This is a genomic window from uncultured Cedecea sp., assembly GCF_947498825.1.
Classification (GTDB): domain Bacteria; phylum Pseudomonadota; class Gammaproteobacteria; order Enterobacterales; family Enterobacteriaceae; genus JGM124.
This window is the reverse complement of the sequence record NZ_CANMLV010000009.1, coordinates 1-57671: the sequence shown is the minus strand read 5'-3', so window position 1 is coordinate 57671 and position 57671 is coordinate 1. Positions and strand designations below refer to the sequence as shown.

49 protein-coding genes (1 of these 49 running past the window's edge) are annotated in these 57671 nt (G+C 45.0%); 34 read left to right on the top strand and 15 right to left on the bottom strand.

Features of this window, described 5'->3' with window-relative positions; genetic code table 11:
• The 5 genes from rhaS to rhaM form a co-directional block, all read left to right on the top strand.
• On the top strand, positions 1–122 hold the 3' portion of the coding sequence (gene rhaS / locus Q1A40_RS11675; protein WP_300000274.1) for a rhamnose ABC transporter substrate-binding protein. Its footprint begins 865 nt before the window's first position; the window shows 122 of its 987 coding nt (coding positions 866–987); the start codon falls outside the window, past its left edge; its stop codon occupies positions 120–122.
• 48 nt (positions 123–170) lie between these two features.
• Positions 171–1682: a sugar ABC transporter ATP-binding protein gene (locus tag Q1A40_RS11670; protein ID WP_300000273.1), complete on the top strand. Its 1512-nt coding sequence runs from the start codon at positions 171–173 to the stop codon at positions 1680–1682.
• 2 nt (positions 1683–1684) lie between these two features.
• Positions 1685–2689: an ABC transporter permease gene (locus tag Q1A40_RS11665; protein ID WP_300000413.1), complete on the top strand. Its 1005-nt coding sequence runs from the start codon at positions 1685–1687 to the stop codon at positions 2687–2689.
• Positions 2686–3690: an ABC transporter permease gene (locus Q1A40_RS11660; protein WP_300000272.1), complete on the top strand. Its 1005-nt coding sequence runs from the start codon at positions 2686–2688 to the stop codon at positions 3688–3690. The genes Q1A40_RS11665 and Q1A40_RS11660 overlap by 4 nt, the downstream gene beginning before the upstream one ends.
• Positions 3691–3756: 66 nt before the next feature.
• Complete coding sequence (gene rhaM / locus Q1A40_RS11655; protein WP_300000270.1) at positions 3757–4071, top strand: L-rhamnose mutarotase; 315 nt, start codon at positions 3757–3759, stop codon at positions 4069–4071.
• A 438-nt stretch (positions 4072–4509) separates the two neighbouring features.
• On the opposite strand, the gene aldA is transcribed toward rhaM, so the two are convergent.
• A complete protein-coding gene (gene aldA / locus Q1A40_RS11650; protein WP_300000268.1) occupies positions 4510–5949 on the bottom strand; it encodes an aldehyde dehydrogenase in 1440 nt (479 codons plus the stop codon).
• A 405-nt stretch (positions 5950–6354) separates the two neighbouring features.
• On the opposite strand from aldA, the gene Q1A40_RS11645 reads away from it, so the two are divergent.
• The 5 genes from Q1A40_RS11645 (at position 6355) to Q1A40_RS11625 (ending at position 12404) form a co-directional block, all read left to right on the top strand.
• A complete protein-coding gene (locus Q1A40_RS11645; RefSeq protein WP_300000267.1) occupies positions 6355–8499 on the top strand; it encodes a TonB-dependent receptor in 2145 nt (714 codons plus the stop codon).
• A 263-nt stretch (positions 8500–8762) separates the two neighbouring features.
• Positions 8763–9701, top strand: a complete 939-nt coding sequence (locus tag Q1A40_RS11640; RefSeq protein ID WP_300000266.1) for a siderophore ABC transporter substrate-binding protein — start codon at positions 8763–8765, stop codon at positions 9699–9701.
• A gap of 6 nt (positions 9702–9707) precedes the next feature.
• Positions 9708–10667, top strand: coding sequence for an iron chelate uptake ABC transporter family permease subunit (locus tag Q1A40_RS11635; protein ID WP_300000264.1), 960 nt, complete (start codon positions 9708–9710; stop codon positions 10665–10667).
• Entirely contained in the window at positions 10657–11649 is a 993-nt protein-coding gene (locus Q1A40_RS11630; RefSeq protein ID WP_300000262.1) for an iron chelate uptake ABC transporter family permease subunit, read from the top strand. Before Q1A40_RS11635 ends, Q1A40_RS11630 begins: the two co-directional genes overlap by 11 nt.
• The gene (locus tag Q1A40_RS11625; RefSeq protein ID WP_300000260.1) at positions 11646–12404 is read left to right on the top strand and encodes an ABC transporter ATP-binding protein; all 759 of its coding nucleotides are present in this window, start codon (positions 11646–11648) and stop codon (positions 12402–12404) included. The genes Q1A40_RS11630 and Q1A40_RS11625 overlap by 4 nt, the downstream gene beginning before the upstream one ends.
• Positions 12405–12459: 55 nt before the next feature.
• Here the strand turns inward: Q1A40_RS11625 and Q1A40_RS11620 are convergent, their stop codons facing one another.
• From Q1A40_RS11620 to Q1A40_RS11605, 4 genes are all read right to left on the bottom strand, one after another.
• Positions 12460–13302: a PRD domain-containing protein gene (locus Q1A40_RS11620; protein WP_300000259.1), complete on the bottom strand. Its 843-nt coding sequence runs from the start codon at positions 13300–13302 to the stop codon at positions 12460–12462.
• A gap of 2 nt (positions 13303–13304) precedes the next feature.
• Positions 13305–14726: a glycoside hydrolase family 1 protein gene (locus Q1A40_RS11615; protein ID WP_300000258.1), complete on the bottom strand. Its 1422-nt coding sequence runs from the start codon at positions 14724–14726 to the stop codon at positions 13305–13307.
• Positions 14723–16600 (bottom strand): beta-glucoside-specific PTS transporter subunit IIABC, encoded by a 1878-nt coding sequence (locus Q1A40_RS11610; RefSeq protein ID WP_300000257.1) that lies wholly within the window; start codon positions 16598–16600, stop codon positions 14723–14725. The genes Q1A40_RS11615 and Q1A40_RS11610 overlap by 4 nt, the downstream gene beginning before the upstream one ends.
• A gap of 276 nt (positions 16601–16876) precedes the next feature.
• Positions 16877–17728 (bottom strand): Vmh family MBL fold metallo-hydrolase, encoded by an 852-nt coding sequence (locus Q1A40_RS11605; RefSeq protein ID WP_300000255.1) that lies wholly within the window; start codon positions 17726–17728, stop codon positions 16877–16879.
• Positions 17729–17864: 136 nt separating this feature from the next.
• Between Q1A40_RS11605 and Q1A40_RS11600 the strand changes: the two genes are divergently transcribed.
• Positions 17865–18746 (top strand): LysR family transcriptional regulator, encoded by an 882-nt coding sequence (locus Q1A40_RS11600; RefSeq protein WP_300000254.1) that lies wholly within the window; start codon positions 17865–17867, stop codon positions 18744–18746.
• A 15-nt stretch (positions 18747–18761) separates the two neighbouring features.
• On the opposite strand, the gene Q1A40_RS11595 is transcribed toward Q1A40_RS11600, so the two are convergent.
• Complete coding sequence (locus Q1A40_RS11595) at positions 18762–19991, bottom strand: mechanosensitive ion channel family protein (protein WP_367275744.1); 1230 nt, start codon at positions 19989–19991, stop codon at positions 18762–18764.
• A gap of 216 nt (positions 19992–20207) precedes the next feature.
• A complete protein-coding gene (locus Q1A40_RS11590; protein ID WP_300000253.1) occupies positions 20208–20846 on the bottom strand; it encodes an RpiB/LacA/LacB family sugar-phosphate isomerase in 639 nt (212 codons plus the stop codon).
• Positions 20847–21094: 248 nt separating this feature from the next.
• On the opposite strand from Q1A40_RS11590, the gene Q1A40_RS11585 reads away from it, so the two are divergent.
• The 6 genes from Q1A40_RS11585 (at position 21095) to Q1A40_RS11560 (ending at position 28497) form a co-directional block, all read left to right on the top strand.
• Positions 21095–22267, top strand: a complete 1173-nt coding sequence (locus tag Q1A40_RS11585; protein ID WP_300000252.1) for an oligogalacturonate lyase family protein — start codon at positions 21095–21097, stop codon at positions 22265–22267.
• A 136-nt stretch (positions 22268–22403) separates the two neighbouring features.
• Positions 22404–23204 carry a gluconate 5-dehydrogenase gene (locus tag Q1A40_RS11580; RefSeq protein ID WP_300000250.1) on the top strand — a complete coding sequence of 267 codons (801 nt, stop codon included), beginning with the start codon at positions 22404–22406 and terminating at the stop codon, positions 23202–23204.
• A gap of 64 nt (positions 23205–23268) precedes the next feature.
• Complete coding sequence (locus Q1A40_RS11575; RefSeq protein ID WP_300000248.1) at positions 23269–23601, top strand: cupin domain-containing protein; 333 nt, start codon at positions 23269–23271, stop codon at positions 23599–23601.
• A 270-nt stretch (positions 23602–23871) separates the two neighbouring features.
• The gene (locus Q1A40_RS11570; RefSeq protein ID WP_300000411.1) at positions 23872–24396 is read left to right on the top strand and encodes a YgjV family protein; all 525 of its coding nucleotides are present in this window, start codon (positions 23872–23874) and stop codon (positions 24394–24396) included.
• Between the two features lie 353 nt (positions 24397–24749).
• Complete coding sequence (locus Q1A40_RS11565) at positions 24750–26264, top strand: MFS transporter (RefSeq protein ID WP_300000246.1); 1515 nt, start codon at positions 24750–24752, stop codon at positions 26262–26264.
• Position 26265: 1 nt separating this feature from the next.
• Positions 26266–28497, top strand: a complete 2232-nt coding sequence (locus Q1A40_RS11560) for an exopolygalacturonate lyase (RefSeq protein ID WP_300000244.1) — start codon at positions 26266–26268, stop codon at positions 28495–28497.
• Positions 28498–28690: 193 nt separating this feature from the next.
• Here the strand turns inward: Q1A40_RS11560 and Q1A40_RS11555 are convergent, their stop codons facing one another.
• Positions 28691–28831, bottom strand: coding sequence for a hypothetical protein (locus Q1A40_RS11555; protein WP_300000242.1), 141 nt, complete (start codon positions 28829–28831; stop codon positions 28691–28693).
• A gap of 368 nt (positions 28832–29199) precedes the next feature.
• Between Q1A40_RS11555 and Q1A40_RS11550 the strand changes: the two genes are divergently transcribed.
• The 8 genes from Q1A40_RS11550 to Q1A40_RS11515 all read left to right on the top strand — a co-directional run bounded on the left by Q1A40_RS11550 (position 29200) and on the right by Q1A40_RS11515 (position 38859).
• Positions 29200–30090, top strand: coding sequence for a carbohydrate ABC transporter permease (locus tag Q1A40_RS11550; protein WP_259048575.1), 891 nt, complete (start codon positions 29200–29202; stop codon positions 30088–30090).
• Positions 30083–30994 carry a carbohydrate ABC transporter permease gene (locus tag Q1A40_RS11545; RefSeq protein WP_300000238.1) on the top strand — a complete coding sequence of 304 codons (912 nt, stop codon included), beginning with the start codon at positions 30083–30085 and terminating at the stop codon, positions 30992–30994. The genes Q1A40_RS11550 and Q1A40_RS11545 overlap by 8 nt, the downstream gene beginning before the upstream one ends.
• A 13-nt stretch (positions 30995–31007) precedes the next feature.
• The gene (locus Q1A40_RS11540; RefSeq protein ID WP_300000236.1) at positions 31008–32135 is read left to right on the top strand and encodes an ABC transporter ATP-binding protein; all 1128 of its coding nucleotides are present in this window, start codon (positions 31008–31010) and stop codon (positions 32133–32135) included.
• A gap of 15 nt (positions 32136–32150) precedes the next feature.
• Positions 32151–33440, top strand: a complete 1290-nt coding sequence (locus tag Q1A40_RS11535) for an ABC transporter substrate-binding protein (RefSeq protein WP_300000234.1) — start codon at positions 32151–32153, stop codon at positions 33438–33440.
• A gap of 786 nt (positions 33441–34226) precedes the next feature.
• Entirely contained in the window at positions 34227–35204 is a 978-nt protein-coding gene (locus Q1A40_RS11530) for a hypothetical protein (RefSeq protein WP_300000232.1), read from the top strand.
• Positions 35205–35293: 89 nt separating this feature from the next.
• Positions 35294–35794: a discoidin domain-containing protein gene (locus Q1A40_RS11525; protein ID WP_300000230.1), complete on the top strand. Its 501-nt coding sequence runs from the start codon at positions 35294–35296 to the stop codon at positions 35792–35794.
• A gap of 264 nt (positions 35795–36058) precedes the next feature.
• On the top strand, positions 36059–37132 hold the full coding sequence (locus Q1A40_RS11520; protein WP_300000410.1) for a pectinesterase family protein: 1074 nt from the start codon (positions 36059–36061) through the stop codon (positions 37130–37132).
• Between the two features lie 50 nt (positions 37133–37182).
• Positions 37183–38859, top strand: a complete 1677-nt coding sequence (locus tag Q1A40_RS11515; RefSeq protein WP_300000408.1) for a pectate lyase — start codon at positions 37183–37185, stop codon at positions 38857–38859.
• A 61-nt stretch (positions 38860–38920) separates the two neighbouring features.
• On the opposite strand, the gene nirC is transcribed toward Q1A40_RS11515, so the two are convergent.
• The 4 genes from nirC to metC all read right to left on the bottom strand — a co-directional run bounded on the left by nirC (position 38921) and on the right by metC (position 44322).
• On the bottom strand, positions 38921–39742 hold the full coding sequence (gene nirC, locus Q1A40_RS11510) for a nitrite transporter NirC (RefSeq protein ID WP_300000228.1): 822 nt from the start codon (positions 39740–39742) through the stop codon (positions 38921–38923).
• Between the two features lie 200 nt (positions 39743–39942).
• Positions 39943–40269 carry a nitrite reductase small subunit NirD gene (nirD, locus tag Q1A40_RS11505; protein WP_300000226.1) on the bottom strand — a complete coding sequence of 109 codons (327 nt, stop codon included), beginning with the start codon at positions 40267–40269 and terminating at the stop codon, positions 39943–39945.
• The gene (nirB, locus tag Q1A40_RS11500; RefSeq protein WP_300000224.1) at positions 40266–42818 is read right to left on the bottom strand and encodes a nitrite reductase large subunit NirB; all 2553 of its coding nucleotides are present in this window, start codon (positions 42816–42818) and stop codon (positions 40266–40268) included. Before nirB ends, nirD begins: the two co-directional genes overlap by 4 nt.
• Before the next feature lie 322 nt (positions 42819–43140).
• Positions 43141–44322, bottom strand: a complete 1182-nt coding sequence (gene metC / locus Q1A40_RS11495) for a cystathionine beta-lyase (protein WP_300000222.1) — start codon at positions 44320–44322, stop codon at positions 43141–43143.
• A gap of 849 nt (positions 44323–45171) precedes the next feature.
• Between metC and Q1A40_RS11490 the strand changes: the two genes are divergently transcribed.
• The 8 genes from Q1A40_RS11490 to Q1A40_RS11455 are packed head-to-tail and all read left to right on the top strand — an operon-like array spanning position 45172 to position 53096.
• On the top strand, positions 45172–46002 hold the full coding sequence (locus Q1A40_RS11490) for a DeoR/GlpR family DNA-binding transcription regulator (protein WP_300000220.1): 831 nt from the start codon (positions 45172–45174) through the stop codon (positions 46000–46002).
• A gap of 12 nt (positions 46003–46014) precedes the next feature.
• Positions 46015–46998, top strand: a complete 984-nt coding sequence (locus tag Q1A40_RS11485; RefSeq protein ID WP_300000219.1) for a substrate-binding domain-containing protein — start codon at positions 46015–46017, stop codon at positions 46996–46998.
• Between the two features lie 3 nt (positions 46999–47001).
• Complete coding sequence (locus Q1A40_RS11480; RefSeq protein WP_300000218.1) at positions 47002–48507, top strand: sugar ABC transporter ATP-binding protein; 1506 nt, start codon at positions 47002–47004, stop codon at positions 48505–48507.
• Positions 48500–49489 (top strand): ABC transporter permease, encoded by a 990-nt coding sequence (locus Q1A40_RS11475; RefSeq protein WP_300000217.1) that lies wholly within the window; start codon positions 48500–48502, stop codon positions 49487–49489. The genes Q1A40_RS11480 and Q1A40_RS11475 overlap by 8 nt, the downstream gene beginning before the upstream one ends.
• Positions 49490–49505: 16 nt before the next feature.
• On the top strand, positions 49506–50552 hold the full coding sequence (locus tag Q1A40_RS11470; protein ID WP_300000215.1) for an ABC transporter permease: 1047 nt from the start codon (positions 49506–49508) through the stop codon (positions 50550–50552).
• A gap of 2 nt (positions 50553–50554) precedes the next feature.
• Positions 50555–51247, top strand: coding sequence for a D-allulose 6-phosphate 3-epimerase (gene alsE / locus Q1A40_RS11465; RefSeq protein ID WP_300000213.1), 693 nt, complete (start codon positions 50555–50557; stop codon positions 51245–51247).
• Entirely contained in the window at positions 51244–52140 is an 897-nt protein-coding gene (gene alsK, locus Q1A40_RS11460; protein WP_300000211.1) for an allose kinase, read from the top strand. The genes alsE and alsK overlap by 4 nt, the downstream gene beginning before the upstream one ends.
• Positions 52137–53096, top strand: a complete 960-nt coding sequence (locus Q1A40_RS11455; protein ID WP_300000209.1) for a ribokinase — start codon at positions 52137–52139, stop codon at positions 53094–53096. The genes alsK and Q1A40_RS11455 overlap by 4 nt, the downstream gene beginning before the upstream one ends.
• Before the next feature lie 57 nt (positions 53097–53153).
• On the opposite strand, the gene Q1A40_RS11450 is transcribed toward Q1A40_RS11455, so the two are convergent.
• Positions 53154–54584: a 6-phospho-beta-glucosidase gene (locus Q1A40_RS11450; protein ID WP_300000207.1), complete on the bottom strand. Its 1431-nt coding sequence runs from the start codon at positions 54582–54584 to the stop codon at positions 53154–53156.
• Positions 54585–54612: 28 nt separating this feature from the next.
• A complete protein-coding gene (ascF, locus tag Q1A40_RS11445; protein ID WP_300000206.1) occupies positions 54613–56067 on the bottom strand; it encodes a PTS cellobiose/arbutin/salicin transporter subunit IIBC in 1455 nt (484 codons plus the stop codon).
• 353 nt (positions 56068–56420) lie between these two features.
• Here ascF and Q1A40_RS11440 point away from each other — a divergent pair, with 353 nt between their 5' ends.
• Positions 56421–57437 carry a LacI family DNA-binding transcriptional regulator gene (locus tag Q1A40_RS11440; RefSeq protein WP_300000204.1) on the top strand — a complete coding sequence of 339 codons (1017 nt, stop codon included), beginning with the start codon at positions 56421–56423 and terminating at the stop codon, positions 57435–57437.
• Positions 57438–57485: 48 nt separating this feature from the next.
• Here the strand turns inward: Q1A40_RS11440 and Q1A40_RS11435 are convergent.
• On the bottom strand, positions 57486–57671 hold a 186-nt coding region (locus tag Q1A40_RS11435), incomplete at its 5' end, for a zinc ribbon domain-containing protein (RefSeq protein WP_300000202.1).

Sequence of the window (57671 nt, the reverse complement as noted above, 5' to 3'; positions counted from 1 at the left end):
AGACGGAAGCAGATATGGGACGTATGGGTAAACTGAAGCTGGATAAAGAAGGTAATGGCGCCATGGCCGAACCCTTTATTTATGATGCCAGCAACATCGATCAGTTCTCAAAAATCTTTTAATCCCCCCGCCCTTTCCCCACGGGAGAGGGCGTTATCCGGAGAACTATCATGACAGCATCTACGCCGTTGCTGCAGCTCAAGGGAATAACGAAGGTTTTCCCTGGCGTGCGCGCCCTTGAAAACGTGCAACTTGAACTCTTCCCCGGAAAAGTGACAGCACTTATCGGTGAAAATGGTGCCGGTAAATCGACACTGGTCAAAGTAATGACCGGTATTTACCAGCCCGATGAAGGGGAGATTCTCTATAAAGATATCCCGATTCATTTACCCACGCCAGAATCAGCACATAAAGTTGGCGTTACTGCCATCCATCAAGAGACAGTGCTCTTTGAAGAGTTGTCAGTTACGGAAAATATTTTTGTCGGTCAGTATCTCTATAAGGGCTGGTTTAAAAAGCTCAACTGGCCAGAAATGCACCGTCGCGCGCAGGCCATTTTAACGCGCCTGGAAGTCCAGATAGACCCACACGCGATACTGAAAACGCTCAGTATTGCCCAGCGCCATATGGTCGCTATTGCCCGGGCATTATCTTTTGAGGCTCAAGTGGTTATTCTCGATGAGCCGACGGCAGCCCTTTCCCAGCATGAAATTCTGGAGTTTTATCAGATTGTTGAACGCTTAAAACAGGAAGGTAAAGCTATTCTGTTTATCTCGCATAAATTCGATGAAATTTTTGAACTGGCCGATCACTACACAATCCTGCGTGACGGCACCTTTGTTGGTGCCGGTAAGATGAACGAGATAAGTGAAGAGAAGATGGTTGCCATGATGGTTGGGCGAGCCATAACACAGACTTACCCCAAAATTCACTGCGAACAAGGCGAAACCATTCTTGAAGTAAAAAATCTCTGCCACCCTACAGAGTTTGCTCAGATCTCGTTCTCTCTGCGTAAGGGGGAAATTCTCGGCTTTTATGGGCTGGTGGGGGCCGGACGTACCGAGGTTATGCAAGCCCTTTCTGGGGTCACAAAGCCGGCGTCTGGCGAAATAGTGCTCAAGGGTAAATCGCTTCGCTTCCGTCAGCCAGCAGATGCCATTACTGCCGGCATTGTCTGCGTGCCAGAGGAGAGACAAAAACAGGGAGCGATTATCCAGTTACCGATAGTACAAAATATCAGTCTGCCACAACTCAGTCGTCTTAATCCTGACGGCGTATTAAATAAAGAGCGTGAGTGGCAACTGGCAGAAGAATATGCCCGACGTTTACAGGTTAAGGCCTTTAGCTGGCAACAACCTGTAGAAACCCTGTCTGGCGGTAACCAACAGAAAGTGGTGATCGGCAAATGGCTGGCAACGCAACCTGACGTGATAATTCTCGATGAGCCAACAAAAGGTATAGATATTGGTTCGAAAGCAGCCGTTCATCAATTTATGTCTGAATTAGTGGTTCAAGGACTGGCAGTGATTATGGTTTCCTCCGAATTACCGGAAGTCATGGGCATGTCCGACCGTATTATCGTGATGCATGAAGGACTAATGGTGGCGGAGTATCAGGCAGGTGAAGCCACCGCAGAGATGATAGTCAGCGCGGCCAGCGGCGCAAAACATGAGGCAGCATAATGATGGGACAAAAACTGCTTAAACACCGTGAAGCCTTACTGGGATTAGTCATCGTACTGATGATCCTCTCTATTGGCAGCCGGGTACCCTCGTTTATCGCCCCCAATAACCTGGTGGGGATATTCAACGATACCTCGATTCTGATTATCCTGGCCCTGGGCCAGATGATGGTGCTGTTAACCAAAGGCATCGATTTATCGATGGCAGCAAACCTGGCACTCAGCGGCATGATAGTTGCGTTGATAAACTTCCACTATCCAGATGTACCAGTCTGGCTATTGTTGATTCTGGCAACCGTTTTGGGCCTGATAATGGGTGCGATTAACGGCCTGCTGGTATGGAAACTCGGTATCCCGGCGATTGTTGTTACGCTCGGCACCATGAGTATCTACCGCGGAATAATATTCTTACTTTCCGGTGGAGGCTGGGTGAACTCCAACCAGATGGGGGCTGAATTTCTCGACCTGCCACGAACGATGATACTAGGACTCCCCGTTCTGAGCTGGTGCGCCATTGCCGTTCTGCTGTTAGTCAGTTATTTCCTCTGCTATAGCCGTACCGGACGTGCGTTCTATACCGCCGGAGGCAACGCGACCGCAGCCTACTATACCGGGATCAATGCCGGAAAGATGCAGTTTATCAGTTTCTGCTTGTCCGGCATGCTCGCCGGGTTCTGCGGCTATCTGTGGATTTCTCGTTTTGCTGTCGCTTATGTTGATGTCGCTAACGGCTTTGAATTACAAGTGGTTGCAGCCTGCGTCATTGGTGGCATCAGTACTATGGGCGGGAGTGGACGTGTTCTAGGCTGCCTGTTCGGCGCGCTTTTCCTCGGGGTAATTAACAACGCCCTGCCTGTCATTGGCGTATCGCCTTTCTGGCAAATGGCCATTTCCGGTACGGTCATTGTGATTGCCGTTCTGCTGAATGAGCGTGGTAACAAACGTAAAGGTCGCCTGATCCTGCGTGATGCGGCCCTGGCCCGACAAAAACTGGCGGTTAAATCATGAGCAAAATAATGACCACTGACATTATGAAACAGCCTGCGACAACAAAGGGGATTTTCCAGCGCTTATTGTGCTGGGAAGGTTTTCTTCTGGCGGTCACCTTGGCTATCTTTGTAGTGAATGCTTTTGCTTCACCTTATTTCCTTGATATCTGGAACCTCTCCGATGCCACGTTCAACTTCACCGAAAAGGCCATCATCGTATTGCCAATGGCGATGTTGATTATTGCCAGAGAAATTGACTTATCGGTAGCCTCTACCATTGCCCTGAGCTCAACCATTATGGGATTGAGTGCGGCTGCAGGAGTCGATACACCACTGCTGGTGGTGATTGGCCTCGGTGTCGGGCTGCTATGCGGCTTGCTAAACGGCATTCTGGTGACTCGTTTTAACCTCTCATCGATAGTTATCACCATCGGCACCATGAGTTTATATCGCGGGATCGCTTATATTTTGTTGGGCGATCAAGCGTTAAACAGTTATCCGGAAAGCTTTGCCTGGTTTGGGCAAGGCTACGTCTGGGGCGCACTGTCGTTTGAATTTGCGCTATTTATTCTGCTCTCTGCAATATTTGTGTTCCTGCTACATAAAACCAACTTTGGTCGCCGGACCTACGCTATTGGTAATAACCCGACTGCGGCCTGGTTTTCGGGTATCAATGTTAAACGCCATAATCTGGCATTATTTGCTCTGGTCGGACTGATGGCGGGCCTGGCCTCCGTTCTGCTCACCTCCCGCCTCGGTAGCACTCGCCCAACCATCGCGATGGGCTGGGAGCTGGCAGTGGTGACCATGGTGGTACTCGGCGGCGTCAATATTCTTGGCGGTTCCGGCAGCATGGTCGGTGTTATTATCGCTGCCTTCTTAATGGGGCTAGTCACCTTCGGCCTGAGTCTGCTGAATGTGCCGGGTATCGTTATGTCGATTATCGTCGGAGCCATGTTGATTGTGGTGATTTCTCTGCCGATTATCGCCAGACGTGTGATGAAAAAACGGCAAATCTGATTATCCACGGGTACTGCTCCCCACTCAGGTGCAGTACCTGCAAACTAAAATCACTCCGGAGAGAGTATGATCCGCAAAGCCTTTGTTATGCATGTTAATCCTGATGCACACCTGGAATATCAGCAACGCCATAACCCAGTATGGCCGGAACTGGAAACCCTACTCAAAGAACAGGGCGCACATCACTACGCTATCTACCTTGATAAACAGCGCCACCTGTTATTTGCCACTGTCGAAATTGAATCAGAAGAACGCTGGGCTGCTATTGCCAATACTGAAATCTGCCAGCGCTGGTGGCAGTATATGCGCGATATCATGCCCGCAAATCCGGACAATAGCCCGGTCAGTAGCGAACTTCATGAAGTGTTTTATCTCGCATAACCTCCCTTCCATCTATCTTCCTCTTCTCTTCTGATGGCACTTAAGGCGGACTTTCTTGTTCGCCAGACAATCCCCTTTAAGCCCACTCATCTGGGCCATAAATATACAAGATGAGCCGTAATCATTCAGACTTACAACACACCATTCTCAAGGCGATAGATCATGCAGAGCTTCCTGTCGGCCCGGTAAAACAGCTCAATATACCGTGACGCTTGAGGCTATAAGGGTTCCGCCCCATTCAGATTACGGCAGAGGAAAACTTAAAAATATTGCTATTCGCGCTATCGGTGCGGAAGGTGATGGTGTGAACTCTGCATGACAGATACAGGCTCTTAATACATTTAGCCGGGCAATGGATTAATCAGGGATGCACAGCCTGAAGCCTGCGCTGAGAAAAATCAAATGCCCGTCAACATGGGCATTTGATTCAAAGAGGCGTTATTGGTACTGCAAATAGGCGACGTGTGTTTGTAAATACTCTTCCAGACCATGGCGTCCGTCTGCGCCACCAATGCCTGATTTACGCCAGCCAGCATGGAAGCCTTGCATCGCTTCGAAGTTTTCCCGGTTGATATAGGTTTCACCAAACTTCAACTGCTTCAGCGCTTTCATCGCCGTGTTTAAGTTGGCGGTAAAAATTGACGATGTCAGGCCATATTCACTGTCGTTAGCCAGAGCAATAGCTTCATCCAGCGTGCTGAATTTCATCACTGGCAGTACCGGACCGAAGGTCTCTTCCTGCATGATACGCATTTTTTGCTGAACATTGGTAATCAGTGTGGGTTCAAAGAAGAAGCCAGTATTTCCTGAACGTTTACCGCCAGTCACAATCGTTGCTCCACCCGCAACAGCATCGGCCACTTTTTCCTCAACCCGTTGCAGAGCAGCAGCCGTGATTAAGGGTCCCATATCCAGACCCTTGCGTGTTGCCGGATCACCAAAGGTGACCTCTTTAAAGGCTGCCGCCAGGCGGGTCACCAGTTCATCATAAACGCCATCCTGCACGTAGAGGCGCTCCACGCAGTTACACACTTGTCCGGTATTGATCATACGTGAGGCAACAATCGCTTTCACAGTCAAATCCAGATCCGCATCATTCATCACGATAGTCGGAGCTTTTCCGCCAAGTTCCAGTGACGCTTTAGTCACATTCGGGGCTGCGGCCTTAAGAGTTGCAATCCCGGCATTCACACTGCCTGTCAAACTCACCAGCCCCACTTTCGGGTTTGCCGCCAGTTCTTGTCCTACCACAGGGCCATAACCGGTTACCAGATTAAAGACACCAGCAGGCAGACCAATATCATTGACAATACGGGCAAAAATGATCGCATTATTCGGTGTCAGTTCGCTCGGTTTAATAACAATAGTATTACCGGTCAGCAAAGCGGGAGCCGCTTTACGCGCGATCAGGAAGAATGGGAAGTTCCAGGGTAAAATACCCGTTGTTACGCCAATCGCTTTTTTAAACACCAGAATATGTTCCTGAGGACGGTCACTTTGTACTATCTCGCCTTCGTAGCGACGCGCCCACTCAGACATATAGTCGAGATAATCGGCAGTAAAAAACACCTCCACTTCTGCCAGTTCCTGAGTTTTTCCCCCTTCAGCAACAATGGTCTCCGTTAACTCAGCAGCATTCTGGCGTATACCCTCGGCAATTTTCTTTAACCAGCGACCCCGTTCAATAGCAGGTAATGCCTCCCAGTCTGGCTGGGCATCTACTGCGGCATCAATAGCCCGTTGAGCATCTTCCGGAGTCCCTTCAGGGATACGTGACAGCAGCGCCTCCGTTGCCGGATTTATTACGTCAATCCAGCGGTCTGAACTGTTTTCGACAAACTGACCGTTAATATACATTTGATGCTGAACAGGTTTCATAACAGGTTCTCCGTGAGATGTTTTTATCGTAGGGCTGATTGATGATACGTAGTGATTTACCCAAGATTGAAAGTGCAACAATTCACGAAAAATAACCTTGGCCTGGTTGCCAGTCCGTCAGTCAGAGTGGCAAAAATAACAAGAAACGACTATTTCAATCGGCATTTTGTCCATTCCCCCTTCATTCCTTTCATCAGCAGAGCTCTCTGGTCTCAGATTGGGTAAACAATTCTTTACATTAGCCATAAAGGTAATAAATGCAATAAAAATCAAACTGTTAAGCAAACTCATGCTATGTCATGACATAAATCACAGTTTAACAAATAGAAATGATTCTTAATGTGATTTACATTATCACTCGCATTTATTGGGATGCCACAATCAATATCTCTGGGGGAGATAACGGTGAGTATTAAATCTATGAATGGAAAGTTAAAAACGGGTTTACTGGTACCTATTCTTGGCCTAAGTTCACCTGCGTTTGCAGTCAGTGACGTGACTGAAAATAGCGATGACGTGATGGTTGTTACCGCTTCTGCGATTGAACAAAGAATCAAAGATGCGCCTGCCAGTATCTCGGTTATTACCGCTGAAGAACTGCAACAGAACGTGGTTAAATCCTCGACCGATCTCGCCGATATTCTTAGCCGCGCCAACGGTGTCTCTAAAGCAATTGGAACCGACGTTAGTTCCGGTATTCAAATTCGTGGTATGCCTGCCGCCTATACCCTGTTATTGATTGACGGTAAACGCGTCGGTTCAAGTAATGGGATCAAAACAACACAGCAAAACTACTTCGACGATATCAACTGGCTGCCCGTAGAGTCCATTGAACGTATTGAGATTGTCCGCGGCCCCATGTCTGCCCTGTATGGTTCAGATGCCATGGGTGGTGTTGTCAATATCATCACTAAAAAGAACAACAAAGAAGACTGGCATGGCGCACTGTCCGTCGGAACTCGCCAGCCTAAAGATTCCAACCGTGGCGATACCAACACCTGGACCGGAACCGTTGGCGGGCCTTTAGGACACGGTTTTGATTTACGTCTGAGCGGCTCTTCAAATAAACGTAACGCGGATACCAGCGAAACAGGCAGCCTGCGCTGGGGCAGCGGTTTAGAAGGGAAAAAAGTCTATACTTATGGCGCTGAACTGGGCTGGGATATTACTGAAACTCAGCGTGTCGCTATCTCAACCCTGCAAGGGAAAGAAGAAGGTATCGCTGGCACCAGTAATACAGGTGAACAGATAGGTCTGCGTGGCGTAGATACGCTTGAGCGTGAAAACTATACGGCCGACTATCAGGGCCTGTTTGATTTTGGCTCAGTCAAATTCACCGCATATGAAAACAAATTTAAAAATGCCGCCAGCGATGTTCCCATCATCAGCAATGGCGTTGCTTTGGGTACCCACGATACCAAATTGTGGAGCCGGGAGCGTATTGTCGAAGGGGATGTTAACCTGCCCTTTGAGCTGATTCTGCCACAAAACCTGACCATCGGTGCCCAGTGGAAAAAAGAAGAGTTAGATAACCCACGTTCTCTGGGAACCACCGCCAGTTCGCCACAAACTTACGGTCAAAGCTATGGCTCAGCCATCAGCAAAGGCATCTTTGTTGAAGATCAGATAGATTTGCTTGATGAGCTGACCCTGACACTGGGCCTGCGTCGGGATGATACCAAGTACGGTAACAAAACTACGCCACGTGCCTACCTGGTCTGGAACGCAACTGACGCCCTGACCTTTAAAGGTGGATATTCTGAAGGCTTCAAAGCGCCGAGCATCCGTCAGGCGAGCCTTGGATTTATCGAAACCTCCCGCGGTGCGGGTTGTAATGGCTATGCTGAATACACCGGTGGTGGTTGCTATACCATGGGTAACGACAACCTGAAGCCAGAAAAATCAACCAACTGGGAATTCGGTGCGCTGTATGATAACGCGGGCTGGAATGCCGGGCTGACCTTCTTTGATAGCCGCTTCAAGGATAAGATAGCAACAACGCCCGTTGGTTATGTCTACGGGCCTGCTAACGGGTTCTGGATGGAACGTGTCAACCTCGACAGCGCACATACTCAGGGTATTGAAGGTAATCTGAATATTCCACTGATCGGCGAACCAAAAGGGCAGTGGCTGCAGAAGCTGACCTTTAACAACAACTTTACCCGTATGATCAAAGCAGAAGATGCGCTGGGTGTTATGCTCGTTACGACACCTAAACTGACAACCTGGTCTTCACTGGACTGGCAGGTGACCAATGATCTGAGCGTTGAGTTCAATGCCCAGTACTACAGCAAAATGTTAGGCCTGGACAGTGCTGCAGACCAGTCTTCTCGTGGTTCAACCGCAACAGCACGTATTCGTAATGCTTATACTATCTACGGTATTGCAGGACACTATAAAGCCACTAAGAACCTGAAGTTTAACGTTGGAATCGACAACCTGTTTGATAAAAATCCAACGCCAGCGGAACCTTCAGGCAGTAATCTGAGTGGTAATAACTACTACGTTCCGGGCCAAACCTATTACGCCTCTATGACCGCCACATTCTAAGAATTGTCGCAGTCATTGAACCTGGCATCGCTGCATCGGTGTCGGGTTCTGTTCTCAATATCGGAACATAACCGTAAATATTGAGTGCCATTGTTGTTCATACTTTCCTTTTACCGTTATCATAGTGGAAAAGTGAAATACGAATCATTCTTATAAGCATATTCTAAACAATTAGAATTACTCGCGATGCAAGTGAAACGGGTGAAAGCCAGATCATTTGAAACAGAGCGAATATCATAAGAATAAGCTTTCCAGGAGAAAAAATGCGTCTTACTAAGCTAGTTGTTTCATCCCTGTTTGCTGCAGCTCTGACTTGCTCATCCCCCGTTTTCGCAGCCAGTGAACCGACAATAGAAGTGGTCCATGCCCAGGGAACAACTCAGGTACCTAAAAATCCACAACGCGTGGTTATTCTGAGCCCGGCAACACTGGATATCGCTGATGCTTTGGGTATAGAAGTGATGGCGGTTCCGAAAACCAGCGCCCACTACCCGACTCATCTGGCCAAATATAACGGTGACGCTTATATCAATGCGGGTACGCTGTTTGAGCCTAACTATGAAGCGCTGATCAACGCCAAACCCGACTTGATTATCGCGGGTGCTCGCGCCGCTGCGGCTTACGACAAACTGAGCGGAATAGCACCAACTATTGCACTGGATATCGACCCGAAAGACTTCCTCGCCAGTATGACTCAACGCACTGAACAACTGGGTGAGATTTTTGGCAAGCAAGAGAAAGCCAAAGAAGTGATTGCTGCCTTTAATGCTCAGGCTGAAGACATTCGCAAGAAATCAGCCCAGTCGGGCACTGCCATGATGCTGATGGTAAATGGCGGTAAGATTAACGCTTATTCTCCTGACTCTCGCTTTGGCTTTATTTTTGATGTCCTTGGATTCAAACCAGCCACGACCTTCGCGTCAACGGGGCAGCACGGTAATACCGTCTCACCAGAATTCATTATGGAAGCCAACCCTGACTGGCTGTTTGTGCTGGACCGCGACAGCGCTATCGGCAGCAAAAAAGACGGTGTATCTGCAAATCAGGTACTGGATAACCCGTTAGTGAAAAGAACTAACGCCTGGAAAAACCAGCATGTGGTTTACCTTGATTCTGGTGCCCTGTATATCGCAGGAGGTATCCAAAGCTATAGCAACCTGATGACGCAGGTTAATCAAGTACTGAGCAAGACGAAACCTTAATCATAAATGAAATCTGCTTATTATATTGCAGGCCTGGTGTTATTACTGGGCCTTATCTTTTGTAGTTTATTTGTCGGTGTCAGCCGTATTTCCCTGGTAGAGCTCTGGCACGATCCGGAAATGCGTGAAGTCTTGTTTGTCAGCCGCTTCCCGCGTACCGCAGCTCTGATTCTGGCAGGCAGTGCGATGAGTGTCGCAGGGCAAATCATGCAGATGCTTACACAGAACCGATTTGTCGAACCTTCCGTAGCGGGGACCACACAGTCAGCCGGTCTTGGGCTGTTACTGGTGATGATAATCAGCCCGGCAGCACCTGTCATGGTGAAGATGGGAATCGCCTCGTTGTTTGCTCTGTTTGGCACCGCGCTATTTATGTTGCTGATTAACCGCATTCAGATGAAATCCTCGCTGATGGTCCCTCTGGCGGGGATCATGCTGGGTGCTGTTTTCAGTTCAATGACGACTTTCCTGGCGATGGAACATGACCTGCTTCAGTCGCTGGGCGGGTGGGAGTCCGGTGATTTCTCAAGCGTAATGCAGGGACGTTATGAGTTGTTATGGGGTGTCGGGGTCATTACTGTTCTTGCGGCACTTATTGCCGACCGCTTTACCGTCAGTGGTATGGGACGTGATTTTTCAGTCAATGTTGGACTGAATTATCGCCGCGTACAGCTCACTGGTATGGCGATGATCGCCATTATTAGCGGTGTGGTGATTGTGGTTATCGGTGTCCTGCCTTTCCTGGGGCTGATTGTACCGAATATTGTTAGCATGATTTTTGGCGATAACTTGCGCCGTACGGTCCCCTGGGTCGCTCTCCTGGGAGCATTGCTGGTAATCGGCTGCGATATTATTGGCCGTCTGATTATCTATCCATTTGAAATTCCGGTCAGCGCACTGCTTGGTGTACTGGGGGCGATGGTCTTCCTGATGCTTATCATAAAGGGGAAACGCCATGTTCGCTAAATCGCAATCTGCTTCTGTGCCACACAAAGTCTCTCTTTCTCCGGGTAAGAGGTTGTGCCTGTTAGGTCTGGTTGTTGTGGCATTGATAGCCGTGTTTATGCTCATCCATCTCCAGGGCAATATCGCTTATATTCTGATGCATCGCGGACAGATCCTCGCGACGATGATGCTGGTTGCTTTTGCTTCGGGTATCAGTACGTTATTGTTTCAGACTATCACGCAAAACCGCATACTGACGCCTTCGGTGATGGGACTGGAATCATTATTTGTTCTGCTCCAGACGGTATTAGTTTTCTTCCTGAATATCGCTGGGTTAAGTATGTTCGGCACTGTCGGACAGTTTGTGGGAGAAACCGCGCTATTAGTTTTTTTCGCCACCTTACTGTATCGCTGGCTACTCAGTGGCACCGGAATCGATCTGCATCGAGTCTTGTTAATCGGCCTGGTGTTCGGCACCTTGTTCCGTAGCGCTGCCGGACTCATGCAGCGCCTGCTGTCACCGGGCGAATTTGCTGTGCTACAAAGCCGGATCTTCGCCACCTTCACCCGTGCTGACAGTAACGTATTGCTGATCTCCGCTCTGGTTATTGCAACTATCAGCTTTGTGGTCTGGCGAATGCGTCATCGGCTTGATGTGATAGCTTTGGGAAGCAATACCGCGACGGCACTCGGTATTCCTTACAAACGCTATATTACCGGTCTGCTGCTGTTAATTTCTGTCCTGGTCGCTATTTCAACCGCGTTGGTCGGCCCAATGATGTTTCTCGGGTTGTTAATCGTGAATCTGACCTACCCTCTGATGGGCTCCTGGCGTCACGCTTATCTGCTACCGGGTTGCGTAATGATCGGTATGATTGCGCTGATAGGCGGCCAGTTGATCCTGGAGCGTGTCTTCGATATGGCGGGGACGTTATCTGTAGTCATTGAATTTATCGGTGGCGGACTGTTTATTTATCTTTTACTGAAGAAGGTCGCGAAGTGATTGAAGTCAAAAATGTCAGCAAGAGATATGAAGACCAGCTGGTATTGCAAAATATCAATGAAACGCTGCCTTCATCGGGTATTACTTCAATTATTGGTCCGAATGGTGCGGGTAAATCAACGCTACTGTCCGTAATGAGTCGATTACTGACCCCTGATAGAGGTCAGGTGATGGTTGACTCGCTTAATGTGAATGACTCGAATAGCGAACAACTGGCAAAAGTCTTGTCGGTATTGCGCCAGGAGAACCATTTTACCAGCCGGTTAAGCGTCTACGATCTGGTCAGTTTTGGTCGTTATCCGTATACCAAAGGTCGACTCACCGCAGAAGATAAGCACTATATCAATCAGGCACTCTCTTTCCTCGATTTACTGCCACTCGCCAACCGCTATCTGGATGAGTTATCTGGTGGACAGCGTCAGCGCGCCTTTGTTGCAATGGTATTATGCCAGGATACAAAGTATGTGCTGCTGGATGAGCCACTCAATAATTTAGATATGAAGCATAGCGTTGCGATGATGAAACAGCTACGTCGGGCTGCCGACGAGCTAGGAAAGTCGATAGTACTGGTGATCCACGATATCAATTTCGCCTCTACCTATTCTGATCATATTATTGCGATGAAAAACGGTGAAGTGGTGTTTCGCGGCGTCCCGGCAGAGGTAATGGTGCCAAGCGTGATCGAGTCTATTTTCGAATTACCCGTCACCATTGAATACTTAGGCGGACAGCATATTGCGGTTTATTATCGCTAACTTGTTCAGTCATCATCATGAAGGGATAGCTTAATATCCCTCCTGCTCCCTTCCTCTACTCTTCATCCGCTCCTGTTATCCTGACCAGATGTACCGTCAGCCATAACAACTCATTCCCGCTCAGCGTAATATTTAGCTGTGATTTGACATAATCACGGATCAGCAATGAGCAGCGATAAACATGGGGATACTCTTTAATAATCTGTACCAGCAGAAAGCTATCGCGAGATTTATCCAGTTCACCTTCCTGTAGGCGCTGCAGAAAGAACTGCATATGAATCAGAAAACGTGAATAGTTAACTGACTCAACATCAATTTCTTGTTTAAAGTGGTACTGAACCAGATTAAAAATATCCTTTAACATCTTCACTGACTGTATCGTTTGCGCGACATCGTCACCTTGGGTCTGGCCATTAACTAAATGAAAAGCAATATTCGCCGTTTCTTCATCTGGCAGGCTAAGGCCGTACTGGCGATTAATCGCCGCCACGGCCTGGCTGGCAACGCGATACTGCTGGGGATAAAAACGTCTTACCTCCGGCAACAAACGGTTCTGAATAGCGATGCCTTTACTGCAGCGCTCAATAGCAAAAGCCAGATGGTCAGCAAGGGTAAAAAAGATCAGTTCCCGGACTTTATTCGTGAGCTGGGTATTAGCCTGTTCAATAATCATCGCCGCCATCTCAATTACGTTATCCGGAATGGAGGAAAGCATTTCCAGATAGCCTTTAAGATTGGTTTGCGACTGTACAACAAACAGTTTTTCAATTTTATCCGCAGCAATCTCATCACCCGGCCTACTACTAAAACCAATCCCTTTTCCCATGACGATAACCTCCCGGTTATCGTCATCAGTCGAAAGCACCAGGCTATTATTAAGCACTTTCTCAACAATCATGGTTACTCACCGTCTCTGATATTACCGTTTCTCTCTATCACATCCTTATACCACCAGAAACTACGCTTACGGACCCTTTTTAACTCTTTTAAGTCTGCTTCATTACGATCGACATAAATAAAGCCGTAGCGTTTTGCATATCCCTGATGGGTACTGACAACGTCAATTGCCGCCCAAGGACAATAACCCATTAATTCAACACCATCAGCAATCGCCAGTTGCATCTGTTCAATGTGCGATTGCAAGAAGGCAATACGATAGTCATCGTTAATCGTACCGTCGTCCTCAAGCTTATCCGGTGCCCCCATACCATTCTCAGTAATAATAATCGGCAGCCCGTAACGCTCACACACTTTGCGCAGCGTTAGCCGCAGGCCGACGGGGTCAACCACCCAGCCGTAAGGCGTTTTTCCTACATGAGGATTTTCCGCGGGTCGATAGACACCAGGCTCTCCCAGCATTATCTGCTGATCGCCTGCACGAGGCGCGACATCATTCCCGTCCCCGCGACTTGCGGCAATCGTCGCTGTCGAATAGTAGTTAATCGCCACAAAATCAGGTTTATCTTGTCGTAATAACGCCTCATCTCCGGGTAGAACATCCGGAGCGATACCTCTGTCAGACAAATAAGCCCAAGCCAGAGCGTTATAGCGACCATGAACCGCAACATCGAGAAAACTCCAGCAACGCAAAGTTTCCCAGTTATGGGCGGCAATCGCATCTTCCGGTTTACAAGTTTCGGCATACATCGAGGTGGTATTGATGGCCGGGCCTATCTTCAGCCCGCTAAATTCACGGTGGCAAAGCGCAAAGATCTGCGCCTGGGCCAGCATCATGTGGTGATTCTGCTGATATAGCTCTTTTTTTCCGGGTAATTCCCGATCGGCAGGAACACCTATCGCACCCGGATGCAAAATCATCGTATTCTGTTCATTAATGGTCAGCCATAACGGCACCTTGCTACTAAATTCAGTAAACAGAATGTGGGCATAACGGACAAAGGCATTAATGGTCTCACGGTTGAGCCAGCCACCTTTCAGCTCCAACGCCCAGGGCAAGTCAAAATGATAGAGTGTGACAATCGGGGTTATCTTGTGTCGGCATAAAGCATCAATCAGCCGACGATAGAAGTCCAGCCCCGCGGGATTAACTTCACCATCGCCGTCAGGAATAACACGGGACCAGGCAATCGAAAAACGGTAAGCCTTTAATCCCATCTCAGCCATTAAGGCAACGTCTTCCTCAAACCGATGGTAGTGATCGCTGGCGACATGAAAATCCGCCACACCCTCAGGATGACTGAGCATATCGACAACCGAGGGACCTTTGCCATCTTCATTCCAGGCCCCTTCGACCTGATAGGCCGAAGTCGACGCTCCCCAGAGAAAAGTATCCGAAAATTGGGTCGGTTTCTGATAAATCATGAATTCGTCTCCTGATGAGATTTCGTCATAAGCACATCGCCAAAGGTGGCCGCTGTTGCAGAAGTGATACGCAATGCCGCGTCTTCATCTCCCACCAGGATAACCGGAGTTATCAGGTCGTAACCTGCCGCTTCAATCGCCGGAATATCAAACTCAATTAAGGTCTCACCGGCCTTAACCTCATCCCCGACTTTAAGCGAGGAACGGAAGTGCTGACCATTCAGATTCACGGTATCAATACCAATATGAATCAACAGTTCGAGACCATTTTTATCTTGTAAACCAACCGCATGACAGGACGGCAGGAACATCATGACTTTGCCATCAAAAGGCGCTTTTAAAATACCTTCGCGCGGATAAATCGCCACCCCCTGGCCCAGCAGGCCGCCAGAGAACACATCATCATTCACTTCTGACAGCTTAACCACATCGCCACGTAGCGGACTGGCAATAACGCTTTCATTCTGTACCTTCTGGGTTGAGGCGTCCTGAGTCGTCGTTGCGACCTCCTCACTCTCATCAGCAATATCTTTGAACGCAAATATCCAGGTCAAAGCAAAGGTCACCACAATGGCGATACCGCAGGTGACCAGGGCATGGACAATGTTCATTGGATTTTCACCAATAAACGCAGGCAAAGCGGCAAGACCTGGCGAGACAAAGGCATAACGTACCAGGCCACTCAGTCCGGCATACATTCCAGCACAACCACCGCCTATCATCGCGGCAATCAGCACCCGACGGAATTTCAGTAACACACCATACAGCGCCGGTTCAGTAATACCCAGCAGCGCGGTAAAACCGGAGGATGAAGCCAGTTGACGCAGGTTGCTATTTTTGGTTTTCATCGCAATGCACAGCGTCGCAGCCCCCATTGCAATGTTAGAAGAGAGCATCCCCGGACCGTTAATCATTTCAAAACCGTTTTTACTCAACTGCCCAGTCGCGATAGGCGTCATTGCCCAGGCGGTGCCGGTAATAATTAAGAAGGGTTGTAGCGTGCCCATTAACATTGGAATTAACCAGCTAGCATGGCTGTCAATCGTTGCCGCTCCGGCGGCAACCAGGTCATTAAGTAAAATACCTGCAGGCCCGACAATCACCAGCGCCAGGGGAGCAGCAATCAGCAGGATCAGCATCGGTTTAATGAAAAACTTGATGATTGAAGGGGACACTTTTTCGGCAAAACGTTCCACCCAGGACATCAACCAGACCGTCAGAATAATCGGCAGAACTGAACCTGCATAATCAGAAAGCTGGACATTAATTCCAATAAAATCAACCGGTTTTCCGGTTGCTAACAATTGACCAATCCCGGGATGCAGTAAGATCCCTGCCAGCGTCATCGCCAGAATAGGGTTACACTCAAACTTAATCGAGGCACCGTAGGCCAGCAGGACTGGCAAGAAGAAGAAAGCCGCATCAGCGATAATATCTAACAGTTGATAGGTAGTACTTGTCGCGCTAATCAGCCCCGTCAGCTTCAGAATCGCTAACAGCGCTTTGATCATACCGGCGCCGGTAATGGCAGGGATCACCGGCGCAAAAGTGGTTGAAATCACGCTAATAATCCGCGTAATGATACCCTTTTTCTCATTCTCACTCTTTTTACCCGCTGGAATTTTATTCAGCGGTAAAGCTTTATTCAGAACCCGGAAGACCTGTTGAACCTCGTTTCCGATAACAATCTGAAACTGCCCTCCCTTCTCAACGACGCTGATAACGCCCGCTATATGGCTTATCTTATCCTCATCGACTTTAGCACGGTCGTGAAACTCCATACGCAATCGGGTTGCACAGTGAGTCAAGGTCCGTATATTCCCCGCACCACCAACATCCTGAAGGATTTTTTCTGCTATCTCATTGTAATTCATGAAGTTCCCTTATTTTTGACGCAAAAAAAAGACCAAAACGGAGATGCTCCCCTTACGGGAGAGCATTTCTATTTTGGTCTTGCCTGCTTGCGCAGTGACATGCCGTAATAAAAATGGCGATTTCGTCGGATTATCTGGAGTTAATTTCTGTTATTCAATCTCTGATATTTAAAAACGTGATCTACACCAAAAATCTATACCCAAAATAATTCAAGTTGCACCGGCATTCCCACCGAACAACTTGACGTACCACAAGCTAAAAGAGGATAAAAACGGCTACCACTTCATTTCGCCAGTGTTCACTTTGGCACTCAGTTCCAGCGATCCTTCATCCGCGAGTCCTGGATAAGCCTCTTTCATCTCGCTGATAACCTCGGCTGAACTTTTATGCTTGTTCAGTGCATTTTCAAATTTAACCAGATAATCCTGAGTAAAGGTTACTGCTTTATCGCCATCAGGCAGGCTTCCCAGATAATGACCGGGTATGACCTTGATCGGTTTCAGCGCTTTCATTTCAGTTAAAACATTACGCCATGCTTCACGCTTCTGCGCTGACAGTGTGTCTGCAGTCCAGACATGTATACCTGATGCAACCCCTGTTCCGCCTAAGATCGTTTTTTCAGACGGGATCCAGATATAGGCGGCATACTCTCCAGAATGGTGAAGTTCAAGCGGTGTTCCATCAACAGAAAAAGAGGTTTCTGGAGTGGGCTGAGGGACAACGATACTCTTCGGTGCCCCCTCTTCCATTTTAGGTCCCCAGTATTCAAGTTTCGCATCTTTGGTGGCACGAATATGCTCAACCACGGCGGGAGACGCGACAACGCTTACTGCCGGGAAAGCCTTAACCAACGGCTCAAGGCCAAAATAGTAATCAGGATCGCCGGAGGTAATGATTATCTTCGTCAAGTCCTTACCGCTCGCCTTAATCATATCAGCCAGCTTTTGCCCATCTTTGACACTGAACTGGGCATCAATCAAAACGACTTCTTTTGGCCCTGAAACCAGTGTCGAAGACACCGGAAAAATCGCTTTTTCGCCAGGGTTATAAACTTCCAGATGAAGGGGCGCTGAAATGGCGGGAACGGCAATCAGCGATAATAAGACAGCCAGTGTTTTGATGGTCATGTAGCATCCTTAACGCGCCCTCACGGGCATAAACAAAAAGTGAAACGTTGAGAGACAGTGTAATGGTTTCATTTTTTGATAAAATCCCCTCTACAAGACATGCTCAGTTTCTTAAAACGATCGGATGAGGCTGTTAATGGACAGAATTATGGCGGCGACTGTTTTTAATCATATCTGTGAACTCGGGAGCATGAGCGCGGCAGCGCGAGCCTTGGGCATTTCACGCCCGATGGTCAGCCGCTACCTTGCGGAAATGGAGAAATGGGCCGGCTCCAGACTGGTTCATCGTTCCTCACGACGCCTGACAGTCACGCCGGCCGGAGAAGAAATACTTAAAAAAACCAAACAGATATCCCAGCTTTCTGATGACGTTACCAGTATGAAAGAACACGCAACGCCAAGTGGAACTCTGCGTATTGCCTGTTCTCATTTCATCGGTATGCAGATAATCAGCCCGGTTATCAACGATTTCTTAAAGCGCTATCCAGAACTGCGCATTGAAATGAATATTAATAATCATCCGGTTAGTCTGATTGGCGAGCGTATTGATTTAGCGATTCGCATCACGGATAACCCGGAACCCGGTGCTATCGCCAGGCGACTCGGGGAATGTGTTTCTGTTGTTTGTGGCTCACCGGGTTATCTGAAAAGTCATGGAATACCGCAGCATCCTGACTCGCTGGAAGGCCACAATTGCCTGCAGTACAGCCGTTTTGCTCAGCAACTGTGGCACTTTAAAGATCAAGAGAAAAAATCCCTTTCCGTCCCTGTAAAAGGCAATTTTAGCGCTGATATTTCCTGGCTGCTGTGTGAAGCCGCTATTGCCGATTGTGGGCTGGCACTGGTACCAGAAATAGAAGCTCGCGCGGCGCTGGATTCCGGACAATTGGTTCAGGTCCTGGCGGATTTTGAACCGCGCACCATGGGAATTTATGGTCTGTATATGTCCCGAGAGCATAAATCTGTAGCACTCAATCTGTTTCTGAGCGCACTAGAAAGCAGGCTCTCCAGGACATAAAAGGCTCGTGTAAAATTATACTTCTGGTGGATAGATCATCGCGTTTGCAGATGCCTGTCCTGCCGGATACTGATATAGCCGCAGTGAGAATTGTTCTGCTATCGCCATAATATATTCAAAAATAGCGGACTGCGTGTTCTCATATTCCATCCATAACGTCGAAGAGGTAAAACAATAAATTTCCAACGGTAAACCCGCAGGAGAAGGCTTTAACATACGTACCATGATGTACATATCTTTGATGATGTCCTCACGGTCGGCCAGATAACGCATCAGATAATGGCGAAACAGAGTCAGATTCGTGATGCCATTGTCCATAAACCAGCCATCAGCAATACCGCCAGGGTCTCTGCCATCAACCAGCTGATTTAGCGGCTCACTGATCCCCCGCAGAGCAAGCATTGGCTTCAAGCTATCCTGAGTCACAAAAGCCACAGAGTGCTGATCAATAAAAATACTGCGCATAATACGTCTGGCACCAGAGGAAAACATGGCTTGCCAGTTGGTATAGGTTTCGGTGAGAAAATTTTTCGTTGGAATACGAGAAATTGTATTGTCCCAGTTACGGATAGTGATGGTATGCAGAGCAATATCAATCACCTCGCCACTGAGATTTCTATCCGGCATTTCAATCCAGTCACCGAGTTGCAGAACATCATTCGAAGAGAGCTGTACGTTGGCGACCAGTGACAGCAACGTATGCTGGAATACCAGCATCAGAACAGCAGCAGCCGCACCCAGGCTGGAAATAATAATAATCGGTGATTTATTCGACATCACGGCAAGGATCATGATTGCCGCAAGTATATGGATCAAAATCTTCCCTATCTGAATATAGCCTTTGATCGAGTGATTTTTTCGTTTCGCTTTACGCAGATATGAAATATTAACGATATCCAGCAGTTCGTTAAAAAATACTGACAGATAAATAAAAAATAAAATGCCACATAAGGTATGTATTGCTGTTACCCAGGGAGTGGGCATATCTGGCATAAATTGCAACAAATAGTAAACGCTTAAAACAGGGATAAAATTGGATATTTTTTCAGCAATTCGCCGGTCTTTTTCCAGAGGAACATCCTGCTTGTGACTGCCAAAAAACACTCTCCTGACAATTTTTATAACAAAAAATTTACAAGAGATATGTACAATTAACCATACTGCAATCAGTAAAATTATATTAAAGCCAAGGGAAAGCGCTTGATCTCCCTGAATAAAAGCCATCAACTTTTGTAAATAAACCATGTCGTCACGCCCGAAAAAATCTAAGAATCATGAAATAATAAAAAAATCAGAATACCCACAAAATTTCCTGATAATTATCATGACATGCTGAGACCATTTTCGTCTATGTCGTATTATCCGACATTATCGATGAAGAGAAGAAAAAGAGGTAAATATGGCAGGAAAATAAATAGGCTTTTCAGCCTATTTATTTTTATACTTGACTAGCAGAAGGAATTATTTGCCCAGCAAAGTGCGAATATAATCAGTCAACTCTGCGTCCTGGCTATTATTGAAGAAGCATTCCTGGAAGCGTTCTCCGCCAATAGCTTGCTTAACCAGCTCTTGATCAATCGCTTTCAGGGAGTCTATCAAAGGTTTGTTTGCAGCAACTTTCATGTCGTTCAGAATCACTGCGTTAGCATTCTGAGATTCACGACGTTCAGCCGGATAGCCTAACCCTTTCTCGCCGTCGAAAGCTTTCTCAAAGATATAACGGATATTAAGCTCTGCACCCCAGCCAAAGCCTTTCGCAAAAGGTAATGCTAACGCATTTCCGTTATTCACCTGAGCAAACAGGTAGGCATCAGTCGGGTCGATGCAGTAACCGCAGTTCACACCCGGGAAGGTGTTAAGCGCCATCATAGCGCCCTGACCAGTTCCACAGCCAGCAATAATGAAATCAACGGCTTTGCTGTTCAGCAGAAGAGCACCAATAATGCCAAGATGAACGTAAGTTAAACGGTGATCGTTGTCACCATCCATTCCCACGTTAAAAACAGTATGGCCTTGCTTTGATACCGTCGTGGTTAATTCATTCAAGATGATAGCATTCTTAGCCGCCTGGCTAAATTCATTCATTAATGCAATTTTCATTTTTTTAACCCCAATAGAGAACAACTCGTTACACAGTGCGGATACTGATGGACTGCGTCCATATCATGAGCACTATAGTATAGTAAATTTAGAAAACCACAACGCACTTCCACTAAAAATGAAACTATGTTTTAATATTATTATTCAACGTGATTCAGATCACTGTTTGCCGGGCTAAATTTAGCTATGTTACTTACCATATGGCAAAGCTCCGGAAAGAATTTAGTATTGGCGCAGAGTGAGGATTTATGGCTAAGGGTGATGTTCAGAAACTTAATTTTTCATCGACTGTCGATAGTGACTCCAACAACGAAGTCATTCGCTTAACACCGCAAGACGTTTTGTGTCACCGAAACTACTTCTATCAAAAATGTTTTACCAACGACAGCTCGAAGTTAATATTTGCCGCAGAGTTTGATAAAAATCGTAACTATTTTCTCTTAGATTTAGCATCACAAACAGCGAAACAATTAACTGAAGGTAGTGGCGATAATACTTTCGGCGGCTTTTTATCACCTGACGATAAGTTCTTATTCTACGTTAAGAATGAACGTAATTTGCAGCGTGTAGATATTGAGACGCTGGAAGAAATCACTATTTATACTGTACCCGATGACTGGGTGGGTTATGGTACATGGGTAGCAAATAGTAAGTGCACCCATATTGTTGCGATTGAAATTTTAAAAAGTGACTGGACACCGCTCAGTGACTGGAAAATATTCCACGATTTCTATCATAAAAAACCACGCTGCCGGTTAATTACCATTAATCTGGAAACAGGGATCGCCTCTGTTGTTCTGGATCAGAATGTATGGCTGGGACACCCAATTTACCGTCCTAATCACGATGATACTATCGCCTTCTGCCATGAAGGTCCGCATGATTTAATTGATGCAAGAATGTGGTTAGTGAACAGCGACGGCACCCAGGAACGCATGGTTCATGAGCACCTGCCAGGCGAAAGCTGCACGCATGAATTCTGGATCCCTGATGGTTCAGCCCTGGCTTATGTCTCTTATATGAAAGGCAAGCAAGAGCGCTATATTCGTAACTATAACCCTGCCACCAACGAAGATACTCTGGTGATGGAAATGCCTGCCTGCTCTCACTTAATGAGTAATGAAGACGGCACACTCTATGTCGGCGATGGTTCCGGTAGCCCTGTAGATGTTAAAGACACCGGCAACTATGAGATTGAAAATGATCCTTGGATCTATATTTTAGCCCCTAAAACCGGGCAAGCTTATAAACTGGTAAAACATAATAGTTCCTGGAAAGTATTGAACGGTGACAGACAAGTAACACACCCTCACCCATCATTTACCCCAGATAATAAATATGTCTTATATTCTTGTGATGCTGAAGGTCTCCCAGCGCTTTATCTGGCGAAAGTATCTGAAGAAATGTTAACTCAAATATAATTTGTACTCATAAATAATAGAGTGACTTGTAAACATTACACTCAACTAACTCACATACAGTTAGTTGAGTGATAATGATATCCGGCACCCTTAAAATATGATGTATATATTAATATATATAATTATCGGAGTCTCTATGTCATTTATTGATATGTTCTATCTGAAAGGTAAAGTAGCTTTAGTTACTGGCGCTTCTTACGGTATTGGTTTTGAAATTGCGAAAGCATTGAGCAGCGCAGGGGCGACAATTGTATTCAATGATGTTGTTGAAGAAAACCTGAACAAAGGACTGGCAGCTTATCAAGAAGCCGGTATTAAAGCACATGGTTATCTGTTCGATATCACTGACGAACCTTCTGTAATAGAAAATATTAAACTGATTGAAAAAGATGTCGGCGTTATTGATATTCTGGTGAATAACGCCGGGATCATTCAAAGAAAACCGATGTTAGAAACTACCGCTGCTGACTATCGTAAAATCATTGATATTGACCTGACCGGTCAGTTCATTATGGCTAAAGCAGTTTTACCTTCAATGATCGCCAAAGGTCACGGTAAAATCATCAATATTTGCTCAATGATGAGTGAACTTGGCCGTGAAACAGTTGTAGGTTACGCCTCCGCGAAAGGTGGATTAAAAATGCTGACCAAGAATATCTGCTCTGAGTTTGGCTCAGCAAATATTCAATGTAACGGCATCGGACCTGGTTACATCGCAACGCCACAGACTGCACCATTGCGTGAAATTCAGGAAGACGGAAGTCGTCATCCATTTGACCAGTTCATCATTTCAAAAACACCGGCAAGCCGTTGGGGTACTCCTGACGATCTGGCTGGCGCGGCTATCTTCCTGGCTTCCGATGCATCAAACTTTGTGAATGGTCATATTTTGTATGTTGATGGTGGTATTTTGGCATATATTGGTAAGCAGCCTTAATTACATGCTGTAATATGCAACTAAAAATATAATCGATTCAACCACTTATTTTTGTGAGGTGGCAATGTTTGTTTTTAATCATGACAGAGTTCTTGAAGATCTCGGCAATGGTGTCAGCAGAAAAGTCTTAGCGCATGGTGGCAGCATGATGGCTGTTGAAGTGTTCTTTGAGAAAGATGCTGTTGGCCCAATGCATAATCATCCTCATGAACAACTGACTTATGTTCTGTCGGGTGTATTTGAATTCACCATTGGTGATGAGGTACATATCGTTAAAGCGGGTGACACACTTTATAAACAACCCAACATCATGCATGGTTGTGTTTGTCTTGAACCCGGAACGTTATTAGATACCTTCACGCCTCAGCGCCAGGATTTTCTAAAGGACAATAAGTAGTCATATCGGAATCTCTGAATAGCAGTCGAACATCCTGATGAAGGATCCGCATTGGCGGATCCTTAAGTCAGTCTATCTGGACTATAATTTTTAGTATTAATGAGAATATTAGCCATAAATAATTCAAGTGACTTGTAGAGGCCAAATTCAGGTAACTTAAACTACGATGGGTATCGTTCTTTTTATACTATGAATTAGCATTCAAAGCAGTACATGACTGAGTGCAGTAGACTTTTAGACAACAGGAATTTTATCATGCTCTTCAACGAAATAAATTCATATTACCTTGGTCAGGGCATAGGAATCCTCGCTTTTCTGATAGGATTGACCGTATTTATTCAGCGCGATGATAAAAAGCTAAAATTTCGCTTGGTTATATACACTGCATTTATGGGAATACATTTTTTTTTGCTGGGGGCAACACCAGCAGGAATAAGTGCCTCATTAAATGCTGTTCGAACGCTGGTTTCTATCTATTTTAGAAAGTCAGTCATCATGTACGTCTTCATTACTCTCACCCTGACATTAACCCTACCTAATATCCATCACTGGATGGAATTTCTGCCAGTCGTTGCAACAGTCATGAGTACAGTGGCGTTTTTTAAATTTACTCAGTTAAAACTACGTATCACTATGTGGCTTTCTACCGTTTGTTGGGTGATATACAACTTTTGGATTGGAACCTTAGGAGGAACATTGATTGAATCGAGTTTCTTATTGATCAATGGTATTGCTATTTATCGTTTCACTGTGCTGAAGAGAAAAGGAATAGATCCCTTCGCCACACAAAAATAATTTTTTTATCCATAAATTCAATCTTAGCCAGTCAATAAAACTGCGGTCCGTTAATTACTAACAAACATGATTAATTAACATAATTAACAATTTATTCCGTCATCCGAACTTTCGATACAATATATTTAATCATGTCGCTAACAAAGCCAAAATAAAGTAAAAACCCCACAATAAACCACATGTAAAATATTTGTTTAATACAAAAATAAATTTGAAGTACATCACATAGTTTACATAAATACGTTCTTAAAAAACCTTGCCAGGCATATTATTGAAACAATGTTTCATAAATTAATAATTAACCTTCCATTGATGTTAAAACGGATCACTCCGTTTTATAATAGGCGAGTTAAATGACTGACAAACAAAGAAATATTACTGCCATAACACGGTTCTCATATGGCAGCGGAAACCTGATCGGCAGCGGTGCAATCGCAATCAGCGGAGCATGGCTGCTTTATTTTTATACTACTTTTTGTGGGCTATCAGTTTTTGAAGCAACCATAATATTTTCGATAGCCACTTATTTGGATGTCATTTTAAATCCGCTGATGGGTTTTATTACCGATAACTTCAATCAGAGTAAGTTAGGCCGCCGTTTTGGCCGCCGCCGTTTTTTCATACTGATTGCGATTCCATGCATGATCATTTATCCCATGCTTTGGATTAATGGCATGAGTTTTTGGTATTACCTGACGACATATATCATTTTTGAAGTCGTTTATACCATGATCATGATACCGTTCAATACATTGCCTGTTGAAATGACAAAAGACTTCAACCAAAGAACTTATTTGACCGGTTCTAAGGCTATGTTTGGTAAAGTTGCTAACTTTTTAGCCGCGGCGATACCGGGAATTTTCTTCTACTTCTTTAATAAAGAATCGGCAACGCCGTTTTTCCTGACCGGCGTGACTTATGCTGTAATTATGATAATTGCGCTTATTTTGCTCTATTGCAATAGCTGGGAAAGACCTAAAGAAGAAGTTGCTGATGAATTCACCCACGGTTTTTGGGAAGGATTCCATAAACTATTTTCAGACCTTTTTTCGACCTTTAAATTAAAAACATTCCGTACCCATCTTGGGATGTATTTGTTCGGTTTTGGCGCTGAATGGCTATTCACCGCAACCTTTACCTACTTTATTGTTTTCAACTTGGAGCAACCCCGTACCTTTGTCTCTGAAATGAACTCGTTAAGCAGTATCTGTCAGCTTGTTTCAACTGCATTCTTTATGATGTGGTGTGCCAAGCGTGGGTTTAAACGTCCATTTATTGTCGCCATTCTGATCGTTGTTTCCTCGGTTGTGGGTTATGTCGGTGTTTTCTACTTGAACCTCCCTCATTTAACCTGGGTTATCGTCGGTATCACTATTTGGTTCGGTTTAGGTACCGGTGGCGTGTATTACATTCCATGGAGCGTTTACGTATTCCTTGCCGATGTCGATGAAGTATTAACCGGAAGACGTCGTGAAGGTTTGTATGCCGGCGCCATGATCATGGCCGGTAAGTTGATGAGAGCAACCGTTGTATTTTGTTTAGGTGTCGTACTGAGTCTGTTTGGTTTTGAGTCTGGTATTCATCATCAACCGGAAAGTGCTGTTAACGCTATCAATGGCGTGATGATTTTTGGTGTTGCAGGAATGGCTTTGATAGGTATCTATTTCTCAGTAAAAATGAAATTAGATAAAAGCTCTCATGCTGAAGTCACTCAAGAGTTAGAACGTTTAAAACAAGGTGGTAGAAAAGAAGACGCTACGCCAGAAGTGAGAGTGTTAGTTAAAGAACTGACCGGTTATGAATACGATGAATGCTTCGGTAATAACAACGTTGGCTTTAAATACACCACTAAAGCTGAGGCTATTTAGTATGAAAAAAAATATTATCTTACTCTCTGTTTGTTTAAGTTCTCTTTGTAGTGTTGCATTTGCCCAGGAATGGAAAGTTGCTGCTTTTGGTCAGTCAACTGATTTAAACTTTTCCTCACTGATCGATCCGGCCAAAATTGGCCGGAATAATGCCTGGATAGCAGGCAGTAACGATTTTTTGATACCCGGTAAAGCCTATCCACTGCCAAGTGATTTCATTATTGAAAGTCGCGGCGGAAAAATTGCTAATTCGCATGATGGAATGACGGTGTTTTACACCTCTGTTCCTGTTAATCAGACCTTCCTGTTTGAGGCGGACCTGACGCTTGTACAAATAGGGCCTGAAGTTGATGGTAAGTCACCTGCTGCGCAAGAAGCCGCTGGCTTGTTTGTCAGAGACATTATCGGAACTCCACGTCAGGAACCACAATCAGCAGGATTTGAAGAGTTTCCTCAGGCATCGAACGTGCTGATGAATGCTTTTGTTACTCAAAATAAAAAGAATGATAATTTAGTACAGATTACATCTATTCTTCGCGAGGGTGTCAAAAACTCTTGGGGTAATGAAGGGATCTCAATTAAGAAACAAGCCATTGTTAAGAATATTAATTTTACTGAAAAAACCAATATTCGAATGACAATTGAGCGTACTGCAAACCAATTTATTCTTACTACTGTTGATAGCGACAGCAAAGAGAAGAAATCATGGAGCATTGATGACTACGCGGGCTTCATGAATCAGCAAAATAGCGAGTCAATCTCGTTAGGATTCTTTGCTTCACGTAATGCTAAGCTTGAAGTAAAAAATGCCCACTTCCAGCCAGGAACAGCAACCGTCGATTATGCTAAACTGGCCCCGGCAAAAGCGCATGGCGGGAAAAAAATCGTACCTGAATTACTTCTGGCCTCCGGGACGAAAGTGGTCGGCAATGCGACGACCTTACAACTCTTAGCCAATCAAACAGGCAGTGTTGTGCTTGAGGGAAGCGATCAGAAAAAAACCGTTCAGGGCGGAGAGCTGGTTCAGTTCCCCGTACAGTTGAATCAAGGCGAAAATACGTTCACTGTTAACTATCTGGTCAATGGTGTTGAAATTCAGCAAAAGATTAACGTTGAAGCTGTCTCGAGCAATATCGCTAACCTGTCAGAGATCTACGTTTGTGCTGACTGTAAAAGTGATGCTACGGGAACCAAAGCTGACCCTGTTGATTTAAAAACAGCAGTAACATTCCTGGCTCCAGGTGGAAAAATTTACCTGAACGATGGTCAATACGATGGACTGACGCTGGCACGGGAAGTCAGTGGCTTACCTGACCAGTTAAAAACACTTATCGCGATTAACAAGCATAAAGCCGTATTTGTTAATAAGACCTTTAACCTTGGCGCCAGCTACTGGCATCTGAAAGATATCATCTTTGATGGTAACGTTGATAATACGCAAAATAAACCCGCTTATCTGAGAGTATCGGGTAGCCATAACATTGTGGAACGTGTTATTGCCCGAAACAATGATGATACCGGTATTGCGATTACCGCTAAGGATAAAAATCGTCTGCTGTGGCCTGCGCATAACTTGATCCTGGATTCGGACTCCTATAATAACCTGGACTTGTCCGGTATTAATGCCGACGGGTTTGCCGCTAAGTTAGGTGTCGGACCAGGTAACGTATTCAGAGGCTGTATTTCTCATAATAATGCAGACGATGGCTGGGATTTCTTCAATAAAATTGAAGACGGTCCGAATGCACCTGTCACGATTGAAAATTCAATTGCCTATGCCAATGGTTTACCCTTAAGCAAACCAAATATATTAAAAGGCAGTATTGGTAATGGATTTAAAATTGGTGGAGAAGGTCAGCCGGTTGAACATAAGATAATCAATTCTATAGCATTTAATAACAACATGGATGGCTTTACAGATAACTTTAATACTGGCTCATTAATTATCGAAAATAATATATCGATAAATAACGCGCGTTATAATTACATTCTGAGATCCAATCCATATACAATTGCGTCACAAATTACCTTTAAAAATAACTATTCCATTCGCGATAGCTGGGAAGGTAAAATTAAAGACTATTTTGGCGAGCAAGTTGTTGCTACTGATAACAAAACATTAACCGCAAAAGAGATCGGTGGAATACCTAAAGACATCGTTATTTCACGTGATGAAAATGGGAAAATTATCTACCCTGATTTTTTATTAAAACTTAACCCAAATTTAAGTTAATAAATTGTACTAACCTGCCCCGGACGTATTAATACTGCCGGGGCAGATATCAACTTTCTCCCCATCGCCTCTCCTTAAATACAGATACTACGGCAATAGATTTAATTGTAAGAAAAGGCTTGCCCCTCTTCTCTTTCACCACAGAACATTGATCACTATCACATTTTTGTGATTCAGCCCCTTTCAGTGATAGCTATACCCCAAATAATTCGAGTTGCTTGTAGGCACCCAGTTCAGCCTGTCGATGAGCATAGATAAACTCTGTAATTGGCGGGTTGGACGCAGGTAACACGACATGTAATGTTCGGGATGGCTTATAGAATTCAAGCGGCATGTAGCGCGATCCTAACCGCCAGATCAAGTTTGAAACATTGCAAATAGCATGTCGAAAAATAAACACTTTATTGTCACAAGTGCGGATTCAATCACATTTTTTTTCGCTCAATACACAGTTATCACCTCATTCTATCTCTGTCCTTCCACATTCCAAGAAATAGTAAAACACTGTTTCGACTTGGATCACATTTTCATCATCCATTGAATGACTAAAACACCAAACCCACATAAAATGAAACAATGTTTTATAAATAAGAATTTATCACAAACTCTCACATTGAGATGCAGCTTTATTATTTTAAATAAGTGATATAACAGTCCCGTTTCGTAATAGTTTTTAAACAATTGATACCAAGCAGGTACTACATGAATGAAAACAGAATGTTGGGATTAGCCTGGATATCACCTTATATTTTAGGGTTGATAATCTTTACGGCTTTCCCATTTGTCTCCTCCTTTGTACTCAGTTTTACCGAGTATGACTTAATTAACCCTCCAGAATTTACAGGTCTGGAAAACTATCGCTATATGCTGACGGAAGATTCTCTCTTCTGGAAGTCTATGGGGGTTACTTTTGCCTACGTTTTTCTTACCATTCCTTTAAAACTGGCTTTTGCTCTGGGTATTGCTTTTGTACTGAACTTTAAATTACGTGGCATAGGATTCTTTAGAACCGCGTATTATATTCCTTCTATTCTAGGGAGCTCAGTTGCCATTGCCGTGTTATGGCGTGCACTGTTTGCAATTGATGGATTACTGAATAGTTTTATTGGCGTATTTGGTTTTGACCCCGTTAACTGGTTAGGTGAACCCTCTCTGGCATTAATGTCTGTCACCTTATTACGTGTCTGGCAGTTTGGTTCTGCAATGGTTATTTTCCTTGCAGCATTGCAAAACGTACCTCAGTCCCAGTACGAAGCCGCCATGATTGACGGTGCTTCTAAATGGCAAATGTTTACTAAAGTCACGATTCCGCTGATTACGCCGGTGATTTTCTTTAACTTCATAATGCAGACAACCCAAGCATTCCAGGAGTTTACCGCACCGTACATCATCACTGGCGGCGGCCCGACACACTATACCTACCTGTTCTCGCTCTATATCTACGATACCGCATTTAAGTATTTTGAAATGGGCTACGGTGCCGCACTGGCATGGGTATTGTTCTTGGTCGTGGCGGTCTTTGCCTCCATCGCCTTTAAATCATCGAAATACTGGGTGTTCTATTCTGCAGATAAGGGAGGCAAAAATGGCTGATATTCAACAACCTATGGCCCCGAAACAAAATTTAGATTTAGCTGAGCAAGAAGTTCTGCGTACGCTACGTCGGGAAAAAATTAGCGCTTATATTCGCTACGTCATACTGCTTATCGTCGGTCTGCTGATGCTGTATCCGTTAGTATGGATGTTTTCAGCAGCCTTTAAACCTAATCATGAGATTTTTACCACGCTCGGATTATGGCCAGAACATCCAACCAGCGATGGTTTTATTAATGGCTGGAAAACCGGTACCGAATATACTTTCGGACACTACATGCTGAATACTTTTAAGTATGTTATCCCGAAAGTGCTTCTGACCATTATTTCGTCCACTATCGTGGCCTATGGTTTTGCTCGTTTTGAAATTCCATTTAAAAAGTTTTGGTTTGCCACACTCATCACCACTATGTTGCTGCCAAGTACTGTACTGCTGATCCCTCAGTACCTGATGTTCCGTGAAATGGGCATGCTGAATAGCTATCTGCCACTGTATTTACCTATGGCTTTTGCTACACAAGGGTTCTTTGTCTTCATGCTGATTCAGTTCCTGCGTGGTGTTCCACGTGACATGGAAGAAGCGGCGCAAATTGACGGATGTAACTCATTTCAAGTGCTGTGGTATGTCGTCGTCCCGATTCTGAAACCCGCGATTATTTCCGTCGCATTGTTCCAGTTCATGTGGTCAATGAACGACTTTATCGGTCCGCTGATTTATGTCTACAGCGTAGATAAATATCCAATTGCATTAGCATTAAAAATGTCCATCGATGTCACCGAGGGCGCACCATGGAATGAGATTTTAGCTATGGCAAGTATCTCTATCCTGCCATCAATCATCATATTCTTCCTGGCACAGCGCTATTTTGTTCAGGGTGTCACGAGCAGCGGAATTAAAGGTTAATAGGGGCAATATCATGGCTGAAGTTATTTTTAATAAATTAGAAAAAGTCTATTCAAACGGTTTCAAGGCTGTACATAACATTGATTTAACTATCAAAGATGGCGAGTTCATGGTTATTGTCGGACCTTCCGGTTGTGCAAAATCAACGACCTTACGTATGTTAGCAGGTCTTGAAACCATCAGCGGTGGTGAAGTCCGTATTGGAGAACGTGTCGTTAATAACCTGGCACCAAAATCTCGCGGTATTGCCATGGTGTTCCAGAACTATGCACTTTATCCGCATATGACTGTACGTGAAAACCTGGCATTCGGTTTGAAGCTCAGCAAAATGCCGAAAAAAGAGATTGAGAAGCAGGTTAACGAAGCGGCGAAAATTCTTGAGCTGGACGAGCTGCTGGACAGACTGCCGCGCCAGTTATCCGGCGGACAAGCACAGCGTGTAGCCGTAGGCCGTGCAATTGTAAAAAAACCAGATGTGTTCCTGTTTGACGAACCGCTTTCTAACCTGGATGCCAAACTGCGTGCATCAATGCGTATTCGTATTTCTGACCTGCATAAGCAGCTGAAGCAAAGCGGTAAACCAGCCACCACAGTATATGTTACCCACGATCAGACCGAAGCGATGACCATGGGCGACAGAATTTGTGTGATGAAACTGGGCCATATCATGCAGGTCGATACCCCGGACAATCTCTATCATTACCCTAAAAATATGTTTGTTGCCGGTTTCATCGGTGCCCCAGAAATGAACATTAAAAAGAGTAAATTGATCGAAAAAGACGGAAAGATGTATATCACCATTGGTAGCAATGTTCTGGCTCTGAACGAACAAAAAACAGAGAAAGTTGCGGCCTATAAAGATCAGGACGTTTTCTTTGGTATTCGTCCGGAATTTGTCAATATTTCCGACCAGCCTTTTGAAAGTAGCAGTGCTACCGGTGAAATTGTTCGTGTCGAAAATATGGGACATGAGTTCTTTGTCTACCTAAAAATAGACAACTATGAACTGACCTGTCGTATTTCGTCAGATGAAGCGAAACCTATTCTTGCGCAGGGTATCAACCGTTCAGTTTATTTTAAATTTGATATGGATAAATGCCATATTTTTGATTCAAAAACAGAAGAAAACCTCTCTATCTAACAGGAGTAGCTCATAATGAAAACAATGCTATTGAGTACCTTGATTGCTTCTACATTAGTGATGTCGGCAGGTAGTGCTTTTGCGGCAGATGACGTTGATTTACGCATGTCCTGGTGGGGAGGAAACGGCCGACACCAGGTCACCCTGAAGGCTTTGGAAGAATTCCACAAGCTTCATCCAAATATTAATATTAAATCTGAATATACCGGCTGGGACGGTCACTTATCTCGTCTTACCACGCAAATTGCTGGCGGAACTGAGCCAGATGTTATGCAGACTAACTGGAACTGGCTGCCTATTTTCTCGAAAACAGGAAATGGCTTCTATAACCTTAACTTACTGAAAGATGAACTGGGTTTATCTAACTTTAAACCACAAGATCTACAGTTCACGACGGTAGACGGTAAATTAAACGGTATTCCTATTTCTGTCACAGCGCGTGTTTTCTATTTTAATGATCAAACCTGGAAACAAGCCGGGATAGATTATCCAAAAACGTGGGATGAATTGCTCGCAGCAGGAAAAACATTTGAAACGAAACTGGGCAAAGAATATTTCCCTGTGGTACTTGAACATCAGGATACGCTTGCCTTACTCAATTCATATATGATCCAGAAGTACAACGTACCGGCAATCGATCTGGACGGTAAAAAATTCGCCTACAGCAAAGAGCAATGGGTTGAATTTTTTGAAATGTACAAAAAACTGATCGACAATCATGTCATGCCTGATACCAAATACTATGCCTCATTTGGTAAGAGCAACATGTATGAAATGAAGCCATGGATCCAGGGTGAATGGGCGGGTACCTATATGTGGAACTCAACCATTACCAAATATTCCGATAACCTGAAACCACCAGCAAAACTAGAGTTAGGTGCTTATCCTATGCTGCCAGGAGCAACGGATGCGGGCTTGTTCTTTAAACCTGCTCAGATGCTATCAATCAGTAAAACGACTAAGCATCCGAAAGACGCCGCCATGGTGATCAACTTCCTGTTAAATAACAAAATAGGCGTTGAAGCTCTGGGACTGGAGCGCGGTGTTCCATTGAGTAATGCAGCAGTTACTCACTTATCTTCCACGGGTGTCATTAAAGACAGTGACCCTGCGGTTGCCGGATTAAAACTGGCTCAGTCATTACCAAATAAACTGGTCGTTTCTCCTTACTTTGACGATCCACAACTGGTGACTCTGTTCGGTTCAACTCTGCAATATATCGACTATGGCCAGAAAACCGTAGCAGAAGCCGCAGAAGAATTTGAACGCCAGGGTAACCGTATTCTGAAACGCGCAATGCGCTAAGCTTGCCTGAAAACTCTGTTCTGTCCTCACCTGCCGTGATGTCATTCACGGCAGGTTCTTTTTTATAAGATGCCAGAAAACATCCCGACAGTGCATATATGTCATCGATATCGCCTGCCAGCTTCATTCCTGACAACATCTCCGCATATGTTTATCTCTTCTCACATGTGATTGAAATAATTTACCATAAGACTAAACAGTAGAAATACTTACCGTCATTCAGTGATTTAAGTCACAATCAGATAACAATAATCCTTCATGAAATGAACCTTTTATCTTTTTGAAATGTTATTTCAAAATATCGCTTGAGGTGTATCACATTATGATTAAAAACCACTTTTCCTTACAGCAAATATAAAGCAGTATACTGAAATGGCGTTTCATTTTGATTTATCGGATATTTAACTCACTTGTAAAAAGAAGCAATAAGAACCTAAATTAGCACTTTGATTCAGTATCATCTCGTCCTCTTGGATGAAAAAGTTCTCATTGCTATCGATTAACACATGACAGTTCTGGATGAAAAATGAGATAGAACATTAACAAAACAGCTTTATATTCACATGAAAACAACAAGCCACTTTTAATGTGGCGCTTAAATCTGCGCGTGACAGATATAGTCGCAGATTTAATTTATGTCAGATTTTAATATGTTACATCAATACCTGTAATTAATAGTTGCATCACTCCATTGATATGGAAGCATTTTATTTTTGTGAGTGTTTGCTTTGATAAAATTATTAATTATAAAAACGGTGTTCTCTGGTCTAAAACAAGGTAAATACTATGCAAAAAAAAGTATTAGCTTTAATGGTTATTTTATCTAGCAATGCCTATGCAGCAACTGTTGAGTTAGGGTTTGAGAATGAGCGCTATACCCGCGATCAATATAAGACCTCAGATGTATTCATGCCTTATATCTCAACCAGTTTTAACCCTATTGAAGACTCCAGCCTGAATATTTCAATGAAATATATGTATCAGGATCAATATGGTAAAAAACACGCAACCACACCTAAAGACCAGTTTAAAACTAACCGTGACCGTATTGAAGTCATTGCCAAGGGCTATTCCTGGAAAAATGGTAACTTTAGCTTTTCACCACAAGCCGGGTTCCGTTATGAAAGCTGGGATATCAACTATCTGACCAATACCGGTAAACAGGACAGAAGCAAGCTTGAGCTGCGTTTCTACCCTAACATGGACTACAAAATTAACGACCAGGTTAACGTATATCTGAGCGGTTTTGTCGCCCCTGTGTTTATGAAGACCAAACAAGAGTCAAGAAAAGGTGACCACTATGTTAAAGGTGAATTAAGCACAAATAATTATAATGGTGATTATTATCACGAACTTCAGTTACTGGGCGTACGATACAAAATAAACAAAAACAATAGCCTGTGGTCATCTATTTATAATGAAAGAAAATACTCTGAAGATGCCTCAAAATATGACAGATGGCAATTACGTGTAGGGTATAACGTTAATGTCATAAACGATCTGAGCTTCAGCCCGTTTGTCCGTTATGACCTTCATTATAAAGAAGAAAATATTGAAAGTGCCAAATTTGTTAAAGATCATGGCAAATCAAGAAACAAAGATGAATTACGTATCGGATCGGGCTTTAACTACAAAGCAACCTCTACTGTAAATATTGTCGGCGAGGTTTACTGGCAAACTGCAAAAGTGGAAAGCTATAGCGGCGTATCCTCAGATGATAAAAACAGAATGTTCTACAAGTTAGCGGTAAGAAAATCATTCTAATTAAAACAGTTAGTAAGCCATCTGACAGATGGCTAAACATTTATTAAATACAATATATTAAGATGATTTTCTCCTTGCCCGGAGGGTTTATGTTATTAAAGAAACGCAGTTTATTAAGTTTGTTTGCTGCTTCAACTCTGGTTCTGTGTTCAGGTCTGGCCTTTGCTAATAATTTTGAAAGTGTTACTGCCACTGGATTTGATGAAGACAAAAATCATCGTCCGGAAAATATGATTGACGGTAATACCAAGACCCGCTGGGCGGTTAATGGTCTGGGGAACTCAGCAACGTTAAAGCTAAAAAGTGATATGAAAATCACTAATATCGTATTACTTCCATTCAAACCTACTGAACGTCGCCTGAAATTCGATCTATTAACCTCGACCGATAACAGCACCTGGACACCATTAGCCAGTGGTTTAGAAACCTCTGATAAGTATGACAAGGGGGAGAAATTCGTGCTGAAAACCCCTCGTGATGCACGTTATTTGAAGATCAATGTTAATGGAACCAATGCCAATAAATGGAGTGCGCTCATTGAGGTTGATGTTAACTCTAATGAAGCCCTCCCGGAAACTGTTTTACCTTGATACGAATCATATATAACACCATCAATATGGTTTGAAAACGGCGCATCCAGAAAGAGACTTAATATGAATCTTTAAGGATGCGGCCGTTTTAATTTGTGCAATTTACCAAAATGATTTTCTTCACTTAACGCTATCAGAATCCTGCTTTTTCGCTTAAAGGAACACTGAATATCATCCTTATCGCAAGTAAAAACAGACGACTGACAGTGCCACCAGATATAGCTAATAAGCATCCAGCAGAAAGGAAAAATAGTGACTAAAAATCTGGTTATTACTTTATTACTCGGTGGGGCAGTACTATGCTCAACTCAAGCCCTGGCTTCACAATGGGATGCAATAGTTTCGCCCTCCCCTGAGGCCGGACATTTCAGCTCAGTTAAACAAGCCCTTGATGCCGCCCCGGCAGACGGAAGCCCCTGGCGTATTCTGGTTACCGATGGTAGCTGGCAAGAACGACTGATCATTGATAAACCGGTAACACTGGTAGGCGAATCAGAAGATAAAACCATTATCGAAGCCAATACTCCAGCAGGTCAGCTTGATAGCACAGGTAAGAAATTAGGCACATCCCGTACCAGTACCGTAGAAATTAAAGCCAATGGCGTGACATTAGAAAATATCACCATCCGTAATAGCTTTGATTTTCCTGCAAACCAGGCACTCCCCGCTGATTCCCCGCAAAAGCTGAAAGATACTCAGGCAGTGGCATTACTAGTGGCTGATAATGTTGATGAGGCGCGATTCAGGCATGTTCGTCTGGAAGGGTACCAGGATACTTTTTACAGTAAAACCGGCAGCAGAAGCTACTTTACCGACTGCACGATAAGCGGCCATGTTGACTTTATCTTTGGCTCCGGTACCGCAGTATTTGAACGCTGCGACATCATTGCCCGGGCACGGGCTGATATTTCACCACCTCTTGGCTATATCACCGCGCCATCAACCAACGTCAATGCCCCTTATGGTCTGATTTTTATCGACAGCAAGTTATTGAAAGAACCTGGCGTTCCGGCAAAAAGTTTTGCCCTTGGTCGTCCGTGGCACCCTACCACCCAGTTTGACGACGGGCGCTATGCTGACCCACAGGCTATCGGTTTATCTGCATTTATTAACAGTGAAATCGATGACCATATTTATGGCTGGGACAAAATGTCTGGTAAAGATAAAGCCGGTGAAAAGATCTGGTTCTATCCTGAAGACAGCCGTTTCTATGAATACGGCAGTCGCGGAGCAGGCGCTAATCAGGGGGGAGAGAAATATGCTATGAGTGCCTCCCAAGCCGAAAAGTACAGTGTAAAAAATATTTTTTCTGACTGGCCATCATCACGACTTCAATAGGATCTGTTATGAATACCCGATTCCCACTACGCCTTTGCTGTGTTCTTATTATGGCAGCCAGTTCCGTTGCGCTTGCCGATAGCCAGCAGCGTTTGCAGGCGGTCAAAACTTTTGCCGATACCGTGCTGGATAAAGCCGGAGATAAATATCATGGTTCCACGCCCAGCCCTTTATTAGCCAGCGGTGTTGATCCGAGAACCGGTGAGCAGATGGAATGGATCTTTCCTGATGGCCGTACCGCAGTGCTATCCAACTTCTCTGCTCAACAAAACCTGATGCGTGTTCTGGTAGGCTTAAGTAATCTGACCGGTGATGAAAAGTATAAAAAGCGTGCCGAAGAGACCACTAAATATTATTTTGATAACTATCAGGACAATAGCGGGCTATTGATCTGGGGTGGACATCGGTTCGTTGATCTGAAGTCGCTGAAACCGGAAGGCCCGAGTGAGAAAGAGCAGGTTCACGAATTAAAAAATGCTTATCCTTACTATGAAATGATGTTCGCCGTCGATAAAGAACCAACAGTAAGGTTTATTCGTGGCTTCTGGAATGCCCACGTTTACGACTGGAATATTATGGAGACCAGCCGTCACGGTGAATATAACAAGCCAATGGGCGAACTGTGGAAAAGCAGTTTTGTTCAGCAGCCCCCGTTCTTTGCCACTAAAGGGCTGAGCTTTCTGAATGCAGGCAATGACCTGATTTACTCTGCGGCACTGCTGTCTAAATATAATAATGAACCCGAAGCCTTGGTCTGGGCCCAGCGTTTAGCACAACAGTATGTGTTACCCCGGGATAAAAAAACCGGGCTGGGTGTTTATCAGTTTACTCAAGCACTACAGCGTGAGAAACCTACTGATGACAGTAATACCCATTCAAAATTTGGCGATCGTGCCCAGCGTCAGTTTGGTCCGGAATTCGGCCCGGATGCACTGGAAGGTAATATGATGCTGAAAGGCCGTACCAGCACTATCTATTCTGAAAATGCTCTGATGCAGCTGGCACTGGCTAATGAATTAGGTAGCCAGGGTGCTGATCTTAAGAAGTGGACTATCGATGGACTGAAAGCTTTTGCTCATTACGCCTATGATGAAAGTAACAATACCTTCAGGCCGATGCTGGCAAACGGTACTGATTTATCAAACTATGTTCTGCCACGCGACGGTTACTACGGTAAAAAAGGTACCAAACTTACGCCGTATAAAGCTGGCAATGAATTCCTTCTCTCTTATGCCCGCGCATACGGTATTGAGCAGGACGATGAACTGTGGAAAGCGGTACGCGGTATCGCCAAAGGTCAGGGACTGGGCGACATCGGCGCACCGGGCGGCCAGAATGCAAAACTCAATATGGGTACCAGCAACAGTGACCCCTATACCATTTTTGCATTGATCGACCTGTCGAAGGCCACCGGACATAAAGATTATCTCAGTCTTGCTGAGAAAGTTGCCGATAATATTGTTGAGAATAAACGGTTAAATGGCTTCTTTGTTGATAACAAAGAGATCAAATATGCCAATGTCGATAATATCGCACCTTATGCCCTGCTGGCACTTGAGTCGGTATTACAGAATAAACCTGATGCAGTAGCGCCTTTCCTGAATGGTTCGGGCTTTACCGAAGGGGCTTACCGCATGCCTGACGGTTCAGCACGTATATCAACACGTGATGAAGAGCTGTTTGCGTTGAAGGAAGGCGAACAACTGAAACCGAATAATAAAAAATAAGACTTAATATAAACGGCACCGCTGACTCAGCGATGCCGTTTTATAATCAATAAGAAAATGATCAGGAAGTCGCTTTTTTACCGGTAATATTCTCTCTTCCTATATTGTCCGATATTTGCGGACGCTCTGCTTTCGGCGTCGCGTACCAGTAACCCAGGCCCATAAAAATCATGCCAGAGAACATATTACCCAAAGTTACCCACAGTAAATTGTGGCCAATACCAGACAGGGTATAAGCTTCAGAATGGTTCCCAAGCCATGACAGGGCAAGCAGGGTCATATTGGCAACCGAGTGCTCATAACCGGAAGCAATAAACGCGAGCAGACACCACCAGATAGCCAGAAACTTAGCGGCACCTTCAGTGCGAATAGCCATCCAAATTGCCAGGCAGACCAGCCAGTTGCAGAGAATACCTTTAAAGAAGAGAGTCATCGCCGGAGCGGTCGTTTTAGCTAAGGCCGCACTGTGTACCAGGCTGGTATCAAGCGGTAACAATGCGCCGCCTCCCCAGTTATAGAGTAAGGCAATAAAGACAGAGCCGAGCAGATTCCCCAACCAGGTCTGAGGCAAAATCGCCCACATCTGTCCCTGTGAGACAGTACCGGCTTTAACCCCAAGCGTCAGAAACATGGTATGGCCTGTGAAGAGTTCTGAACCTGCAATAATGACCAGGGTCAGAGCAATACCAAAGGTCGCCCCCATCACCAGCGGTCGTAATGAAGGCTCCATCAAATTACCCAGCGTGAAAATCAAAATAATACCAAACCCAACGTAAGCCCCCGCCATCATCGAACTGACCCAGAATGCAAAAGGGTTAGTAGAGGAAAGTCGCTGAATACGCCCGGCATTAGCTGCACACTTATTAATAGTATCAGTGAACATAGTTATTTCTCTGGAAAGTAGATGAATGCAGTTGTTCCCAAAAGCCAGACTCGTTATCAGCGCCTGTCTCAGCAGGAAAAATATCGACATATACCCAAAATAATTCGCGTTGCCTGTAAGTGCGAAGTATGACGGGTATAGACGATAAATCGTCGACTCTATGAGGTCGGGCCTCTCACTGAGGCCCGACAGGTCAGTTTCTATGCTTTTATTTGTACGACGCCATTTTCAACGCGAGCTGCAAAATGTGCGATGGAATAGGACTCATCCTCCAGACAGTAGCCGTCAATTAAGCGAAAATGCTGTTTTTTCAGCGGACTGGTTATCCACAGTTCGTTATGGTGCTCAGCAATCAATCCTCGTGACAGCACGCTTGCCTCAAAGAAAGGATCAATATTACTGACCGCATATACTTGCTCATCAGCATAAGGACGGAAGATAGCAATTTGCTCCCCCTTCACTAACGCGCAGACGCCTGTTTCGGGCAAAATATCACTTAGCTGACAAACGGTATTCCACTGGCTCATAGCTGTTCCTCCACATCCAGTAATGTTACCGGGATACGCTCATAAGGTGTCGCAGGACGATGTTGTTCACGTTCACTGACAATCTGCACATTCGGGTCACGTAATGTACTGTTGATAAAGTGTCTGAAACGCACCTGAGCCTCTGGGTTATCAACTGTTTCGCGCCATTCACAGATAACTTTCTCACGCAGGCGAGCCAATTCGCTTTCCAGCTGGCTATTAAGGTTAAGCTTGTCGTCAATGATGACGCTGCGCAGATAGTCTATTCCACCTTCCAGATTCTCAAGCCAAACCGAGGTGCGAGTGAGCTTATCGGCAGTACGGATATAGAACATCATAAAGCGGTCGAGATAAGTGATAACGGTTTCGCGGTCGAGGTCAGCCGCCAGCAAATCAGCATGGCGTGGTTTCATCCCGCCATTACCACAAACGTAGAGGTTCCAGCCTTTTTCTGTCGCGATAATCCCGACATCTTTCCCCTGGGCTTCAGCACACTCACGGGTACAACCAGAGACACCAAACTTCATTTTATGCGGGGTACGAATACCCTTGTAGCGATTCTCTAACTCAACCCCAAAGCCAACACTATCGCCCACACCGTAGCGACACCAGGTACTGCCGACGCAGGTTTTAGCCATACGTAAAGCTTTGGCATAAGCATGACCGGTTTCAAATCCGGCATTGATCAGCTGACGCCAGATCTCAGGTAAATCATCTTTCTGTGCACCAAACATCCCGATACGCTGTGATCCGGTAATTTTGGTATAAAGATTATATTCCCGGGAGATACGGCCGATTTCCATTAATCCTTCCGGTGTAATTTCGCCCCCCGCAGAACGTGGAATAACAGAATAAGTCCCGTCTTTCTGAATATTGCCGAGGAAATTATCGTTAGTATCCTGCAGCGGAGTGAGTTCCGGCTCAAGAATGTAATTATTCCAGCAAGAGGCTAACAAAGAACCGACGGTAGGTTTACAGACTTCACATCCGTAGCCTTTACCGTATTTATGCAGCAGTTGTTCAAAGGACTTGATCCCTTCGACACGAATTAAATGGTAAAGCTCCTGGCGTGAGAAGGCGAAATGTTCACAGAGGTGATTGTTGGTTTCGATACCGGCTTTCGCCAGTTCGGCATTGAGTACCTGAGTCACCAGCGGAATACAGCCGCCACATCCCGTACCGGCTTTGGTTTCCGCTTTCAGAGCAGCAACGGTATGGCAACCCTTATTAATCGCCTTAACCAAATCGCCTTTAGTGACGTCAAAGCAGGAGCAAATTTGGGCGGTATCAGGCAGTTTGTCGACACCCAGAGCTGATTTAGGACTGCTGGCATAAGAAGGTAAAATCAGCGAATCGGGGTTTTCCGGCAATTCAATAGCGTTAAGCACCAACTGCAATAAATTGCCGTAATCACTGGTATCCCCCACCAGCACAGCCCCCAGCAAAGCTTTATTATCTTCACTGACGATTAAACGCTTATAGACTTCTTTGCTCTCATCCAGGTAGACATAGCTGCGAGTATTTGGCGTGCGGCCGTGGGTATCGCCAATCCCCCCCACATCAACCCCCAGCAATTTGAGCTTGGCGCTCATATCCGCCCCGGTAAAATGGCTCTTAGTGCCCAGCAGATTATCGACTGCAACCTGGGCCATTTTGTAACCCGGGGCCACTAAACCAAAAATTTGCCTGTTCCAGCTCGCACATTCACCGATAGCATAAACATCGGGATCTGAAGTCTGGCAGTGATCGTTAATGGCAATCCCACCACGCGGCGTGGCAATTTCCAGCCCACACTGAGCGGCCAGTCTATCCTGAGGGCGAATACCGGTAGAAAAAACGATAAAGTCGATTTCCAGTGCACTACCATCAGCAAACAGCATGGTTTTACGTGCTTCATTTCCTTTTTGAACAATTTCTAAGGTATTTTTGTTGGTATGAACCTGTACCCCAAGACGTTCAATTTTATTACGAAGTTGCTCGCCACCCATCTGGTCAAGCTGCTCAGCCATCAGCATTGGCGCGAATTCAATAACGTGAGTTTCTACCCCGAGGTTTTTCAGCGCGCCGGCGGCTTCCAATCCTAACAAACCACCACCAACGACCGCACCACGTTTGCTACGCCGCGCGCAGGCTTCAATCGCGTTCAAATCTTCAATGGTACGATAGACAAAGCAGTCCTGAGTATCTGCGCCTTTAATCGACGGTATCCAGGGGTACGAACCCGTCGCCATCACCAGTTTGTCATAATAGATGCTTCGTCCGGTGTTAGAGTGGATAAGCTTATCCTGACGGTTAATGGTAATAGCTCGTTCACCAACCAGCACTTTTACACCATGTTTTTCATAGTAACCGTCGCGTACTAAGGAGAGTTCTTCAGCGGTGTGGTGGGAGAAGTAAGAAGACAGGTGAACACGGTCATAAGCTTTGCGGGGTTCTTCACAGAAGACCGTGATTTCAAATTGGTCAGACGGGGCTTTATCCAGCAGGTCTTCAATAAAGCGATGACCTACCATACCGTTGCCGATAACTGCTATTTTGAGTTTGCTCATCAACATTGCCTCAATCTTTTTTATTGTTATCTACTTTATCGATTCAGCTAATCGCTGCATTGATGCAAATCAAATACACCTTTAAATATTTTACGGACTGTTATTAACCTGGATCAGGAAAGACATTTTCACAAGAAATATCAATGCGATATGGATGATTTCAAAAGAATAAAACATTGAAGAAATGACATATTTTTAGGCCGTTACACCCGCTGCGACGGGTTTATCAGCCACACAAGCGGCCACCCTCCCCTGGCAGCCATATTAACCGCGTGTTTTAGAGTAAAACAGGCTGGTTTTCGTCCTTAAGTTAATGCCGGTATCAGGCTTGCAGATGCAATCGATCCAGGCCCTGACGTAAATCGTTAATCAGATCATCGGTATCTTCCAGCCCAATCTGTAAACGGAGCGTTCTTCCGGCTGGCTGCCAGGTTGTCGCCGTCCGGTAGTCTGAGCAGTCAAAAGGAATAATCAAGCTTTCAAAACCTCCCCAGGAATATCCCATCCCGAACAGTTCGAGTCCGTTTAGCATCTCAGTAACTGCCGATTTTGAGAACGCAGGATCGAGGATAAGCGAAAATAATCCGGTCGATCCGCTGAAATCACGTTTCCAGAATTCATGTCCGGGACAGCTTTCAAAGGCTGGGTGCAAAATGGTTTTGACCTCGGGCTGCTGTTCCAACCAGCGTGCCACCTTAAGTGCACGGCTTTCGGCTTCCTTTAAACGAATATGCAAGGTTCTTAATCCACGTAACGCAAGGAAGCAATCTTCAGCGCCGGGCAGCATCGCCATGCTGTCATAAGTTGCCCGTAATTCAGGCCAGGTTTCAGCATTGGCGCTGACCAGCCCCATCAATAGGTCAGAATGTCCGCTGAGATATTTCGTTCCAGCCTCAACGGAAAGATCGCAGCCGTGTTTATGCGCCTGGAAAAACACCGGCGTGGCCCAAGTGTTATCGATGATAGTTTTAATGCCACGCGCACGTGCAATTTCGGTAAACAGCGGTATATCCTGGATCTCAAAGCTCTGTGAACCCGGCGACTCTAAAAATAGCGTACTGGTTTCAGGGCGGATCAACGCTACAATCCCCGCGCCAATCATCGGATCGTAATAGGTGGTGGTGACGCCAAATTTTTTCAGTGTCCGATCGCAAAAACTTCTGGTCGGGCGATACACCGTATCGGGGATGAGCAGATGGTCGCCTGCTTTCAGCGTGGTCATCAGCGCGAGCGCAATAGCCCCCAGCCCGGATGGCGACATTACCGTACCTGCAGCGCCCGCCAGCTCGGTCCAGGCATCTTCAAGATTCTTTATCGTTGGCGTTCCCAGCGTCCCGTAGACAAAATCTGCCCGGTTATTCTCCAGGTCTTCAACGGTATTAAAAATAACCGTTGATCCTCGATACACCGGGCTATTCACAAAGCCACGCTGCTCTTTGGTATTACGGCCCAGTTGCGTTAAGCGAGTAGATAGTTTTAACGGTTCAGCTTGCGTATTTTTCATAGTGACGTCCATTTAATTCGACTTTCAGGGCTAGCCGTTTTACTCGTAAGGTCTGTATCAGCAGCATAGACCTGACCTGCTCCCGTTAACCAGTCCGTTTACTGTAATTTCTGCACCACTTTTTCGATCACTCCCCGAGAAAACAATAACTTTTTCATCTGTTATTAACCAAAATATCAGCAATAAACAGACGCCAATAACACAGAACAACGAGAATAATGCTAAAAAAAGCACACAAAAAAGATGTAAAAAATGGACGATAAAGGAAATAAACCCGTCAAAGGAAAACCTGATAAGCCAGAAAAAAGTATCACGAAAACGCAGGAAAAGAGCAGAGCTAAACGGAGTACTGGCGTACCCAAAACGGTTCAAGGTTCAGGTGCTGACAATGGTGCGCGACAGGCCCACAGGACTTGATCAAATCACCGTACTTGCGACGGCGGGTATGCTAAAGCGACATATTTTGATTACCCCTGTACCAAACCATTCCACCACAGCATCGCATACCTGGACCGCTCTCAGTAAACCACCCGCATTATTTTTAACCTGACTACAAATTTAAATTTTCCGTCACAAAACGGTCAAATACACATAAACGGTCAATATCGGTCATGCTAATGTTATTCGCAGGTTAAGAAAAAAAACAAAAGCCAAAGCGTTTCTAAGCGTTACCCGGTTAATAAATGTGACCAAAGTCACTAAATAATGGAATTATATAAAACAATTACATTACAAACATGACAAAAATCACCATGACGAATTGATGTAATTATTCGCCTGTGGACTCCTATCCAGCACACATTTTCTCACTACAGTATCGGGTACTTTATTAAACATCGGGAGGGCATAATGTTACCGATAGAAAGACAGCAGAGAATTATTGATGAATTAAATATAAACGGCAGAGTATTGGTCGCGGAATTAGTAACACTGTGTCAAGTCTCTCAGGAAACAATTAGACGAGACCTGAGTCAATTAGAAAAAAGAGGTTTATTACAGCGTAGCCATGGTGGAGCTGTTCTTGCTAAGAAAGAGATAAATACTTCACAAAATAATACCCGTGTTGTCAACGAGCAGGGCTTATCTTTTCGTCAAAGAATAAATGAAAAAGTAGATGAAAAAATGGCAATAGCAAAACGGGCACTAGATTTTGTCAGTCCGGGGGACTGTATATTAATAGACGACAGCACTACCGGCTGGTATTTTTCGCGCCAGTTACCTGATATCGAGTTAACGGTAATTAGTAATTCTCTGAGGGTCGTTCAGACATTAGCGGCACGCAGTAATATAAGAACTATTTGCCTCGGCGGAGAATACTCTGACAGATATGAAAGTTTTCATGGTGTCGTAACTGAACAACCGCTACGTGAATTTCAAATTAATAAAATATTTTTTTCTTGTACTAATTTAAGCAGTGATGGTTATTTACGTGAAGAAAATGAAAATAGTGCTCATCTAAAACAGCAAATGATCCTTGCAGCAGAACGTAAATATCTGTTGCTTGATAGCAGTAAATTTTTACACCCCTCATTCGCAAGAATTTGTCATTACCGCGATGTGGAATTTCTTATTACTGACCAATTAAAAAACAAAGAACTGGAAAAGGAATTAGCGTGGAACGGTGTCAATATTATCGACTGCTCGCAACGCAATAATCCTAAACAGCTAATTAAAAATTAAACCGGAGTCTTTATGAAGAAACATCTTATTACCTGCAGCCTGATTGCCCTGTTCGCGAGTGCTACTGTTCATGCCGAAGATAAATTACGTATGGGTGTGGTAGTAAAAATCGGCGGTATTCCTTGGTTTAATGCCATGGAAGCCGGTATTAAAAGCGAAGCAGATAAACGTGGAATTGATGCATGGATGATAGGTCCGACAGCTGCAGATCCTGCACTACAAGTGCGTGCTATCGAAGATTTAATCGCCCAGAAAGTCGACATTATTGGTGTTGTTCCTAACGATCCGAAAGTACTGGAACCTGTGATTAAACGTGCTCGTGATGCTGGCATAAAGGTCATTACTCATGAGTCTCCAGGCCAGAAAGATGTGAACTGGGACTTTGAACTGGTTGATGCCCAGACTCATGGTATCAACCATATGAAAGAATTAGCCAAGTGCATGAATGAAGAAGGAAAATATGCCATGTACGTTGGCAGCCTGACCGTTCCTCTGCATCAAGAATGGACCGATTCAGCGTTAAATTATCAGAAAGAACATTACCCGAAAATGCAGCTGGTAACGGACAAGTTTGGTGTGGGTGAGTCACTCGATAACTCCATCAGAACCACCAATGAGCTGATGTCTAAATATCCTGACCTTAAAGGGATCATGGCATTTGGTTCTCAAGGTCCGATTGGTGCCGGACGTGCAGTAATGAGCCGTAATAAAACAGATCAAGTCTGCGTTATTGGTTCCTTCAGCCCAGGTCAAGGCGCATCGCTGGTACAGAGGGGCGCAATCAAAGGTGGCTATATCTGGAATCCACAAACTGCTGGCGAAGTATTTGTTCGCGTCGCCGATATGCTGCAAAAGAATGAGCCTGTCACCGACGGTATGACCATTGAAGGTTTAGGAAAAGTAAAAGTTGACCAGGAAAACCGCACCATTCTGGGTAATAGCACCGAGAGCCTGGATAAAGAGAACTTACCGAAACTGGTAAAAATGGGGCTGTAAAAAATGAATGAGCACACATCAAATACACTTATTTCCCTTGAAAACCTGTCAAAAACATTCGGCGGAAACCGGGCATTAAGTGATATTTCTATGACTTTACTGGCAGGAGAGGTGCACTGTCTTGCTGGTACAAATGGCTGTGGTAAAAGCACATTAATTAAAGTCATTTCCGGTGTACATACTCCGGATAGTGGTAGCTCGATTACGTTAGGGGATGGTGCACCCACCCCCAAACTCTCTGCCCGTCAGGCTCGTGATTTTGGTATTCAGGTCATTTATCAAGACCTGTCGTTATTTCCAAATCTGTCAGTCTGGGAAAACATTGCTTTTGAACACAATCTGGAAGGATTACTGCGCTGGCATAATAAGCCCAAACTGCGCAAAGCCGCACTGGAAGTCATTGAAAAACTGCAGTTTGATCTTGATATAGACCAACAGGTATTTTCGCTTTCCATTGCCCAGCGTCAGCAAGTGGCTATTTGTCGTGCCTTAGTTGCAGATGCACGTTTAGTTATTATGGATGAACCGACGGCTTCGCTCACCAGAACTGAAGTTAATCAGTTATTAAAAACCGTGCGCTATCTTAAAGAATCGAATATTTGTGTGGTATTTGTCAGCCACAGACTCGATGAAGTTCTCGAGATCTCTGACCGTGTTACCGTGATACGCGATGGTCGTATTATTGGTTGCTGGCCAGCAAATGAAATGACACCCTTTCATTTAACGGAACTGATGACAGGCAAAAAACTGGACTATCAAATGAAAGCGCCAACCAAGAGTGACTCTCGCGTTATTCTTGAAGTTGAGAATTTAACCCGGGCGAACCAATACTCAAATGTCAGTTTTAAATTGTATAAAGGCGAAATTATCGGTTTATGTGGCCTGTTAGGCTCAGGGCGTACTGAACTGGCACTTTCACTGTTTGGCATGACAAAACCAGATAGCGGAAAAATCTGGCTTGACAGTAAACCGGTTCGTTTTAAAACCCATGAAGATGCTATTAAATCCGGGATTGGTTATGTTTCAGAAGACAGACTTACTCTCGGTTTAGTTCAGCAACAATCAGTTGCCGACAATATGGTTCTAACCATTCTCGACCAGCTTAAAAATCGTTTTCACTTAATTGATGAATATCGAAAAAATAAAATAATATTAGAGTGGATCCAGAAGTTAGGTGTGCGTGTTGCCGATCCTGAATTAGCGATTTCGACATTATCGGGTGGTAATCAACAAAAAATCGTCCTCGCAAAATGGGTATTAACTCAGCCGCAGATATTAATATTAGACTCCCCTACCGTTGGAGTCGATGTAGGCGCTAAAGCCAGTATTTATCAGCTTATTCATGCTCTGGCAAAAGAAGGCATCTCTATTATTATCATTTCCGATGAGATCCCGGAAGTTTGGTATAACTGTGATCGTATTATGCATTTTCGTGATGGCACTATAAATGCTGAATATAAACCTGATTCCGTTGAGCAGCATCAGCTAGCCGAGGTAATTAATGCTTAATCTATCGCGTTTACGCCCAACCTCCAGCCAAGGCTGGCTTGCCTGGGTACTGTTTATTGCTATTGTATTTTTTAGTCTGGCAAGCGAGCAGTTTTTGACTATTCAAAACCTGCTTGATTTAGCTGAAAGCTACGCAGTCACCGGTATATTCGCTCTGGGACTGTTTGTTGTACTGGTTACCGGTGGAATAGATATTTCCTTCGCCGCTGTCGCTTCTGTGGTTCAGTATTTTATCGCAACGTTATTTATTCAATTTCAGTTTGATAATGCCATTCTCAGTATTTTATTAGCGATCGTCTGTGGCACGTTATTTGGTGTAATTAATGCCATTCTGATTACCACCTTACGAGTCGTGTCGATAATCATCACCATAAGTATGCAGTCACTGCTGTTTGGCTTACTGATGTGGGTCACTGCAGGACGGAGCATTTACTCCCTTCCGGACTGGTGGGTTTCACTGCGCACAGTACTACCATTTGAGGTTAATGGTGTGCAATTTCAGCTTGGGTTACCGCTCGTCACTATGCTGGTTATCGCTGGAGCGACTGCGCTCCTGCTGAATAAAACGAATCTCGGTCGCCAGCTTTACGCCGTTGGTGGAGATCCTGAGTCAGCCCGTCGTATCGGTATCAGGGTTGGACTGATCCATGTCTTTGCTTACGGCTGGTTAGGCGCCATGGCCGCAATAGGTGGGTTAGTACAGGTTTACCGTATGGGTGAAGTAGTCCCCAATGCGCTGGTTGGCGGTGAACTCGATGTACTGGCAGCAACCGTTTTAGGGGGAGCCAGTTTAATGGGAGGAAAAGGCACCGTCAGCGGAACGTTAATGGGCGTATTCCTGATAGCAATACTAAAAAATGGCCTTAATTTAATCGGCGTATCTAACTACTTCATGAATATCGTCGTCGGCGTCATTATCGTTATTGCCATTGCCGTTACGCACTATAAAAAACGTAAAGAAACTGATGTCAGCTTTGTCTAATTAAAGGCGTATCGTTATGAAACTAATTTCCGCTCTACGTCCCGATAGTAGTAATACTGGACTTTTACTCCTTATTGCATTGGCTCTGAGTTGTTTTACTCTGTTATTACCCGGACGTTTTCTTACTGATTCAACCTTTATGAGCATGGCTTTCCAGTTGCCGGAACTGGGTTTACTGACCTTAGCCATGTTCATTGCTATTTTAAGCGGCGGGTTAAATCTGGCCATTATTGCAACCTCAAATATTACCGCCCTGTTTATGGCCTGGGTACTCTTAAGCATGCTGCCAGCAGATGCCAGTGTCCCTTATCAGTTATTATGGCTCGGTATCGCGATTATTGGTGCGATGTGCATTGCTGTGGTCATTGGCGTTATTACCGGAATGATGATAACACGCATTGGTGCTCATCCTATTCTGGTGACACTGGCAACCATGATGACCCTGAATGGTATTGGTATTTGGTTAACAAAAGGGGCTGCACTCAGTGGTATGCCGCAGATTATCAGAACTCTGGGTTCAGATACCTTTATCGGCATTCCATTACCATTATGGGTTTTTCTTATCGCGGCGGTATCACTGGCTTTATTCTTAGGTAAAACACGCCCGGGAAAATGTATCTATATGGGTGGCAGTAATATTAATGCCACCTGGTTCAGCGGTGTTAATACCCATCGTGTAGTGATTCTTGTATACGTTATATCCAGCTTACTCTGTGTTCTTGCTGGTTTAATTATGATGGCCAGATTTAACTCGGCGAGAATGGGCTATGGCGATGCCTATTTATTACTGACAGTATTAGCGATTATTTTAGGTGGAACAGACCCAAACGGTGGGTTTGGTCGTGTCTCTGGTGTGGTGCTTTCTTTAATTGCATTACAAATATTATCAACGGGTTTCAACTTAATGAATATTAGTCAGCATATCAGTCTGGCTATGTGGGGAGCGGTATTAATTGTAGTTCTTGCACTTAAACACTTTAAATCACGTTTTAATGAACATCGTGCCGTTAAAAAAAGCAGAGTAACGACACAGCCAAAATCTCTTATTGAAAAAAAGGAATAACAATGCGTATTCAAGTATCCCCTTCATTAATGTGTATGAACTTAATAGAAATAAAAAAACAATTAGCTGTTCTTGATACTCGTGCTGATTTTTTACATGTCGACATTATGGATGGCCACTATGTGAAAAACATTACTTTATCACCTTTTTTCATTGAACAAATAAGACCGCATACTCAGGTCGCTATTGATGTTCACTTGATGGTTGAAGAACCAACAGATTTTATTGACGCCATTGCCAGGGCCGGTGCAGATTATATTTGCCCGCACGCCGAAACCATTAACCGTGATGCTTTCAGGGTCATCAACCAGATCCGTTCTCATGGTAAAAAAGTGGGTATTGTTTTAAATCCCGCTACGCCAGTAGCTTATATTCACCATTATATTCACCTGGTGGATAAGATTACCGTTATGACAGTTGATCCTGGTTACGCAGGACAGCCATTTATTCCTGAAATGTTACTAAAGGTTAAAGAACTAAAAGAACTGAAAGAGCGTCATGGTTATTCTTATCTGATTGAAATTGATGGCTCCTGCAACGTTAAGACTTATGAAGATTTAATCAGCGCAGGGGCTGAAGTGCTCATTGTCGGTACGTCTGGGTTATTCAATATTCATCAGGATCTGGAAACAGCCTGGAATATGATGAGAAGCAGCATCGATGAGGCTCAATGCGCCATACAGGAAGCCGTATGAAGAAACACTGGCTTGGTATTGACATTGGCGGTACGGGGACACGCTTACAGCTAATGGAAGAAGGACGTATCTGGAGTACTTACCGCAAGGTCAGTACTTCAAGCTGGGCCCGGCAAGATGATGCGCTGGATGCACTGGGCCAACTGATTATCGACACGCTGGAGGGTAAGCCTGTTTCAGGAATTATGCTTGGCTTACCTGGCGTCTTAACACGCTCTCGTCAGCAGGTCGTTTCACTCCCTTTTATCCAGACCCTGGATGGGCAACCGGTGAGTGACATTTTGAGCCAGCGTATCGGCGTACCGGTAGCCATGGATAAAGATGTTAATCAGTTAATGACCTGGGATCTGATGCAGCTTGAGACCCTGCCTGATTCAGCGGTAGGAATATACCCTGGTACTGGTATGGGAAATAGTCTGTGGCTGAATGGTCAGTTTTATCACGGTCAGCACGGTGGAGCAGGAGAACTGGGGCACATTCCGATTGAAGGAAACGATTTACCCTGCCCTTGTGGTAATCGGGGCTGTGCCGAGACACTGACATCCGGGAACTGGCTACGCCACTGGGCAGAGCAACATGCACCTGATATTAATATGTCAGACTTGTTTACTCATTATGGTGAGCACGCGGATTTACAGGCTTTTGTCGCCAGACTTGCACGACTGATTGCGACAGAAATTAATATTCTCGACCCTGAATATCTGATTCTGGGAGGTGGCGTGTTAGCCATGAATAATTTTCCTTTAACCCAGCTACGTGACGGTATTCGGTCCTCTCTTCGCCCACCCGTAACACGCGATGGATTAAAAATCGTTTTCAGTCAGTCAACGGATTATACCGGCTGCCGTGGCGCATGTTTAGCCGCAGAACGGTACTTCAGGAGCCCATTATGAGCGGAAGAGTCTGTGTATTCGGATCCTTTAATCTTGATGTCGTCGCCACTATGAGCCGTTTCCCAAGGCCCGGAGAATCACTCACGGCATATCACAGCAATATGGGGCCTGGCGGTAAAGGCGCTAATCAGGCCACAGCAGCATTACGTGCCGGAGCCCGCGTTCACTACATCGGTAAAGTAGGAAATGATGATTTCGGGGTCTTTGCGCGTCGGCACTTAGAAAAGACCGGTTTTGATGCCATTACCCTCTTTACCTGTAAAGAGAAACCAACAGGTAATGCGTTGATCTATGTCGCCGGTGAAGATGCCGAGAATATGATCTCTGTTTATCCGGGAGCCAATACGACCGTTACCGCAGCAGAGGTAAACCGATGCCAGCCAACAGTCGCTGCCGCGGATATTCTGTTAGTACAATTAGAAAATAACCTCAGTGCTATACAGAAAATGGTCGATAACGCCCATCAGGCAGGGACATATATTATTCTTAATCCAGCCCCATGGCAGAAGGTCGGTAATGCACTCTTAAAGAAAGTGGATTTGCTTACGCCTAACTGTTCGGAAGCCATGCAGCTCACCGGGATTGAGGTGACGGATGTGAAAAGTGCCCAGCGTGCAGCAACGGCCCTACATCAAAAAGGGGCCTGCCGAGTGATCATTACTCTTGGAATGGAAGGCGCACTGTTATCCACACCTGAAGAGCAGTTCAGAATTCCTATTTTTCCTGCCCAACCTTGTGACACTACCGGAGCGGGCGACTCCTTTAACGGTGCATTAGCGGCACGCCTGGCTGCGGGAGAATCAATATTACCGGCATCGATATTTGCCTCAGCCTATGCTTCTTTATGCGTTGAACGTAAAGGTGCGGCAGAGTCTATGCCTACTTATGCAGAAGCACTCGCGCGTTTACAGCAATATCCCGAATATGTGCCAGAACTTTTAGAACAGCTACAGTAAAAAGATGATAAAAAGAAGATGCCGTGAAATAACGGCATCTGTGAAACCATAACAACGTTATTCCAAATCAGCCCCATTACTGGCTATCACTTTCTGATACCAGTAGAAGGATTTTTTCTTTTTACGTTCACGCGTTCCCTGCCCCTGGTCATCAAGATCAACATGAATAAAGCCATAGCGCTTACTCATCTCTCCGGTAGACGCGGCAACCAAATCAATGCATGACCAAGTGGTGTAGCCGATAACAGGAATGCCATCTTCTATTGCCTCGCCCATGGCATTAATATGGCTGCGTAAGTAATCAATACGATAATCATCGTTGATTTCCCCCTCAGCGGTGACTTCATCCCGCGCCCCAAGACCATTCTCAACTAAGAAGAGTGGCTTCTGATAGCGGTCATACATCATATTCATCGTGATACGTAAGCCCAGAGGGTCGATACCCCATCCCCACTCGCTCACTTTAATATGGGGATTTTTCAGTGACTTAACTACGTTGGCTTCACTGCTATTTTGCGCATTCATTTCAGCAGAAGCACAGCGTGAGGCATAGTAACTGAAAGAGACAAAATCAACGGTATTGGCAAGGATAGCTTCATCCTCAGGATCAACCACCAGCGAAATTCCCTTTTCTTTAAACAGGCGGGCAGCATAAGCCGGATAACGACCACGCGCCTGGACATCAATAAAAAACAGATTCTCGCGATCTTTATTAAGTGCCGCCCAAACATCATCAGGTTTGCATGACCAAGGATAGAATATCCCTCCAGCCAGCATACAACCCACCTGGTTTTCAGGGTTCACTTCATGCGCAATACGGGTGGCTAACGCACTGGCGACCAGTTCATGGTGAGCCGCCTGATACTTAACCTGGTCAGGGTTTTCATCAGCACTGAACACCAGGCCCGCGCCAGAGAACGGGCTGTGCAGCATGATGTTAATTTCATTGAAGGTCAGCCAGTATTTCACCAAACCATCAAAGGCTTCAAAACAGGTTCGGGCATAGCGGCTAAAGAAATCGACCATTTTCCGGTTACGCCATGAGCCATATTCAATCACCAGATGCATCGGTACATCGAAGTGACACAGGGTCACCAGCGGTTCAATATTGTATTTTCTGCATTCGGTAAACAGGTCACGATAAAAAGCGATACCTTCCTCATTTGGTGTCAGCTCATCGCCGTTAGGGTAAAGGCGGCTCCAGGCAATAGAGGTTCTGAACACACCGAATCCCATTTCGGCAAGCAGAGCAATATCTTCTTTATAGTGATGATAAAAATCGATAGCCTGGTGGCTGGGATAATATTCATCTTCACGCAGACTGAAGCGTTCTTCTTGCCCAAGTTTAACCGGCATCCGATTACTACCGTGGGGAATCATGTCCACCGTGGTCAGCCCTTTCCCCCCTTCACGGTATGCCCCCTCAGCTTGATTAGCAGAGATGGCTCCTCCCCAAAGAAAGTTGTCGGGAAATCTTGATGTGGACATGCGTACTTCTCCTTATCCGTTAATTAATTCAGACGTTAACTTGTTGTGGCTGAGAGACTTTTTGATCAACAGGCTCTTTTTTATCGTTGGATGCTTCAACCGGAATATCTTCAAATCCGAGTAACAAAGTCACAATGAATGACATCACTATCGCCATGATCATGACGCCAACGACCCAGACGATACTCATTGGGTTTTGTGGATCGAAGAATTGCACACTGGTAAACAGACCTGGTGAAGCCATAGAGTGACTCGCTAACCCGCCGATCCCGGCAACGGCTCCGCAGAAAAATCCGGTAATTAAACTCGCGATCAATGGCCGCTTGAGACGCAGAGCAACACCATATAAGGCCGGTTCAGAGATCCCGGCAACAATGGCTGAGGCAGCAGCAGCGAGTGCCGTTTGGCGTAACTCAGGGTTTTTGGTGCGCCAGGCAACAGCCAGCGATGACCCCCCTAAGGCAAGGTTGGCACCAATTTCTGACGGCATCACCATACCTTCTTTGCCTGTTTCAGCAATGGTCTGAATAATGGTCGGAGTAAATACCCGATGCATGCCGGTCATTACCAGCAGTGGCCAGAGCGCCCCCATGATAGCCACAGATAACCAGCCAAGATAATGGTGAATGGTATAGACCACGGAAGAAATGCCGCTACCAATCCAGATACCTACAGGCCCGATTAAGATAATTGCAATCGGGGATGCAATAAGAAATATCAGCATCGGTTTGAGGAAGTTCTTGGTGACCGCCGGGGTTATCTTATCAACCCATCTTTCGATGTAGGAGAGTAGCCAAGTCATACACAACGCCGGGATCACGGTATAAGTGTATTTCACTGCCGTAATCGGAATACCGATAAAATCCACTGGTTGGCCTTGAGCGGCTTTGGCCATCAAATCGATAAATGCCGGGTGTACCATAACCCCTGAGATGGCAATAGCGAGTGACATGTTCGTTTTGAACTTAACCGCAGCAGAAGCAGCCACCATAATCGGCAGGAAAAAGAACGCACCGTCACCAATGACATTAAGCAGGATAAGTGTAGAAGAACCTTTGGTCAGGATACCGCTCATTTCCAGGACCATAGCCAGCAGTTTGATCATTGATGCACCAATAATCGCAGGGATCAGAGGTGACATAGTCCCTATCAGAGCATCAAGGATCCCGGCGCCAACACGACGGAAGGACCAGGGACTTTTGGTCGCTGGCCGGGTTTCCTGTGCCAGCCCTTCTGGCAGCAATTTGATAACTTCTTCATAAGCTTTTGAAACTGTATTGCCAATAATCACCTGGCATTGTGAGTCTGTTTTCACCACCCCCATGACGCCAGTAATACTTTTTAAACGTGCTAAATCAACGGGTTCATCACTTTTCAGCACAAACCGCAGGCGTGTCATACAGTGGGTGACAGCAGTAATATTTTCGACCCCGCCGATAGCATCAACAATCGAACGAGAAACAGCCGCATAATTCTTGGACATGGGTAAATGAGCTCTTGTAATCGCACTCTACATCCAGCGGTATAGGGCACTCAATGTAACGGATACGCATCCCGCTTCATGGCGATTTATTTAAGTTTATGTATTAACTGATATTTATATCGTTAATGGAATATATATTACTGAGCAACAGCCGGTAACCGGTTCCACACAATATTTAATTTATTTAATAATAATTCAACCATTTTGTTTTTTGATGTTTGTTTGTGTGACTTAACTCACCAAACAGATGCGTTTTCTAGTAAGAACCACGCTCATTACTGCACAGATCTCTGCATCTCTGGCGATAAGAAATGTGTAAAATGATTCGGGTATCAATAGGTCGGGATAAAGACATGTCTACAATGCAGGAAGTGGCAAAACGGGCAAACGTATCAAAAGCGACAGTTTCGCGCGTATTGTCAGGGAAAGGTTATACCAGTGACGAAACCAAAGCGCGGGTTTACCAGGCGATTGAAGAAACCGGCTATCGCCCTAATTTACTGGCTCGTAATCTTTCAACCAGTAAATCCGCCTGTATTGGTCTGGTAGTGACTAATAATCTTTATCAAGGCAGTTACTTTAATGAGATCCTATCCCAGGCAGCAAAAAAGCTCGAAGATAATGGTCGGCAACTGATCCTTGTTGATGGCAAACACAGTGCAGAGGAAGAACATGCCGCAATTCAGTTTCTGCTCGGATTACGCTGTGATGCGATTATTGTCTATCCCCGCTTTCTGAGTATCAGCCAGATGGATGAAATCATCGAGCAACATTCCCAGCCTATTATGATAGTGAACCGTAAACTGAGAAAAAATCAGAGTCACTGTATAGCTTGCGATCATAAAGGCTCCAGTTTTAACGCCACTCAGTATCTGATTTCTCGTGGTCACAGAGAGATTGCTTTTATTACCGGTTCAATGGACTCACCGACAGCAATTGAACGTCTGGCGGGTTATAAAGAGGCCTTACTTGCCAGTGGCATTGAAGTCATCGAGTCATTGATTATTCAAGGCCGCTGGACACCGACTTGCGGTGTTCAAGGCGTGATGAAATTACACCAACAGGCAACACCTTTTACCGCTATTCTGGCCAGTAATGATGATATGGCCATAGGAGCCATCAAAGCGCTGGATGATATCGGCATCGCGGTTCCCCAACAGGTTTCCGTTATTGGTTTTGATGATATTCCAACCGCGCCCTTCCTGAAACCGGCCTTATCCAGTGTAAAAGACCCGGTTAATGGAATGATTAACGAAGTTATTCATCGGGTAATTTCGATGCTCGATGGCGGACATTTTTCAAAAGAGAATATCTTTATCTCAGAATTAAAAATCAGGGATTCTGTTAGCGACGGGCCATACAGCAATTGACTGCTCCCCGCCCTGAAGGACGGGGATTCCCAATTCACAGAGTCCAACCTAAACAGCATTAAGCGATTCAGGAATGACAGACTCTCCAAGGGCTAACACCGCAAGACCTGCGGCTTTTATATTCTTTGCAGCGTTAATATCACGGTCATGGTTAACACCACATTCAGGGCAGACCCAAGACCGTGTATGTAACGCCAGTTTAGACAGTGTGTAACCGCAACCGCTGCAACGTTT

Excerpts from the sequence above, each read along its gene's own strand:
- Q1A40_RS11670 (WP_300000273.1), top strand. The coding sequence starts at position 171 with ATGACAGCATCTACGCCGTTGCTGCAGCTCAAGGGAATAACGAAGGTT.
- Q1A40_RS11665 (WP_300000413.1), top strand. The coding sequence starts at position 1,685 with ATGGGACAAAAACTGCTTAAACACCGTGAAGCCTTACTGGGATTAGTC.
- Q1A40_RS11660 (WP_300000272.1), top strand. The coding sequence starts at position 2,686 with ATGAGCAAAATAATGACCACTGACATTATGAAACAGCCTGCGACAACA.
- rhaM (WP_300000270.1), top strand. The coding sequence starts at position 3,757 with ATGATCCGCAAAGCCTTTGTTATGCATGTTAATCCTGATGCACACCTG.
- aldA (WP_300000268.1), bottom strand. The coding sequence starts at position 5,949 with ATGAAACCTGTTCAGCATCAAATGTATATTAACGGTCAGTTTGTCGAA.
- Q1A40_RS11640 (WP_300000266.1), top strand. The coding sequence starts at position 8,763 with ATGCGTCTTACTAAGCTAGTTGTTTCATCCCTGTTTGCTGCAGCTCTG.
- Q1A40_RS11635 (WP_300000264.1), top strand. The coding sequence starts at position 9,708 with ATGAAATCTGCTTATTATATTGCAGGCCTGGTGTTATTACTGGGCCTT.
- Q1A40_RS11630 (WP_300000262.1), top strand. The coding sequence starts at position 10,657 with ATGTTCGCTAAATCGCAATCTGCTTCTGTGCCACACAAAGTCTCTCTT.
- Q1A40_RS11620 (WP_300000259.1), bottom strand. The coding sequence starts at position 13,302 with ATGATTGTTGAGAAAGTGCTTAATAATAGCCTGGTGCTTTCGACTGAT.
- Q1A40_RS11615 (WP_300000258.1), bottom strand. The coding sequence starts at position 14,726 with ATGATTTATCAGAAACCGACCCAATTTTCGGATACTTTTCTCTGGGGA.
- Q1A40_RS11610 (WP_300000257.1), bottom strand. The coding sequence starts at position 16,600 with ATGAATTACAATGAGATAGCAGAAAAAATCCTTCAGGATGTTGGTGGT.
- Q1A40_RS11605 (WP_300000255.1), bottom strand. The coding sequence starts at position 17,728 with ATGACCATCAAAACACTGGCTGTCTTATTATCGCTGATTGCCGTTCCC.
- Q1A40_RS11600 (WP_300000254.1), top strand. The coding sequence starts at position 17,865 with ATGGACAGAATTATGGCGGCGACTGTTTTTAATCATATCTGTGAACTC.
- Q1A40_RS11595 (WP_367275744.1), bottom strand. The coding sequence starts at position 19,991 with ATGGTTTATTTACAAAAGTTGATGGCTTTTATTCAGGGAGATCAAGCG.
- Q1A40_RS11590 (WP_300000253.1), bottom strand. The coding sequence starts at position 20,846 with ATGAAAATTGCATTAATGAATGAATTTAGCCAGGCGGCTAAGAATGCT.
- Q1A40_RS11585 (WP_300000252.1), top strand. The coding sequence starts at position 21,095 with ATGGCTAAGGGTGATGTTCAGAAACTTAATTTTTCATCGACTGTCGAT.
- Q1A40_RS11580 (WP_300000250.1), top strand. The coding sequence starts at position 22,404 with ATGTCATTTATTGATATGTTCTATCTGAAAGGTAAAGTAGCTTTAGTT.
- Q1A40_RS11575 (WP_300000248.1), top strand. The coding sequence starts at position 23,269 with ATGTTTGTTTTTAATCATGACAGAGTTCTTGAAGATCTCGGCAATGGT.
- Q1A40_RS11565 (WP_300000246.1), top strand. The coding sequence starts at position 24,750 with ATGACTGACAAACAAAGAAATATTACTGCCATAACACGGTTCTCATAT.
- Q1A40_RS11560 (WP_300000244.1), top strand. The coding sequence starts at position 26,266 with ATGAAAAAAAATATTATCTTACTCTCTGTTTGTTTAAGTTCTCTTTGT.
- Q1A40_RS11555 (WP_300000242.1), bottom strand. The coding sequence starts at position 28,831 with ATGCCGCTTGAATTCTATAAGCCATCCCGAACATTACATGTCGTGTTA.
- Q1A40_RS11550 (WP_259048575.1), top strand. The coding sequence starts at position 29,200 with ATGAATGAAAACAGAATGTTGGGATTAGCCTGGATATCACCTTATATT.
- Q1A40_RS11545 (WP_300000238.1), top strand. The coding sequence starts at position 30,083 with ATGGCTGATATTCAACAACCTATGGCCCCGAAACAAAATTTAGATTTA.
- Q1A40_RS11540 (WP_300000236.1), top strand. The coding sequence starts at position 31,008 with ATGGCTGAAGTTATTTTTAATAAATTAGAAAAAGTCTATTCAAACGGT.
- Q1A40_RS11535 (WP_300000234.1), top strand. The coding sequence starts at position 32,151 with ATGAAAACAATGCTATTGAGTACCTTGATTGCTTCTACATTAGTGATG.
- Q1A40_RS11530 (WP_300000232.1), top strand. The coding sequence starts at position 34,227 with ATGCAAAAAAAAGTATTAGCTTTAATGGTTATTTTATCTAGCAATGCC.
- Q1A40_RS11525 (WP_300000230.1), top strand. The coding sequence starts at position 35,294 with ATGTTATTAAAGAAACGCAGTTTATTAAGTTTGTTTGCTGCTTCAACT.
- Q1A40_RS11515 (WP_300000408.1), top strand. The coding sequence starts at position 37,183 with ATGGCAGCCAGTTCCGTTGCGCTTGCCGATAGCCAGCAGCGTTTGCAG.
- nirC (WP_300000228.1), bottom strand. The coding sequence starts at position 39,742 with ATGTTCACTGATACTATTAATAAGTGTGCAGCTAATGCCGGGCGTATT.
- nirD (WP_300000226.1), bottom strand. The coding sequence starts at position 40,269 with ATGAGCCAGTGGAATACCGTTTGTCAGCTAAGTGATATTTTGCCCGAA.
- nirB (WP_300000224.1), bottom strand. The coding sequence starts at position 42,818 with ATGAGCAAACTCAAAATAGCAGTTATCGGCAACGGTATGGTAGGTCAT.
- metC (WP_300000222.1), bottom strand. The coding sequence starts at position 44,322 with ATGAAAAATACGCAAGCTGAACCGTTAAAACTATCTACTCGCTTAACG.
- Q1A40_RS11490 (WP_300000220.1), top strand. The coding sequence starts at position 45,172 with ATGTTACCGATAGAAAGACAGCAGAGAATTATTGATGAATTAAATATA.
- Q1A40_RS11485 (WP_300000219.1), top strand. The coding sequence starts at position 46,015 with ATGAAGAAACATCTTATTACCTGCAGCCTGATTGCCCTGTTCGCGAGT.
- Q1A40_RS11480 (WP_300000218.1), top strand. The coding sequence starts at position 47,002 with ATGAATGAGCACACATCAAATACACTTATTTCCCTTGAAAACCTGTCA.
- Q1A40_RS11475 (WP_300000217.1), top strand. The coding sequence starts at position 48,500 with ATGCTTAATCTATCGCGTTTACGCCCAACCTCCAGCCAAGGCTGGCTT.
- Q1A40_RS11470 (WP_300000215.1), top strand. The coding sequence starts at position 49,506 with ATGAAACTAATTTCCGCTCTACGTCCCGATAGTAGTAATACTGGACTT.
- alsE (WP_300000213.1), top strand. The coding sequence starts at position 50,555 with ATGCGTATTCAAGTATCCCCTTCATTAATGTGTATGAACTTAATAGAA.
- alsK (WP_300000211.1), top strand. The coding sequence starts at position 51,244 with ATGAAGAAACACTGGCTTGGTATTGACATTGGCGGTACGGGGACACGC.
- Q1A40_RS11455 (WP_300000209.1), top strand. The coding sequence starts at position 52,137 with ATGAGCGGAAGAGTCTGTGTATTCGGATCCTTTAATCTTGATGTCGTC.
- Q1A40_RS11450 (WP_300000207.1), bottom strand. The coding sequence starts at position 54,584 with ATGTCCACATCAAGATTTCCCGACAACTTTCTTTGGGGAGGAGCCATC.
- ascF (WP_300000206.1), bottom strand. The coding sequence starts at position 56,067 with ATGTCCAAGAATTATGCGGCTGTTTCTCGTTCGATTGTTGATGCTATC.
- Q1A40_RS11440 (WP_300000204.1), top strand. The coding sequence starts at position 56,421 with ATGTCTACAATGCAGGAAGTGGCAAAACGGGCAAACGTATCAAAAGCG.